We start from the raw sequence: 57,671 nt of genomic DNA on the forward strand, positions 1-57,671 counted from the left end.
ACGCGGGCCAGCAGTTCGCGGGCGTCGAAAGGTTTGGTCAGATAATCGTCGGCGCCGAGCTCAAGGCCCACAACCCGATCACTGAGCTCGCCCATGGCGGTGAGCATGATTACGGGTATGGCGTGGCGAATGCACAATTGCTGGCACAGGACCAGTCCGCTGTCGCCGGGCAACATCACGTCAAGAATGATCAGGTCCGGCGGCTGGCCCTCGATGGCCGCCCACAGCGACGCGCCGTCGGTGGCGACGGCGACACTGTAGCCGTGCTGCACGAAGAACTTTTTCAGCAGATCGAGAACTTCGAGGTCGTCATCAACAATTAAAAGGCTGTTCACCGAAGGTCACTTGAGGGCCGAATGGAAGCGTCATCTAAAACCATTAACGGCGTCGCGTCATATATTTCAACACTGCAATAAAGCGTCAGCGATGCAATAAACCGGATATCTTCGCGCAAGCCTTGGGGCCCAACATCCGCAACTTCCTCCCACCCGAGATTTGCGTCCATGCTGCCTTTCAAATGTGCTCCCTGGCTGGCCCGAAACACTTCGATTGTGATGATGGTTGCAGGACTGGCGGGTTGCAGCAGCCAGGCGCCGTCGGATACGCAGGTCAATTGCGCCGACATTGCCTATTCGGTGTACGACCCGGTGGAACCGCTCAATCGTGGGGTCTTCGCCTTTAACCGAGTCGTTGACGATTACGCCCTGGCACCGGTCGCCCGCGGCTATCGCTACTTGCCGAACTTTTTCCAGACGGGTGTGCATAACTTCGTCGAGAACTTCGGTGAGCCAAAGGTCTTCATCAACGACGTGCTGCAAGGCAACCCAATGCGTTCGGTCAACACGCTGGGACGCTTCGCGCTTAACACCACGGTCGGCGTGCTCGGCTTGATCGACGTCTCGAGCATTGCCGGCATACCGCGCCACGAGGCGGACTTTGGCCAGACGTTCGGCGTGTGGGGCATCGGTAACGGACCGATTCTCGAGTTGCCATTATTCGGCACCTCCAACAGCCGTGATGCGGCCGGACGGGTGCTGAGTTTTATGGTCGACCCGCTGGGCAGCAACAGCGACACCGTCGAGACGCTGTCCACGATCAACACCGTCGGCGGCATCATTGACGGTCGCGCAGAAGCCCTGCCGATGACCGACAGCCTGCAAAAACTGCCGGACTATTACAGCGCCTTGCGCAACGTGGTGGCCGAGCATCGCGCAGCTTTCGTTGCCAACGGCAAACAAGGCTCAGCGGATGACACCCAACCACAGTGCACAGGAGCACCGGCCGATGGGTTCTGAACAGCAAAGTCTGGTTCTGCAGCAAAGGGTCGCCTGGCAGGGCCCGGCTGACCTGCGTTGCCGGGAAATCACCCTGCGTCTATCGCCAGACTGTCGCCAATTGGTGCTCAGCCGCTACACCGAACATTACGGCCCGGCGCTGGTGCGCTGGATAGAGCGCAGTCACACGGTGATGGTGAGCGATGTGTTTCGCTGGCTTGTGGCGAATGGGGAGTTGGAGGTGGTCAGTGACGATCGACCCAACGTTGAATGATCCTGGGCAAGTTGCAATTCATTGACATCAGCTGAGTTATTATTGCGCGCTTCTCCGCAACCTGAACCCGGATGTCCATGTCTTCACCACTCCCCGACGCCTCGCAACCTCTTCCTCCCGTCCTGGTCGGGCCGCTGTTGCGGCGCCTTGAGCCTGCGCGGCTGGTGTTGTGGCTGGTAGGGTCGCGGGGGTTGTCGCTGACGTTACGTCTGCAAAACCGTGACGACATGCGCCTGGATGCCGGGCAGTGCACGGTCATTGCGGTGGGCGCGCATGCGTTTGTTCATTTGATCGATGTGCCGCTGGCGACCGCCCTGCCCTGCGATACGCTGATCGAGTACGACCTGCTGATTGATGACGGTGCGACGGGTATCGCCGAATGGGCGCCGCATCTGTTGTACGGCGAAGCGCGCTCGCCCAATCTGGTTATTCGCTCAAAAATCGACCAGCTGCTGCACGGTTCCTGCCGCAAACCGCACTTCCCTGCGCCTGATGGTTTGCTGTGTGTGGACCGTTTGCTGGCGGCAGAGCATGAAGCGAAAGATCGACCGGCGTTGTTGATGATGAGCGGCGATCAGGTGTACGCCGACGATGTTGCCGGCCCGACGTTGCGCGCGATCCATGCCCTGATCGAGCGGCTCGGCCTGTTCGAGGAGCACCTTGAAGGGGCCGTCGTGAGCGACAGCGCCAAACTTTACGAACATGCCGCCAGTTATTACCACCGTGCAGATTTGTTACCGGCGCTGCAAGGTAATGAGACGTTGCGTGAGCGATTTTTCGGCGGTGCCCGCAAGCCGATTTTCACCAGCAGCAGCGCCGACAATCACCTGGTGACGTTTGCCGAAGTCATGGCCATGTACTTTCTGGTGTGGTCGCCGACACCATGGACATTGATCGCTCCGAAGCCGCCAAAACTGATTCCCGAACGGCGCGAGCGTTATGCGCTGGAGCAGACCCGTATCGACGGCTTCAAGGCCGGGCTGCCGGGCGTGGCTCGGGCCTTTGCGCACATCCCGTGCCTGATGATTTTCGATGACCACGATATTACGGATGACTGGAATCTTTCCGCGCAATGGGAGGAAACGGCCTACGGCCACCCGTTCTCCAAACGCATCATCGGCAATGCGCTGATTGCTTATATGTTGTGTCAGGCCTGGGGCAACAATCCGGATGCGTTCGGCACGCTGCTGAAGAAGACCGCCGGACTGATTTCGACCGGGGATGATCGCTATCTTGATAGCCCGGTGCAGGACGAGCTGATCGATGATCTGCTGAAGTTTCAGCGCTGGCATTACGTGCTGCCGACCAGCCCGGCCATCGTCGTACTCGACACCCGCACCCGGCGCTGGCGCAGTGAAATGACGTTGAAGCAACCGTCGGGTTTGCTCGACTGGGAAGCGCTCAGCGAACTGCAGCAGGAGCTGCTCGATCACCCTTCTGCAATCATCGTTTCGCCCGCGCCGGTATTTGGCGTCAAGCTGATTGAAACGGTGCAACGAGTGTTCAGCTGGTTCGGTTTTCCATTGCTGGTGGACGCAGAAAACTGGATGGCCCATCGCGGCGCAGCGCAGGTGATCCTGAACATTTTCCGACACTCGCGAACGCCAGGGAATTACGTGGTGCTGTCCGGCGATGTGCATTATTCGTTCGTCTACGAGGTATTGATCCGCCATCGCACGGCCGGCCCGAGAATCTGGCAGGTCACCAGCAGCGGCATCAAAAACGAATTCCCGCCGAGCCTGCTCGAATGGTTCGACCGGCTCAACCGCTGGCTGTATTCGCCCCGCTCGCCGCTCAACTGGCTGACCAAACGCCGACGGATGCGCATCGTCCCGCACGTTCCCGAGCATGCTGAAGCGGGTGAACGGCTGTGGAATTCTGCAGGTGTCGGGCAGGTGTTCTTTAATGAAAAAGGCCAGCCGCGGGAGATTTATCAGCTGAACGCGGATGGCTCGCCGAAGACGCGGATGGTGGCGCCTGATGAGGATGTGTGACGAATGGGTCGCGATCAGATGAAGATACCCCTGGGTACATCAACCCTGTAGGAGCTGCCGAAGGCTGCGATCTTTGGATCTTTGATTTTCAGCGCGTTGACGTCGATCGCCAACCGTTACCTCTTGAGCAAAGCCCTGCCGCAGGAATGCGACCGTGCTCAGCGTATCCGCCAGCCGCTGGCGCTGATCGCCATGGACATCGACGACTTCAAAGCAATCAACGACTGCTCGCCAGAGCCGATCAGGCACTGTTTCGATCGAAAGTCGCGGGCAAGAATGTGATTTCGGCGTGAGGGTCATTGATTCGTGACAACGCCGCGAAGGTCCAATAGATTAGGCGCCCTGAAAAGGCCGAAGGCTTTATCGCCTCAACTCAAGTTAAAAGAAGTAGTGAAATTTCAATGTCCGATTCCAATACCGCCGAATCCATAGTTACCCTGTCGTCCAAAGCGGAATACGAAAACTCCATCAATCTTTCACAGCACGCGCCACAGGCCAAGACCATCAGCGAGATGGTCCTGGACGCGTTCCAGTCCACCCGTGAGAGCGAGCAGATCCGCGAACTGCGCGCCGCGATCCGTCAGGCGCATGACGGCTTCGACGACGATAAAGCCTACGAATTGATGGGCGAACTCAAGCAACTCAAAGACGCCGAAGCAGCGGACATTGCCGCGCTGGAAGACTTGAGCAGCAAGTTCCCGATCAGTCGCATTCTGTCCAGCTTCAAGGACGACCCGGCGTTTCAGGAAATCGTTTACGGGCTGGCGTTGAAGGTGCTGAACCAGACGCATCAGGCGATCAGCAACCCGACCAGCGGCAAGAGCAAAGCGGCTCGCGCGAAGAAAGACACCGAAGTGTTCACCATCAGCAAGGACGGCGAGAGCGTGACATTGCCGCTGCGCACGCCGCGCTCGCGCTTGAACGTGGACCGTAAAGCGCTGGAGTTCCTCGGTTTCACCTTCGTCGGCGAGGGGGAAGAGGCAGAGCTGGAAGGCGAAACCTTCCTCGACAATGCCGGGACCGAGCAAGCGATCAACCGCAAGAACATCATCACCGCGCTGCAGCAGCAGACCGCGTTCGACGGGTACAGCATCACCGCGCAATAACGCAGAAATACCCAAGCCCCACGTTGCTCTGCAGCGTGGGGCTTTTTATTGCGCGCTCCGACGTCTCTGACACCCGTCCCCCACCCTCTGGTGCACCTGCCAAAAGGTGGTTGCAAAGTGCCATATCCTTCAGCAGTCAATTCTGATCCTCGCCGCTACGCTGATCCGTACCGGCACCAGAATTACTTTCCCCAACCCTTGAGCACCACGGGTCCGCCTGCGGGGAGCGTCAACTCACTTTCCAGCCCAAGACTTCAGTGGTGCGATTGCTGAGGTCATCATGCACACAACCCCTCTATACCGTCAGTTAGCCAACCACTACCTCGACGCGATCCGCAGTGGCACCTTGAAAACCGGTGAACGGTTCCCGTCCATCAGGCTGATGATGGAAAAACACGCGGTCAGCCTGTCGACGGCGGTGCAGGTCTGCCGAGAGCTCGAGGACTGTGGCGTGCTGGAAGCCCGACCGCGGTCCGGCAACTACATTCGCCAACCCGACGTCCTGGCCACACCCAGGACCGCCCCGCCTCCCCCGCTGGACAGTGACATTTACGCGGGCATTCACCAGCAGGTGTCGCTGGTGCTCAAGGCGAGCCAGCGCGCGACGATCGAGGTCAACTTCGCCAGTGCCTGCTGCGCGCCGGAACTCTATCCGCTGAAAGCCCTGCAGGACCCTATGATCAAGGCGCTGCGCCGAGCCCCGCAATTGTTGGGCACAACGGGCACAACCGCTGGCCACATCGCGTTACGCACTGTGCTCGCACGACGGGCGTTGACCGCGAAAACCCACCTCAGCGCCGAGCAGATTGTGATCACCCACGGCGCGACGGAAGCGATAAACCTGGCGTTGCGCGCGGTTACCCGACCCGGCGACACCGTGGCGGTGGAATCGCCGACGTCCTACGGTTTATTGCAGATCATCGAAAGCCTGAACCTGCGGGTGCAGGAAGTGCCGGCGAGCGCCCATGCCGGAATCAATCTGTTCGCCCTCGAGCAACTTTTGAATGGCCCTGGACGGATCAAGGCGCTGATCGTCATGCCCAACTTGCAAAATCCGCTGGGCAGCATCATGCCCGACGCCCACAAGGCACGGCTGGTGCAACTGTGCGCGGAGCACAACACCGTGCTGATCGAGGATGACAGCTACGGCGAACTGGTGGATAACGACCAACCGTTGTCCACGCTCAAACACTGGGACCGCACCGACAACGTGATCTATTGCGCGTCCCTGAACAAGACCCTCGCGCCGGGTCTGCGGCTGGGCTGGATCAGCGCGGGCCGCTGGCATGCGCGGGTGGAGATGCTCAAGTACACGCAGTCACGCGGTTGCGACACGTTGGCGCAAGTGGCGGTGAGTGGGTTCATGCGTACGCCATCCTACGAACGTTACCTGCGGCGTTTGCGCAAGATTCTGACGCAGCAGCGCCAGCAGATGAGCGCAGCAATCCTGAAGTATTTTCCCGGAGGCACCCGCGTCACCCGCCCCCGTGGCGGCACGCTGCTGTGGGTGGAACTGCCTCGCGAGTACTCGTCGATGGTGTTGTTTCATGAAGGGTTGAAGGCCGGCATCCAGATTTCGCCTGGGGATATCTTTTCCAACGACACCCGCTTCAATCATTTCGTGCGCATCGGCTGCGGCGCGCCGTATTCACCGCAGATCGATGAAGCGCTGGCGACGTTGGGTCAACTGCTGAACAACCAGCGCTGATCACCACCAACCGGAGCAAGCTTGCTCGCGATGAACGATAGCGCGGTGATTCAGAAGGAACGCGTTATCGTTGTTCGCGAGCAAGCTTGCTCCTGCGGGCTTGGGTAATCTTCAGATTGGGTGCCGGTGCAAACAGATGATGTGCGGATCTTCATTCCAGTGGGGAAACAGCTCGGCAATCAACGGGTCGTGACCGGGGATCACATGATTTTCTCCATCGGCCAGACTGTCGATCAGGCTGAACGCTTCCAGCGTCTGCGCCATGTCATCGAGAATCGGAAACGGACTGCGCTGGCGGATGTTCGCCCACAAATGCGCCGCGTCCGAGGCCAATACGATCCAGCCCCGCTCGGTGTGCACGCGCACCACCTGGCTGCCGGGCGTATGTCCGCCGACACAGTGCAGCGAGACGCCCGCAAGCACCTCGACCGTGCCGTTGTGCAAACGCATCCGGCCATCGAACAACGGCGGCAACGCCGACATCACGTCCTCGACCTCGTAGGTTTTGTTTACCGTGCGATGAGCCATCTTCGGACCGGTGCAGAAACGCAGTTCCGCTTCCTGCAGATGCACCGTCGCTTTCGGAAACAAGCCCAGATTACCGGCGTGATCCCAATGCAGATGCGTCAGGATCAAATCATCAACCTGCGTCGGATCAATATCCAGCAAGCGTAGGGATTCTTCCGGCAGGCGATACATCTGACGGTCTCGCCGCTGCGCCGTCGCCGGCTGAAAACAGGTGTCGACGACGATGACGCGCTGTTCGTTGCGAATCACCCAGAAGTAATAATCCAGCGGCATCGAAGCGTCTGGATCGCCGCAACAGGCATCGTAGAGAAAGTTCTCCCGCGCGGTGCGCTGGGCATTGGCGCCGACACGGATGGCGAACACTTCGTACACAGGAATGGACATTTTCACCTCCCGGTTCACGCGGCTGCAGTGGCTTTGAGGGTCGGACGAAAATCGAAGTCGATCTGCTCAAGAATGCCCAGGTCCTCCGCCAGACGATGCAGGCCGCTGTAGTCACGCATGATCGTCGCGTTCTTGTTGCTCTCCCGTGTGTCGGCGATGATCTGCGCGGCGTCCTGGACGCCAACCTGCGTCAGAATGGCTTCCCACATCGAATAGTCCTGGGCGACAAATGCACTCAGCGCCACCGACAGGGTGCGTGCGAAAAAGCTGCGTTGCACGTCAGGCATGTTCGCGTACATGACCTTGGCCACCTCGGCGAGAATTTTGCTGTGGGCATATTCGTCGCGATTGTGCAGCTCGGCCACGCGACGGTTTTGCGGCTGGATGGTGTAGTCATCCGCGAGCAAATCCAGGTACGCGTTGACGCTGATTTCGGCCACCACCGCAAAAGTGATCGCCGCCAGATCACGCTGCCACTGCTCCGGCAGTTCTTTGCGCAAAGCGATCAGACGCAGGTAGGTCACCGACGGCGGCAGGTCCAGATCCTGATCAAGCGCCCGCTGCTCCCTGGTTCGCTCGATGGCGCGCAGGTGCATGAGCGTGTGATAGTGCTCATCAATCAGCGTCTGTTGCATCGCCTCGCGAAAATGCCAGTCGTCCTTGCCCAGGTACTGATTGGCGATGACGCTCAGGGCCGGGTTCACCACATGTTCCTCGGCGGTGACGGTGCGCAGGTTGTAGCCGATCCAGCCCCAGGTCAGCACGCTGCTTTTGAGCTCATCGCTCAGTGCCTGGAATGACGGATGGTGGAAAAACGGCACCATGCACTCCGGATAGTCCGCCAGCGCAGGATCGAATGCCTCGCTGACCGCGAGCTTGTCCGGCGAACACACGGTGGCCCTTTTGGTCCAGGCCTGATTGAGCCGCACGACCAGCTGATGATCGACGCTGGCAATTTCGATTGCTGTTTGCATGACACGTTACCTGTAGGACGCGTACCCGCGCGGGGTACGCCAATTGAAAAGTGCACGACGGATGCATCAGGCCAGCCAATAACGAGTCAGGTTCCGCGCCGGATCGCTGTAACGACTGCGGGCGTGGACCATGCGCCAGTTGTCCCAGATCAGCAGGCAGCCGTGAGGAATCAGTACCGGCGTGTTGTGCTGCACGAAATAGGCTTCGCCCAGCTTCGCGAATCGAGCCAGCGGCGATGAGCTGCCAGCGACCTTCGAGCGCTGCAGATCAGCCTTGGACGGATTCACATCGCCGTAGTGAAACTGGTTGTAACTAAAGCGGAAAATGTCGCCATCCTCGGTCGGCGTGAGGATGTACTCCTTGACCCGACGCTGCGCGGCCTCGCCAGGTTTGGCCGTGGCGACGAACTCCACGGGCGTGTCATCGAGCCACTCGCGCAACGCGGGCTCGGTGCGCTGCAGATATTGCAAAAACTCGTAGCCGTCGACCAGCCCTGTGTGCCCACCGCCGCAGGTTGCCTGTTGATGACAATGCAACGCCAGGTAGCGCGGCGGCGGCCCGTACACCGGCGCTTCGGTGTGCGGGCCGATGCCGTTCATGCTTTGCGAATACGGCAGTTCTTCGTAGCCCGGCTTGCGGGTAATGGCGAAGGCAATTTGCCCGTTGAATTGCGGAATGATCCGGCCAAACGCTTGTAGTGTGCCGACAACATCATCGGCAAACTCGTCCGGCGTCAGCACCGCCCAACCTTGTGCCGCCAGCTCTTCGTGGCGGTGGCCCAGTGCAACGTAAGGTTTGGATGCAACGATCCCTTGATCTGACATGGTGAAATTCCTGGCGGTTATCAGGCGTTGACGGTTGTGGTGTAAGCGGCAATGAAGTCGCGGCAGGCACTGCCCGGTCGATAGCGCTGCTGATCGATGCATTGCACGGGTGTGATTTCGGCCGCAGTGCCTGTGAGAAAACACTCGTCGAAGTCGCCCAGCTCGGCAGGAACAATCGTGCGTTCGACGACTTGATAATCCAGCGCCTCGGCCAGCTGGATCACGGTTTGCCGGGTAATGCCGTTGAGGAAGCAATCCGGCAGCGGCGTGTGCAACGTACGACCTTTGACGAAAAACACATTGGCGCTGGTGGCTTCGGCGACGTTGCCGCGCCAGTCGAGCATCAGCGCATCGTGAAAGCCGTTGTTCTCGGCATCGTGTTTGCTCAGTGTGGCGATCTGATAATGCCCGGACGCCTTGGCCTCGAACGGGCTGCTGCTCGGTGGCGGCCGGCGCCACTCGGCGGTTTTCAGGCGAATACCGGCCATGTGCCCGGCGGGGTCGAAATAGCTCGGCCACTGCCAGCAGGCGATTGCCACATGCACCCGGTTAAACCGTGCCGAAGTCGAGATCATTTCACTGCCGCGCCAAGCCACAGGCCGCAGGTAGCCGTCGACAACCTGATTGCGCCGCAGCAGTTCATGGCTCGCCTTTTCCAGCTCGGCGAGCTCGAACGGAATGGCGAAATCCATCAATTGCGCCGAGCGGTACAGACGCTCGCTGTGTTCGCGCAATTTGAAAATTTTGCCGTTATACACGCGCTCACCTTCATACACCGTGCTCGCGTAATGCAGGCCATGGCTCAGCACATGCAGGCGCGCCTGCGACCACTCAACGAACTCGCCATCAAGCCAGATAAAACCTTCTCGCTGATCAAACGGGATGCCATTCATTTCCCTGTCTCCTGATGAATCGTCCTACGCCGTTTCGAGCAGCACCGGTATCAATTCCGGTGTCGCCAACGAATCGGTCTGAAAGAAAAAGCTGCGCTCGCCGAACGCCGGGCGCAGCTCGTCAAACCACGTCGCTTGAGGGTCGTAACACGCGTAAAACGTGCGCAAGACCCAGAGCGGATTTCGCGCCTGCAGGAACTGCAACACGAAGACTTTTTCCCCAGCGACGGTATCGATGCCATTGATCAGAATCTTGCCGTAGAAGGTACTCATGGACGGCCCGCGCACCGTGCGTGCCAGCCCGGAGACGCTGCGGTAGGCCGACTGAAATATTTCAAAGGCACGGGCCAGCGGCAGCGCGAAGTAATGGCTGGGGCCGGTGTCGCGCTCCACGAACATGTAATAGGGCACGGCACCCAGGCGTACCCCTTCCGTCCACAAGGCCGCCCAATCGCCCGGGTTGTCGTTGATGTGACGAATCACCGGCGCCTGCATGCGCAGCGTGGCTCCCGTGGCTCGAATACGTTCGACGGCCTGGCGGGCGATGTCCTGGCGCAGCTCAACCGGGTGGTTGTAGTGGCCCATGATCGACAGGTGTTTGCCCGCCGCGACAATCCTTTCAAACAGCGCCAACAGCTCCGGCGCGTCCTTGTCGCTGACAAAGCGCTGCGGCCAGTACGCCACGGACTTGGTGCCGATGCGGATGCTGTTCAGATGCGGCAACAACAGCAGCGGCTCGAGGTAAGCGGCCAGCGAACGGGTATTCATGATCATCGGATCGCCACCGGTGATCAGCACGTCGGTGACTTCGGTGTGCACGCGCAAGTAGCTCACCAGCTCCTGGGATTCACGCGCATTGAACTTGAGTTCTTCCTCGCCGATGAACTGCGCCCAGCGAAAACAGAACGTGCAGTAGGCGTGACACGTCTGACCGGCACCCGGGAAAAACAGCACGGTCTCGCGGTACTTGTGCTGAATGCCCGACAGGAGTTTTCCTTCAAGCAGCGCGCCGTTGTGCGTCAGCTGCCCGGCCGGATGCGGGTTCATGCGCAGCCAGATGGCTTCAATTCGGCGCTTGATCGCCGCCGCATCGTCGGTCTCGATCAGTTGCTTGAGTGACGCATATTCGTCCGGCAGCAGCATGTCCTTGTGCGGAAAGGTCATGCGGAAAATCGGGTCGTCCGGGATATTGTTCCAGTCGATCAACGTGCTCAGGACATAGTCATTGGTGCGAAACGGCATGACCCTGGCAACGACGTTCATGGCTTCCTGCAACGCCGGCGTCAGCTTGTTCCAGTAAGGCGTCTCGCGAATGGTGCGTGAGTTATAGGGCTTGTATCTCTCGTGCTCCGACAGTCCCTGCATGGCGACGCTCCTGAATCTTTCTGACGGTGATTACTGAATGGAGGGCGCTGCGCGCTCGATGTCCATCCATGACCGAACGCTGTCGCGGTCCCACTGGCGGCGGACATAATCGGTAAGTCGTGCAGGCATAGGGTCGCCATTGGCGAGCAGTCGGTTGAGCATGATTGCCAGGTCGGTGTCGGCAATGCTCCAGGCACCGAACAGATGCCCGGCGCCCTCTTCCAGCAGCCGATCGGCGACGAAGAACAGTCTGCTCACGGCCGCCAAGGCGTCGTCTGACAGCGGGGTGTCTTTCTTGCCGAAGTAGATGAGGTCTGCCGGGCGCTCCTTGCGAATCACCAGCAGATCGCTGCGCAGCCAGGCCTGGAGTTGCCGGGCACGGGCACGTTGCTGGATGTCGAGCGGATAAAGTTTGTTGTGCCCCGGCGCCAGTTCTTCCAGGTATTCAGCGATGGCCGAGGATTCCGACAAGGCAAAACCCTGATGTACCAGCGTGGGAATTTTGCACGTCAGGGAAATATCGCGATAACTGGCCTGATAATTTTCGCGCGCCTTTAAATCGAGCGTAACCAGTTCAAACGAAAGTTGTTTTTCCTTCAACGCTACAAATGCCGACATGGCAAATGCACTGACATAATCGGCGCCAACATACAGTTCAAGCTTGATACTTTCCATAGAACGCTCCTTTGCTCTAACCTCTCAAGAGGTTGCTTGGGAACGATCGTATTGAGTTGGCTTTTCGCTGAATAGATACAGAAATTATTTGTTTCGACGGATACAGAACTTAAAATCAGCGAACATAAAAAAGGGCATTTGCAAAGCAAACACCCATTTATTCACCGAAGCGAAACATATTCCAAAGTTATCAAACCACCGCTTCGGCGGAGCCGCCGAGTTGCGCCATTTGCGGCATATTGCTCAGGTTCAGCATCGCCAGTGGCTGGCTGCTGCTGTTGATGAAACCGTGCCGTGTCCAGGCCGGCACCAGTAACACATCGCCAGTGCTGACGGTGACCGCTTGCGCATCGCCCAAGGTCAGCTCCCCGCTGCCAGACTGGATAATAAACAGATGCCACCAGGCATGCGCATGGCCATTGAGCGTCCCGCCGGGTTTCAGCCATTGCATGGACACCGCCATCCCTGGCAGCAAGTTGCAGCCATCGGTGCTGTTGTGATGAGCCAGCGCGACAATATCGACATTGCCGGCCTCGAGGCTTCGGCGCTGATCCGCAAGGTCGTCACACCGCCACACTCTTGCACTCAGTGGAGGCCGGTTCAAACTTTCGCGAAACGCCTGATACGGAAAATATCCACCTTTAATATCACTCATGCGCACACACCGGCTTGTAATCGAGCTGAACATTCGACACTGGGCCAACAGCTGACGCCTCTAAAACCGCCCCACTTACCTTCATATTGCCGAAGGGCGAAGCGCCACAATCATATCCACTTCGACCGCGGCATTTTTCGGTAACTGATAAACACCCACGGTGGTTCGGGTATGTTTGCCCACATCGCCAAGTACATGGCTGAACACATCCGAGGCGCCGTTGGCGACTTCGCTGAGGTCGACAAAATCTGCCGTGGATTTGACGTACACGGTGACGCGTAACAGCGACTTGATCTTGTCCAGCGAACCGATCGCATCGACGATCAATGCAAGCCCGCGCATGGCGCTGATACTGGCAGCCGTCTGCGCATCACTGAGGGTCAGTTCCATGCCCACTCGACCCGGGTACTGAATTTCCCCATTCATGCGCGGCACCATTCCGCTGATGTACAGCTCATCGTGATGCCTCACCAGCGGCGCGTAATGGCCGCCGGCGGTGTTCTCTCCGTAGATGTCGTAACGCAACTCTTTCGCCAGGGCGATGAAGCGCTCATCACAGGACATTTTCTGCACAAACATTCTTTGTACTCTCATGACGCATACTCCTGAAGACTTAGCCCGCTGCCCGTGCCGGTACGGCAAGGCAGTTGATTTCAATGCGCGATTCAACGGCTTCGGCCAGACGCAGCAGGTCGTCGCTGAGTTGTGCGTAGTGCTCGTTGAACAGAACGATGTGACCGATGAACGACATGTTGTCTTTCACCACAGCGCTGACCGAATCGCCGACGCGTCGGCTGTACACCGATTCCACCAGTTCGATACCCAGTTCCAGGGCGAGCAATTCGATGTCCGGCGCGGCGCGCAACAGACCGCCAGCAGGGGCTCGCAGCAAGCGGATGCCGCAATAGCCGCGAGCCACCGGCTGATGTGCCGCTGACTGGCCTTCCACGGCCCAGCGGACCCAGTGCTCCCAAGGATCGAAATCCACGAACGCCAGACGCGCAAGGTCCCAGATGTGCATGCCGCCGGGGCGCATGTTGGTTTCGACGGCCGAGGTCAGGCCGTCGCGGCGCAGGAACACTTCGTTGTGATAAGCGCCGTTGTCCAGCGAAACCAACGCCGACATGTGCTGCCCGGCCGCCGCGAGCCGGTCCTGTACTTCAGCCGTCAACGGTGCCGGTACGATCTGCTGGATTTCCGCGCGATAAGCGCCATGGGTGGTGGTTTTCTCGGTCACCCAGGTGCTGCCCGCGACGAAATCCCAGCTGTATTCGCAGGCGTGCTGGATCAGTTCCTCGATGACGATACCGCCGTCGCGATACGGTTTGAGTGCCAGCCAGGCTTCATCGCATTCGGACGGGTGATGGATGACGCGACAGCCTCTGCTCGCGCCTTCGCACGCCGGTTTGATGAAGGCTTTGCCGCCCAGCTCGACCACTCGCTGGCGCAGTTCGCCGAGGCTTTCGACGCGCGCGGAAAACACCGGGCGGTAATCTCGCGGTGCACTGGTGGAGCGGGCTTCGAGCTGGCGGAATATCTGTTTGTCCAGTCCCGCGCGGGCCTCGGCGGGCGTGATCCCCGGCAAGCCGAAATGAGTCGCCAGTGCCGCGCCGAGCAGCACGCCGCGGTCGGAAAACGGCAACACACCGATCAGCTTCCAGCGGTCGGCACTCAGGCAGCCCGCGACCCACTCAAGGGAGTCGACCACACTCTCGGGCGCCAGCGAGGCGCTGCAGACGTGGTCGGCGACTTGATCGTCGCCTTGCTGAATGCGATCGACCACCAGGATCAATCGAGCGTTGTACAGTGTCTTGCAGAGGTCGCGCAGCTTGCGGATATCGTCTACCCGATTGCCGTTATAACCGACCACTACTACGCATGACGTGGTGTTCATTGAAGCCTCCGGACTGTGGAGCAAAAACGCAAAGGCAATGACTCAGTCGTGCAGTGACGCGTTGGATTTACGGTTGAGCCAATACCAGGCGAGGATGCCGCCCGCACCGATGGCGGCCAGGATCAACGCGTTGTAAGGCGGTGGAACGACGCGCATGACCAGCACCGTCAGCCCGGCACCAACGCCCAGCGAGACTTCCTTGACGAACATGTTGTTCTGCTTGACCGAGAAGTAGTCGAGGTAGCTGAATGCGCATTCGGCAAGGGACAGCAATGCCACCCAGATCAGCGCGCCGATCAGTGTGTCGACGTAAAAAGCGGCCGGTGATGAGAGGACGAGGAAGCCGCCGATGATGATGCCGATCACCGCAACCACCTTGAAGCGACCGGTACGCTCGATCAGCTTCATGACCGGCATCTGCGCAAACACCACCACTGCACTGTTGAGGATCAGCATCAAACCGTACCAGGCGGGCAATTCGCCGGCTTTCAGCAGAATCGCCTGGGGCAGAATCGAGAACACGCCGAACAGCTTGATGCCCATGATCAGGCCAGCAATGACCCACGGCAGCTTGTTACGCCAGCCGCTGCCATCATGGCTCGAAGGACTGGCAACCAGGGGCTGCGTGGTGAACGTCGCGCCCATGGCGATTGGCAGGCAGAGCAGGACGAAACCTGCGGCACCGAGGAAAAACAGGGTGGGCGTCAGCAGCGGCGACAGCAGAATCAACCCGGCCACCAGACTGCCCATGTTCATGGCTACGCGGTTGTAGGCGGCGCCCTCCTTGGTCTGCGCCGCTTCACTCTTGATCAGGTAACCGGCGATGGCGATACCATAGGCAAACAACGCTGCGGCGAACATGACGATGCCCTGGTTGCTGGTGACCGCCAACAACACCAGCCCGAGCGCGGCGCACATCAGCGTGACGCTCAGGGAGCGACGGCCCAGCACCAGCAACGTCAGGGGCAGCAACAACAGCAAGGCGCGATAGCCGAGGGCGAGGATGCTGTTGGTGGCAGTGTCGAGCCAGACGTTAGCTTTGCCCAGCACTGCAAACAGCGACACAGCGGTAATCATCCGGATCGTGAACAAGCGAATGTTGATCACTGGTTTGGCAACCGCCAGTGTGGTTGGAGCGCTCATGCAATACCTCTGGAAAATCGATTGTTCAGGCGTCCAGCGCGAACAATCGGGAAAGTCTGTAAGGTGATGGTAGAGACGCAGGCTTGTTCTGATCAGAGCAAGTTTGGTGAGAATCGAACGAAGTTTACTGCCGGAGAGACCAGTAAAATGCAGGTGCAGCGCGCAGTGATCGCCGCGATCGAGTTCCAGCCCGGAGTGCCGCTGGTGCAGCAGATCGTCGACCAGTTATCGACGGCCATCAGTCAGGGCGGGCTGCCGCACGGCGCGAAGCTGCCGCCGATTCGCGAGCTCTCCGACCTGATGAATGTGGGCAAGTCGACGGTCGTGGATGCGCTGGACCGCTTGCGCGCCAAAGGGCTGGTGGTTTCACGCCAGGGCTCGGGGCATTACGTGCACCGCTCCACCACGCTTAAAACCGATGCCGGCCCGGACCTGCAACCTCAGGACACCCTCAGCGTGGTGCGCCGCGCGGTGCTGCAGGACACCGGCGCACTGCGCCCCGGAGCAGGTTTTCTACCCTCTTCGTGGCTGCCGGCAGATGAATTGCTGAAAGCCGTGCGCGGCACCTTGCGCGCGACTTCACTGCGTATGGGCGAATATGGCGTAGCCGCCGGTTACGTGCCGCTGCGCGAGGCATTGCAGGTCAAGCTGGCGGCCATCGGTATCGAAGCGCCGCTGGACCAGATCGTCACCACGGCCAACACCGTGCAAGCCATCGACATGCTCATGCGCCTGCTGGTCAAACCGGGCGACACGGTGCTGCTCGACGATCCGTGTTATTTCACCATGCACACCAATCTGGCCCTGCACGGCGCCAAGGTCATCACCATTAACCGTGGTGCGGAGGGTATGGACCTGGAGGCGTTCGAGCGATTGCTGATCGTGCATCGGCCCGTGCTCTACATGACCAACAACGTGCTGCATAACCCCACCGGGCACTCGTTCACCCCGGCCCAGGTTTATCGCTTGCTGGAGTTGAGCCACCGCTACGGATTTCACATCGTTGAAGATGATTTGTATTGCGACCTGCAACAACGCAGCACTCCTCGCCTGGCCGCAGGCGGGCTGGACAACGTCAGCTACGTTTCCGGCTTCTCCAAAACCCTGACCGCCAACAGCCGTGTCAGCTACGCCGTGTTGTCGCCGCAACTGGCCGCCCGCATGATCACCCTGAAAATGGCCTGCGGCGGCATGACGTCGGAGCTGGCGGAGCAGATCATCTGCACGATGCTCAGCGACGGCAGCTACGCCAAACACACCCGGCGCACCGTGGATCGACTCTACGAGTCGAGCAGCCGGGTCACCCGCTGGCTGATCGACGCCGGTTGCTCGCTGTCATCGCTGCCCCACGAAGGGTTGTTTTTGTGGACGCGATTGCCGGAAGGTTTTCATGCGGAAACCCTGGCCAGGAAAGGTCTGGACATCGACCTGGTGCTGGCGCCAGGGACCCTGCTGAGCAAAGCGCCGGACGCCAGTCAGTTCCTGCGTTTCAACGTCGCGCACAGCGACAACCTTCAGGTGCGAGATCGGTTCTTGCAGTTGCTCGAGACTTGATTCGATCCATTCAGCGCGAGTGGTCTTCCAGGTAGGCCGTCGGTGCTTGCCCGAGTATTCGACGAAACATGGTTGAAAAGGCCGCAGGACTTTCATAGCCGAAATCCAGGGCAATCCGTGTGATCGAGACCCCGGCCGACAGCTTGGCCAATGCCAGGACGACACATGCCCGCTGTCGCCACTGACCAAAGCTCATGCCTGTCTGCTCCCGGAACAGTCGACTGAAGGACCGTTCACTCATGTGTAAATCACGCGCCCACTCCTGCGGCGACTGATGAATGTCTGGCGCCTGAAGAAATGCCTGACAACGCAGCAATAATCGCGGATCAATCGGTAACGGGATATGCAAAGGTAGCTGTGTCGCCCGGGCCAGTTCGTGCAGCAACAGATTCATCAGCGCCCCATCACGCCCCTCCTCCTCATATTCCAGAGGCACATCCACGGACTCCATCAGTAACTGGCGCATCAGCGGCGAGACGCTGATGACCTGGCAGTCCATCTTGGATGAAGGCACGCTGGCAGGCTCGATATAAAGGCTGCGGGTACTCACCCCGAAGTACAACACTTCGTGAGCCACCTGCGGCGGTATCCAGACTGCGCGCTGCGGCGGAACAATCCAGTTGGCCCCCTTGGTGACGACCTTCATGACGCCCTTGGCGCCATAGAGCAGCTGTGCGCGCCGATGGGTATGGCTGGGATGCAAAAACCCATGGGGGTAGTCAGAGCCGATTGCAACGACTGCGCGGGGGGTGGCATCCAACTGATGGATCGGAATGTTTCGCATGGCTTGGCTTACTGGAAAGTGGCCGAAACTCAAACATATTTGGCTCGAATGCTCAAGCCGCCCTCAATCGACTGCTCTATCGTACGCCGCGATTGCTAATGGAATTGGGCGACATGATTTATTTACTGCTGGCTTTTTTTGGTTGTTTTGCAGGCGTCACCACCGTTCTATTCGGGTTCGGCGGCGGCTTTATTATCGTGCCGGTCCTCTATCGGGTGCTGTCAGCCACTCATGGTGCAGACGACGTCATAGCCCAGTCTGCCATGCACATTGCAGTGGCGACTTCTACCTGCGTCATGATCGTTAATGCGTCAATCAGTACTCGAAACCACGCACGAGCCGGCACGTTATTGAAACCTTATATTTGGCCGCTCGCCGGGTTCATAGGTCTTGGAGCAATTGCGGGCGCCGTGACGGCGGATCTTCTGGATGGCGAGTTTTTGCGTATCGCATTTGTTGTCTATTTAGTGATCACGATTATTGACTGTTTGTTTCGGCGCGGTTTCATAGAACAAAAAGCGAATACCAAACCCGAAAGTCTGGGCAGATTCGCGACAATATCCGGCGGCACCGGAATCGGCGCAGTGGCGACCGCGCTCGGCGTCGGCGGCAGCGTCATGACGGTCCCGTTACTTCGGCGATGTGGCTTGAGCATGACCCAGGCGACCTCCATGGCTAACCCGCTGAGTTTACCGGTGGCACTGGCAGGAACAGCAACCTACATACTGATGGCACACGTGACGGGTAATGACTTGGGCTTTGGATACCTGGGTTACGTCGACCTCCTGGCATTTTGTGTATTGACGCTGGGGGCGGTAATTGGCATCAGGCTTGCCAGCCCAATGATTGGCAAGATACCCGACAGAACACACGCGATTATCTATATAAGTCTATTGGTCATCGTTCTGCTGAGCATGCTATTCAAGTAACAAAACACAACTGCAAATAAAAAAACAGAGCATGCCTGCGGACAACCGTGCGTGACACAGAAACGAGAGCAACCTTCGGACACTCATCCAAGCAGTCCAGGCAACCTATTAAAAGGCACAGCGCATGAGTACTATCAGACTTGAGATTTCGCAACTTCTGGATGATCTGGGGCAGCTGAACATCGCCGAACTTCCTGTTGCCGAGCGCATCATCAAGTTGGTCAAATTAAATATACATTCTCTCCCAGTCATGTTCCCGAATATGACGGCCCATGAATACATGGCCGTCGTAGCAAAACTGGCTCAACTGGACGCCTCTTCAGCGCTAAGCCTGTCCATGCATCTGTATACGCTTTGGGGAATCACCGCGCGTCAGGGCGCGAAGTTCAGCCAGGTGCTGGACGACGTTTCAACTCATGGCCGTCTGATGGGGTCGCTCAATGAGCCCGGTCTGTATTTCCTGACGCCGGATCAGCTGAATATAGACACCTATCCCGTCAGAGCAAAAAAAGTCGCAGGTGGATACCGTGTTACTGGCGTGAAGAAATTCGTGTCCCTGGAGCCTTTCGTCTCTTATCTTCCCGTGTATTGCATGGTCGAAAACTACTCAGGCGATGACCTCGGCGTCATCGCGCTGATGCTGAATAAAAAGGAGCCGGGGGTTTCGGTCATTGAAGACTGGAACAGCGTTGCCATGCAGGACACCTACAGCAACAGCATTAAATTCGATGATGTCTTTTGCCCTGAAGAACTGGTAATCAGCGGCGAGGACACGCCCATTGCCAGCCTGTCGATGCAGGGTTATCTGTTCCGATTCAACGTATGTTGCGTATATCTCGGCATTTCCCGTCAGGTACTAGATCTAGCAGTTAATACAGTCAGTACCAAGCGTCCGCCTAATGGGGATCATGTTTTAGCCAAATACCCTGGTGTGCAATTCTCAATCGCTGAAATGCTGATTTCCCTGGAAATCATGGAATCGCAAATGCGCTCCTTTTGCATGGCACTGGATGATTTCATGGCCGCAGATGCGCATGTCGACCTGGCCGTTAACAGAATCAGCCTCATCGCCAAGGAAGTAATCGCACGAGAATCAAACTCGTTGGTTTCGAACGCCATGAAAATCACTGGCATCAATAGCTTGTCGAACGACAATCCGTTGTCCGCCATCTTCAACGACATCAAGGCTGCGCAGTTCCATCCACCCCAGCGTGATGTGACTTATGAAATTCTGGCGAAAGAGAAACTGGGCGTGATTTCCTACAAGCGGCGGTGGATGTAACGATGACTATGTTTTCAGATCAGATCCCGAATGCCACCTTCACTCAAATCAAATCAGCACTGCCTTCCGGGATCAAGAATGGTCGCCTGAGTGAATTGCTCGAGCGTATCCCCTACGTTAGCGAATCAGTCAAAAGCGTAAGATATCTCGAGTCCGAGCACTGTGCGTTGCTGGACATCGAGACTGCAGATCTTTCGGAACGCAAAAAAATCAGCGCCGATCTCGAAGAGCTTATTGAGGCTTTGCTGGTTTCGAAAATTTCGCCTCAAAAGATATTGAAAACACAACTGCGACCGAAGGCTGACGCCTGCGCAATACACCCTGAAAAATCTGCCAGCTATTACGATGCAAGTGATGTGCTGTTGATCGACGCTATAGACAGGTTGTTACTCGCGATCGCCGGTCGACACGGCGCCCATGTCCGGGAATACGCATCAATCTATACCGCTGAGATAATGGAGCGAAACGGTTACCACAAAAATTTCCCGCAAAACGTCTACGGTGTCACCCAGATCCCTCATAACTACGCGCTGATCAAAGACATCCGCGAATCTAAATCTTCGAGCATTGCACCTGATCTGTTTCAGAACCATGGGGCTTTTTTGCAACCTTGCGTTTGCTACCACTGCTACGCAGAAATTCAGCAAACGCGGCAGTCGCAAGCGGTGTTCACCATGAAGGGCCGATGCTTCCGGCATGAGATTCAATGGCGACTGGACAGGTTTCGCCGTAACGAATTCACCATGCGCGAAATTGTCTTCATGGGCAGTGCGGCATTTGTGGAAGAAAAACGACTGGAGATCATGGAGGAGATCTGGGGTCTCTTTTGCGAACTCGGCCTGTACGGACAGATCGTGACTGCACGCGATCCGTTTTTCCACTACGACGACATGAAAACCAAGGGCGCTATCCAATTGATGGCCGATGCCAAATATGAACTGGAATTTATTTCCGTTAATGGCGACTCCAGCTCTATAGCGTCGTTCAACAATTGCCAGGACACGCTGTGCGAGAAGTTTGAAATCACCAACGACGAAAATCACTGGCTGCATTCCGGTTGCGTTGCCTTTGGACTGGATCGATGGCGGGCTGCGCTATACGAGCAGTATGGTTCAGACGTTGATAACTGGCCCGACCAGCTCAAAGACTGTTAACTCAACCAGAGAAAGGGATTCGCAACATGAATTTGATTCAAGAAACCGTCCTGCGTGTCATCGGACAAATTACCGGTTCGCCACTCACTCTGGAGATGGATTCGTCCCTCTCTGACATGCGCGTTAATTCCGTAAAAATCATCCAGATTATTGCCATGCTTGAAAATGAACTTAACTTTGAACTCGATGAAGAAGACTTGCTCATGAGCAACTTTTCCACGCCCCGGCAAACCATCAAGTTACTTCGCGAAAAATATGGCTCAGTAGAACTGGCATGACTTGTCGAATCGCCTACATTTGCGGAAAACAGGGATTGTCGATAATCCCCGTCCTGCGCGATATCACAGGGCCAGAGAACCTGATGGTTTTTGCATCAGCATCGGCGTTCCCTGAATGGGCAGGTGAGCACGATGGCATCAAACCCGTCGAATCCGCTGACAGACTGAAAGTCGACATGAAAACTTTCAGGCCGGACATCATTTTTGTCATGACCTACCTTGCCCGGCTGGATGCATCACTGTCGGAATGCAGCAAGTACGGCATGGTCAATATCCACCCGTCATTGCTACCAAAATACCGTGGCGGCGCGCCGATATTTTATGCGTTAAAAAATGGCGAAGAACAGGTCGGGGTGACCTTTCACTTTATCACCGCGGAGTTTGACCAAGGCGACATCATCCACCAGACGACCATAAAGGTCACGCCGCAAGATTGTGCCAGCTCAGTCTGGTTGAAGGTATTAAAGAAGATTGTGGCGCAACTCCCAAGTGTCATCGAAAACCGCAGTGAGTGGGCCTCAAGGGCGAAAAAACAGGACGATGCTTTTGCCACATTTGTCGGATTTCCGTCTGCGCAAGAGCGAACGTTGAGTGATCTGAAAGGCGCTGAAGAGAACCTCGACATTATCAGAGCATGCGGACGGGTGACAGGTGCGCCGCTATTGATTAACGGACAAACCATCTTCGTAACAGATGCCAGCATGACGCATCTGAATGCCGACTGCGATGACACGGCTGCGGCCTTCATCAGCAGTGACAACAAGCTGATAGTCAGGGTGCGTGATGGCTGGATGCGAGTCGACGCGGCCAGGTACAACGACAAGGCCATATCCTCGTGGAGGATTATTATGGAAGTGAAAGACAATGGTGCTTAATCAGAAAAAATTAAATATTGAAGGGAAACCATTCTCTTACGATGAACAGTATGACAGGCGCTTCCTGGATTGCTGGCGAAGGCAGGCCGTTGTGTTTCTGAAACAAAATGGTGCCGACGTCGACCTGCTTTTTTATAACTCGCTGGTGTCAACCGATCAGATTTTTCGGGATCACATTCTGGAGCATAAGCCGAAGTGGGCCTTTCAGACGTCTGTGCTGGATAACCACGGACTCGCCTTGGCAGGTTGGCAACAAAGTCCCAAGACGTACGAAACGTTTGATCTGGCGCAGAAGGACATTCGGGAGCATCTGAGAAAGGTGCCCTTTGCAATTGTCTTGGGTAGTGTCTTCTATTTACCCCACTGCCCTGAATATCGAACCGGGCACCTCAACCACTCGATCGTGTTGACCGGACAGGATGGATCTTCCGCCTGGAGCATCATCGATGATGACGATGCCTCTGTCCTGAGAACCTATCGCTACGATCAAAGTTACATCGCCCGTTATTTCGATAACAACGGCACTCGCATGGTCCGGTATTTCCACCCCATCACGACACACGACGAGGAAAGTGGCCGAACTGCCGCGATTCGACGTTGCGTGGCTTACCTGTGCGCGCTCGAAGACAGCTACAAACTGCTGGCTGAAGTCGAATGGATTGCGAATAACCCGTACGAATCTGTCGCAATCCGGGCAAGGAAAATACACGAAGCCTTTTCTATCTATTCCGGCTCCAGAAGCCTGTTTTCATCCTTCGCTCAACGGGTCCTTGATGATCAGACTGCCGCCGGGCAGTTCAGCGAAATCGCCGATGAAGCAATGGTTATCAAATATGCGATGACCAAAGCTGAAATTACCAATCATATCAACGTCGCCTCCATAACCAAGAGATGCGAAAAACTCGTCACTCTTGAGCGCCGCGCACTTTCCTTATTAAGAAAAAATCTGGGATGCTCCTGAATGGCTTTAGGCATTGAATTGAAAACAGCCGAATCCAGTTATATCAGGCTGCTCGCCGAACCGATGTTCAGGCGATTTTTCCTGAGCCAGGTCATGGTCAGCATCGGCGATGGTTTCTTCGGAGTACTGGTCACCTTCCTGGCACTGACGATGGGTGCATCCGTCGGCACATTGGGCATTGTCGCTTTCTGCGTAACATTTCCACGAGGCATACTGGGCATTCTGGGCGGTGCAGTTGCGGACCAGTACGATCGTAAAAAACTGATGGTCTTCTGTGATTGGGTTCGTGGTTCAGGCGCGCTGGCTCTCGCGCTGCTTTTGCACATGGATGCGTTAAGTATTGTCTGGCTTACCTTCATTGGCGCAATGGTGACGAGCACTTACGCAGTATCCAAACCGGCAAGCAAAGCTTTCGTTCCGAGCCTTGTCGAGACAAAACAACTGACACTTGCCAATGGTCTCGTGCAGAGCGTGCTCTGGCCGTGCTTTTTTCTGGGTGCGGGTCTGGTGGGTGGATTGAGTGCACTGAATGTGACACCGGCCAACTCGCTGATTATTTGCGCCCTGCTTTTCTTCTGCTCGCAAACGCTGCTGACGGGCATGAAGGCGCAAACTCTACCTACCAGTGCTCGTAGCGCCTTTCAACTGCTGCAACAGCTACATACCGGCTGGATAACGCTGCTGTCACACCGGGCGCTGATGGTGCGAATTACCGGCTATTTTTTTTACACCGTCGCGTGGCGCGGCACCCTGCAAATAGCCCTCCCTTTGTACGCAGTCGGCACACTTGAGCAACCCGCTACGTTTTACAGCAGCCTGATGGTGGCCTGTGGAATAGGCGAACTTGTCAGTTCGCTGGTGATCGGCAAACTTCGCATCGCGAATAACTTGAAACTGGCATTCTGCGGAGAAATCATTCTCGCCCTTGCACTCCTGGTTCTCGTCGCGAGTGCTCTTACAGACGTGCCGGCCATCCCACTCGCGTTCATAGCCAGTGTGTTGATAGGGCTCTCGGCAACGGTCATCGACATACCGTTGATCACCGCCATCCAGAGGGAAATCGACGACGACAAATCCGCCAGGATATTCAGCTACTGGAGCGCGCTCGGTGCTTTGGGGGGCAGCGTTGGCATTCTCATCGTAAGCGGCCTCATTAGTCTTCTCGGACTTGAAACCTCTATGGCTGTCATGGCGGCATGGCTAGTCATCGCAGCGATAGTCGCCTACGGACTCGCATACCGGGGAGGCCCTCGATGAGTCTCGTCCCGCCTCCTCGCCAATGAACCCGTTAGTGGTCGCGGCCCGCGCGTCAAAGCAACCCGTAGCGTTCGATCTGCAATCACTCCTGTCGCACGAGGAATTACTTCGGGCCAGCGAAATTACCGACGTTGCAGGCAGAACGGATTTCATTCTGGGAAGAGCGCTTCTTCGCGGCGTGCTCTCCAGCATGCTTGATATGGAGCCGCACAGGGTGCCCATTCGTATCGAGAAAAACGGCAGACCCTGCCTGGAGAGCAACGAACTGGAATTCAGTCTGAGCCACGCCAGCGGGTATGTCTGCGTCGCAGTCTCAAGAAACGGCAGAGTGGGCGTCGATATCGAAGGTGTGGGCTCCCTGAAAAATAACGAGCTCCTGAACCAGTACCTTCGCAAAACATTCGGCAAGGATTCAAACCCATGCACAACTACGGATTACGACCTCGCCGGCAAGTGGTGTATGGCCGAAGCCTATGCCAAATGCTCGGGCAGAGACCTGCTAAGCGCCTTACGCTCAAAAGAGCTAAGGACCCTGATGAAGCAATCTCAGTGCTCCGATTGGTTCATCGGCCTGGACCACTCCCTGTGCCTTAGCTCCATTGCTGGCGGCCGGATACCTCTCGCACTCTGCGTCCAAACGCATCCGACACCGTTCAGCCTGATGGAAGTCGACCTGTCAGATGCCTCGTTTCTGACCACGTTGAGCAAAGCACGCCGTAAAAACACACCGCCCCGCCTGCTGTGAAATAACCAAAAAAAACCGCCCCTCTTTCGAAGGGCGGTTTTTTATTCAGCAACCAATCTCAAGGCGCGTATGTCAGCAACAACTCACTCGGCACTTTGAAATCCAGCGACATCATCACGCTCAACGCGGTAATGGTGAAGATCGAGAACACGAACAGCTTGCGTGCCCAGACCGTGTCATCCACTGCCTTGTAACCTGTCCAGGCCATGTACAACCAGTACATGCCCATGGCGGCAGCGACGGCCAGGTAGCTCATGCCGGCGTAGCCGCTGAAGGTCAGCATCAAGGTCGCCAGGAGGAACGCCAGGATGTAGAGCAGGATGTGCTTCTTGGCCACTTTGATGCCGCGCTTCACGGGCAGCACCGGAATCGATGCGGCCAGGTAATCGTTGAAGCGGAAGATCGCAATGGCGTAGGAATGCGGCATCTGCCACAGGCTGAACATCACCAGCAGCGTCAGTGCGGCCATGTCGAAGGTGTTGCTGACCGCGACGTAGCCGATTACGGGAGGCATTGCGCCCGACAGACTGCCTACCAGCGTGCCGTGCACCGACTTGCGCTTGAGGTACAGGCTGTAGAAGCCGACGTAGATGACGAAACCGATCACCGCGAACAAAGCCGCCAACGGGTTGGCGACTTTGTACAGCAGCACCACACCGGCAACGCCAAGGACGGTCGCATAGATCAAGGCCAGTTTCAGGGAGATGAGGCCCTGGACCAGCACGCGATTCTTGGTGCGCTCCATCTTCACGTCGATGTCACGGTCGATGCAGTTATTGAAGACACAACCGGAAGCGACGACCAGGGATGTGCCGATCATGGCGGCCAGGAAAATGGCCAGATCGACATGCCCTTTGGAGGCCAGGAAGAATCCGCCTGCCACTGAAAGCACGTTACCGAAAATGATCCCCGGTTTGGTGATTTGGATAAAGTGCTTAAAGGACATGCGGAGTTTCCTCAGTGCGCCATCATGTTGGTGTGGATGCTGAACATGATCCACAGCGACAGGCCAACCAGCAGGACAATCACGATCGCCGCGAACACAAACGCAATCACGTTGTTACGCTGAGCGGCCGAGCGGTCCAGGTGGAGGAAGTACACCAGGTGCACCAGCACCTGGACGACTGCGAAGATCAGTACGATCCACAGGGTCATGGCTTTCGGCAAGGTCGGGTACATCACCAGGCCGAACGGAATGACGGTCAGGATCACTGACAGAATGAAACCGATAGCGTAGGACTTGACGCTGCCGTGGCCGGCGTCGTGGCTATCGTGGGAATGAGCGTTAGCCATTTACATAGTCCCCATCAGATAAACAACGGTGAATACGCAGATCCACACCACGTCCAGGAAGTGCCAGAACAGGCTCAGGCAGCTCAGACGCGTCTTGTTGGTCGCCGTCAGGCCGTTCTTCTGCACCTGGTACATCATGATCGCCATCCAGATCAGACCGCTGGTCACGTGCAGACCGTGGGTGCCGACCAGGGTGAAGAACCCGGACAGGAAGCCGCTGCGGCTAGGGCCGTAGCCTTCGGAAATCAACAGGTGGAACTCGTTGATTTCCATGGCGATGAAGCCGGCGCCGAGCAGGAAGGTCATGCCCAGCCAGCCCAGTACCTGGCTCTTCTTGCCCTTGAACAACGCCAGCATGGCGAAGCCGTAGGTGATCGAACTGAACAACAGCAGAGCGGTTTCGCCCAGCACGTACGGCAGCTCGAAGATGTCGGCGCCCGACGGGCCACCGGCTACGTTGTTAACCAGTACCGCGTACACCGCGAAGATCGACGCAAACAAAATGCAGTCAGTCATCAGGTAGAGCCAGAAACCGAAGACGGTCATCTCGCCCGAGTCGTGGTGATGGTCATCATGCCCATGTCCATCGACATGGGTGTGTCCAGCATTGGTCACTAAGTTCGACATGGTTTAAGCCTGTTCCAACGAGGTTTCAACACGGGTGGCGTTGGCGGGGATTTTCCCGGCCGCGACCAGACGTTTGTGCTGCTCGGCTTCGATGCGCTCGATGACATCCACCGGCACCATGTAGCCCTGATCGTCACGGGCGGCATGGATAGTGAAATACACCACGGTGCCAACCAGACTTGCGATCGCCAGCCACCAGATGTGCCAGATCATTGCGAAACCGAACACCGTCAGCAGAGCACCCATGACCACACCGGTCGCGGTGTTGTTTGGCATGTGGATCGGCTCGTACTTGGCCGGAGCCTGGTACGCCGTGCCGTTTTCCTTGGCTTCGGTGAACGGATCGATGGTTTCTGCTTTTGGCAGCACAGCGAAGTTGTAGAACGGTGGTGGCGACGAGGTCGACCATTCCAGGGTATGGGCATTCCACGGGTCACCGTGTTCGCACATGTTTTCCGGCTTGTTGCGGTCACGCACACTGACGTACAGCTGGATCAACTGGCAGGCGATGCCGACAGCGATCATCACCGCACCGAACATGGCGACGTACAGGTACGGCACCCACTCGGGGTTGGTGGTGGCGTTCAAACGACGGGTCATGCCCATGAAGCCCAGTACATAGAGCGGCATGAAGGCGACGAAGAAGCCGGTGATCCAGAACCAGAACGCTGCCTTGCCCCAACCTTCGTGCAGCTTGAAGCCGAACGCTTTCGGGAAGTAGAAGGCGAAACCTGCGATGTAACCGAATACCGCGCCGCCGATGATCACGTTGTGGAAGTGAGCGATCACGAACAGGCTGTTGTGCAGCACAAAGTCAGCACCCGGGATGGCCAGCAGTACGCCGGTCATGCCGCCAATGGCGAAGGTGACCATGAAGCCCAGGGTCCACATCACCTGACTGGTGAAGCGCAGACGGCCCTGATAAATGGTGAACAGCCAGTTGAATAGCTTCACCCCCGTCGGGATCGAAATCAGCATCGTCGCCAGACCGAAGAAGGCGTTGACGCTCGCACCCGAACCCATGGTGAAGAAGTGGTGCAGCCAGACCATGAAGCCAAGGATCGAGATAGCACCCGATGCGTAGACCATCGAGTGGTGACCGAACAGACGCTTGCCGGTGAAGGTCGAGATGACTTCGGAGAAGATACCGAACGCCGGCAGAATCAGGATGTACACCTCGGGGTGACCCCAGGCCCAGAACAGGTTGACGTACATCATCGGATTGCCACCAAGTTCATTGGTGAAAATGTGGAAATCCATGTAACGGTCAAGCGTCAGCAAAGCCAGAGTAGCGGTCAGGATCGGGAACGAAGCCACGATCAGGACGTTGGCCCAGGTGCAGGTCCAGGTGAAGATCGGCATGTCCATCAGCTTCATGCCCGGGGTACGCATTTTCAGCACAGTGGCCAGGAAGTTGACCCCCGTCAGCGTCGTACCTAATCCGGATAGCTGTAGCGCCCAGATGTAGTAATCCATCCCCACGCCCGGACTGTATTGCAGGCCCGACAGCGGCGGATAGGCAACCCAACCGGTCTTGGCGAATTCGCCGACGCCCAGCGACAGGTTGATCAGCACCACGCCCGACACCAGCAGCCAGAAGCTCAGGGAGTTCAGGAACGGATAGGCCACGTCACGCGCGCCGATCTGCAGCGGCACTGCAAGGTTCATCAGGCCGGTGAAGAATGGCATCGCCATGAAGATGATCATGATCACACCGTGAGCGGTGAAGATCTGGTCATAGTGTTCAGGTGGCAGGTAGCCAGGCGAACCCTCGGTGGCCATGGCCAGCTGGGTCCGCATCATGATGGCGTCGGCAAAACCGCGCAGCAGCATGACCATGGCGACGATGATGTACATCACGCCGATTTTCTTGTGGTCGACCGAGGTCAGCCACTCGGTCCACAAGTAGGTCCACTTCTTGAAGTAGGTGATTGCAGCGAACAGCGCCACGCCACCGAGCGCGATCATGGCGATGGTAATCATCACGATCGGTTCGTGGAACGGGACCGCTTCCCAACTTAATTTACCAAACATCGTTTACTCCTCTGCCCCGGCAGCTGAATGCGAACTCATGTCCATGCCTTCCATGTTGTGCGCCACTTCCTTCTCTTTCTTCTCGTGGTGCATCGGCTTGCCCGGCTTCATGCCTTCGTACTTGTCGACGATGATCTGAAACAGGCCCGGCGTGACCGAGGAGTAGAGCTCGACTGGGTTGTTCTGGCTTGGCTTGGTAAGGGCTTCGTATTCAGCTTTTTCCAGCTGTTTAGGTGCCTTTTTGACTTCGCTTACCCAGGCGTCGAAATTTTCCTGAGAAGTGGAGATCGCTTTGAATTTCATGCCGGTGAAACCTGCGCCGCTGTAGTTGGCAGAGATGCCTTCCATTTCAGCGTCACGGTTGGCAATCAGATGCAACTTGGTCTGCATGCCGGCCATTGCGTAGATCTGGCCGCCCAGGCCCGGGATGAAGAACGAGTTCATCACCGAATCGGAGGTCACTTTGAAGTTGACCGGGGTGTTCGTCGGGAACACGATCTTGTTGACCGTGGCGATGCCCTGTTCCGGATAGATGAACACCCATTTCCAGTCCAGCGAGACCACTTCGATGGTGATCGGCTTGACGTCGGATTCCAGCGGACGATACGGGTCAAGTTCGTGGGTCGACACGTAGGTGACGTAACCCAGCGCAATGATGATCAGCACTGGAACAGCCCAGACCGCAATTTCGATCTTGGTGGAGTGCGACCACTTCGGCGTGTATACGGCGTCAGTGTTGGTCGCGCGGTATTTCCAGGCGAACAGGAAGGTCATGACGATGACCGGGACCACAACCAACAGCATCAGCAACGTTGCGGTGATGATCAGGTTTCGCTGCTCCAGGCCTACCTGGCCCGTAGGATTGAGCAAGGTCATATTGCAGCCTCCCAGCAAGAGCATGCTGAGTAGCGGCAATAAGCCTAGTAGTCTGGGGTACCTGTTTTTACTCATCTCACGACCTCTAAAGCAGCTTGCGCAATGCAGTTGGGTTTTGATCGCCAACACTTCACCCTGCCAAGGGTTGGCATTTCTCTTGATTGAATAAGGGCTGCCCGTCGCGCGTCAGACGCTGTTCGACAAATCCTGGGTCAGCGGTGAGTTCTTATTCGAATTCGTGGTCAAAGGCCTGGTTACAGACCAATTCCATTTGGTGCGGATAAAGGAAAGGCACCGACACTGGGAGTCGCACGAAGCACACGTGCTTCTCGACGCCCTGTTAATTGCTCAAAGATGAGCAGTGCCGGGAATTCTGTGCGGGCGATTGTAGATAGGTAGCGATGCAGAAACCATGTCTCATCCCGAAATAATTTGTCTCCATTCCAGCAACAATGATTAGCGTTTTTTGCAAAAACGCGACCTGTTACAGATATCGATTCTCAATAAAAACGCCTCACTCGGTGGGTGTATCGCCCACAATTCAGACAGCTTCCAAGGCTCTGCAGCATCCTTTGACACCGCCGCAGCCCCCATCTCACAAGGGCTCTGGCAATTTGCCAAAGGCTGTTAAAAGTGCCTGCTCAGGATTGTTACGTTTGTAATCGCATGCCCCGCAAACGGTCGGATTCTATTGCTGCGCTTTAAGGAATTCGAACGTTCGTCGCCCCTGCCAAGCGCGTCTCTGTGACAACATGTCGCACATGTGCCGCACCCTCGATTGCCATACATCACGAACTTTTTACCTGAGCTCTGAAACGCACAACGCCCCGGTGCTCTCAACGAAGACCGGGGCGTTTCGGGTACTGATGCGCTGATTTTTGGCGACTGACCTCAGCGCTCTGCTTTGCGGTTGCGCGAGGTGAGCAACGGGACCAGCACGACAACCAGCACGAAGGCTACAAGCGCCCACTGGGCCAGCGACAGACCGAGGAGCGGCGGGTATGGCGTGGAGCAGAAACCATCTACCTGGAAACCGAGCGGGAAGACTTTCGCCAACGGCAAGCCGTCGACAATGGGTTGCAACACATCGACGCCGCAGCTAACCGCTGGGTAGAACTGCGTGTAGACGTGATGACCAGCGACCGCAGCGCCGGCAATTGCGCAAATCACCACCAGGGTTTCCAGCACGGTAATGCTGCGGCGGGTGCGCATCGCCGCGCCAACGAAGGCGAAGATCGCGATCAGCAACAGCGCGTAGCGTTGCAGAATGCACAGCGGGCAAGGCGCCTCACCCAACACTACTTGCATGTACAGCGCGCCGCCGATCAGCGCCAGGCAGATGATGCCCAACAGCACCAGGTAACGCCGTTCACGGCCCAACCGCATCGTATCTTCGCTCATTGCGTTTCCCTTCTGAATTTCGAATGCCCGCAAGTCTACACGCTGGCCCGATGGTTTGAGAGCCTGGCGCCTGCCAATGCGGTTTCGGGAAATTAACGCCAGAGCGGTTAAGAAGGGATTAAATTGGGCTATTTCCAGAGATTTGCATGATCACATGATCGAATCGCCAGCAGGCTGGCTCCCACAAATGAACGCAGTCCAAGGCGAGAGCAAGCTTGCTCGCGATGAGGCCGGCACAGCCAGCATCAATGCTGCCTGACCCGCCGCCTGGCGGAGCCAGCCTGCTGATGCATTGCTGAGTGGAGACTCACACTCTGGAATGCACTTACCTGTGGGAGCCAGCCTGCTGGCGATGCGGCTGCTCAGTCGCCGTAGATATCCGACTTGAAGTATTTCTCGGAAATCTTCTGATATTCACCACTGGCACGAATACCGTCGATAGCCATGTTCAGCTTGCTGACCAGCTCGGCATTGCCTTTGCGCACAGCAATACCGGCGCCCTCGCCCACATATTTCGGGTCTCTGAGCTCCGGCCCGACGAAGGCATAGCCTTTGCCACGTGGCATGGACAGAAAGTCATTCAACGGAATGGTGTCGGCAAAAATTGCATCGAGGCGCCCGGATGCCAGATCCATGTAGATTTCTTCGTTATTGCTGTAACGCTTGACGGTCACGCCTTTGGGTTCGAACACCTCAGTGGCGAAGCGGTCAGTGGTGGTGGCACGCTGCACGCCGACGCTCTTGCCCTTGAGGCTGGCGTACTGATCATCAACGGTCGCGCCCTCCTTCATGACCAGACGCGACGAAGTGAAGTAGTACTTGTGCGAGAAATCGACCGATTTCTTGCGGTCTTCGTTGATGGTCATGGATGACAGCGCCATGTCGATCTTCTTCACTTTCAGCGAAGGAATCAGGCCGTCGAACTCACCTTCGACCCACACACACTGCACCTTCATTTGCGCGCACAGCGCATTGCCGATTTCATAGTCGAAGCCGACGATTTCGCCCTTGTCGGTTTTTGACGCGAATGGCGGGTAAGCGGCTTCGATACCGATGCGCAGTGGTTTTTCGGCAGCGAACAGGCTGGAGCACGCCAGCAGGCTGAGGGCCAGACCGGTGAAGAGGGGGAGTTTCTTCATATTCGTTCTCTCGCGGGTTGTTGTTGGTTTGGCAAGATGGAAGAAGAGCTGAAGTGGGGGGGCTTGTACATTTAAATCCATTCTGGACTTTTATGTATAAGGCGTCAATTTCAGCGAGGAATATGTGCCGACCGATGGTCAGGTGGTGAACCATTAAGGTGTGGGCTAAAGCTAATGGCCCCTTCGCGAGCAGGCTCGCTCCTACAAGGGATCCAAGTCGTACGCAGATGTTGACTTCATGGAGATCAACTATGGGAGCGAGCCTGCTCGCGATGGGGTCAGACCTGTCGACAACAAAGCAGCAGGTTGATTACTGCTTCCAGCGATCCGCCGCCGCATGATCACTGTCGCGACCTTCCACCCAACGCGGCCCGTCGCTGGTGTTTTCCTTCTTCCAGAACGGCGCGCGGGTTTTCAGGTAGTCCATGACAAATGCGCAGGCGTCGAACGCGGCCTGGCGGTGGGCACTGGCAGCGCCGACGAAGACGATAGGCTCACCTGGCTCAAGCGCGCCGATGCGATGCAGCACTTCAAGTTTGAGCAGCGGCCAGCGCTGTTCGGCCTCGGCTGTAATTTTGCCCAAGGCCTTTTCAGTCATGCCCGGGTAATGCTCAAGAAACATCCCGGCGACATCGAGGCCGTCATTGAAGTCGCGCACATAGCCGACAAAACTCACCACCGCGCCGACGCCGACATTGGCAGCGTGCATGGCGTTGAGTTCAGCACCGGGATCGAACGCCGTGGATTGCACCCGAATGGCCATAACTCAGCCCCCGGTCACGGTCGGGAAAAACGCCACTTCATCACCTTCGCTTACCGGCTCGTCCAGTTGGCAGAGGTCTTCGTTGCGCGCGCACATCAGGTTCTGCTCAGTGAGCACCACCGCGCCGTCACGCCTGGCAAGCAGCTCACGCACATCCTCGAGCGTGGCGAAATCTCCCGAGACCTCCATCGAGTCAACGCCCATCGCCTCACGATATCGGGCAAAAAACTTCACGGTAATGTTCATGGTTGATCCGCCTGAAAATGCCCGCTCTTGCCGCCGAGTTTTTCCAGCAGGCGTACGCTTTCAATGGTCATGCCACGGTCGACCGCTTTGCACATGTCATAAATCGTCAGAGCGGCAACGCTGGCGGCGGTCAGGGCTTCCATCTCGACGCCGGTCTGCCCGGACAACTTGCAACGCGCGACAATGCGCACGGTGTCGTCACCTTCGGCGCTCAGTTCGACTTTCACGCCCGTCAGCATCAACGGATGGCACAGCGGAATCAGGTCACTGGTTTTCTTCGCCGCCTGAATGCCGGCAATCCGCGCGACGGCGAACACATCGCCCTTAGGGTGACCGCCGCTGACGATCATCTGCAGGGTTTCGGGCAACATGCGCACCAGCGCCTGGGCGGTCGCCTCACGGAAGGTCACGGCTTTTTCAGTGACGTCGACCATGTTGGCGCGACCTTGGGAATCGAGATGAGTCAGCACAGGGTTACTCCTGATCAGGAGTGACGATTGTAAACCTGCGAGTCAATTTTTCACACGCTTGATTATCCGAGCGCAGCAGATCCCCTGTGGGAGCCAGCCTGGTGGCGATTGCAGAGTATCAGTCGCCATAAATAGTGGCTGACGCTACGCTTCGCCAGCAGGCTGGCTCCCACAGCAGATTTGTGTTGAACACAAAAAAACCGGGCGACCTGTGAAGGCCGCGCGGTTTTTCGCTGAAGCGATTACAAATGCGATTCGGCGTACTCAGCCAGAATCGAGCGAGGCACCCCTTGCAGGGTGATGTGCACACCGTTGGGAAAATCCTTGAAGCGTTCGGTCAGGTAGGTCAGCCCGGAGCTGGTCGCGGACAGGTAAGGGGTGTCGATCTGTGCCAGGTTGCCCAGGCACACCACTTTAGAACCGGCACCGGCCCGAGTGATGATGGTTTTCATCTGGTGGGGCGTGAGGTTCTGACATTCGTCGATCAGGATCAGGCTCTGCTGGAAGCTGCGACCGCGAATGTAATTGAGCGATTTGAACTGCAAGGGCACTTTGCTGAGGATGTAATCGACGCTGCCATGGGTGTTTTCGTCGTCCATGTGCAAGGCTTCGAGGTTGTCGGTGATGGCGCCCAGCCAAGGCTCCATTTTTTCCGCTTCGGTACCGGGCAGGAAGCCGATTTCCTGATCCAGGCCCTGCACACTGCGGGTGGCGATAATGCGGCGATAACGCTTGCTGACCATGGTCTGCTCGATTGCAGCGGCCAGGGCCAGAATGGTTTTCCCGGAACCGGCCGCACCGGTCAGGTTGACCAGGTGAATGTCCGGGTCCAGCAGCGCATACAACGCCAGGCTTTGATAGATGTCGCGCGGTTTCAAGCCCCAGGCTTCCTGGTGCAACAGGGGTTCCTGATGAAGGTCGAGTATCAGCAACCGGTCTTCTTCGATTTCCTTGATCCAGCCGACAAAGCCCTGTTCGTCGATGATGAACTCGTTGATGTGCACTGCCGGCAGGTTGTCGGTCAATTGCACCTGATGCCAGGTGCGGCCATGATCCTGACGGGTTTCGACATTTTTCACGCGGTCCCAGAAGGAACCGTCCATGTTGTGGTAACCGTTGGGCAGCAGCGACACGTCGTCGACCAACTGGTCGGTGCTGTAATCCTCGGCCGCGATTCCGCAGGCGCGGGCCTTGAGGCGCATGTTGATGTCTTTGGTGACCAGCACCACGGGCAGTTTGGGCTCGCGGGCATGCAGGTCGATCAACTGGTTGATGATGATGTTGTCGTTCAGGTGTTCGGGCAGGATAATAGTGGGCTCGACCCGTTTGCTCATCAGAATTGACAGCAAACCCTTCGGCGCCCCTTTGCCACGCCTGATCGGCACACCAAGCTCGACGTCTTCAGGGCTGGCATCGCCCAGGGTTTTGTCGATCAGGCGAATCGCCTGACGACATTCCGCAGCCACGCTGTGATGCCCGCTTTTGAGCTTGTCCAGCTCTTCCAGCACGGTCATCGGGATGGCGACGTGGTGTTCTTCGAAGTTAAGAAGGGCGTTTGGATCGTGAATCAATACGTTGGTATCGAGTACATAAAGGATTGGCTGGTTGGAGGAAGAACTACGTCCGTGATCATCCATACTCGGTCACCTTTGTGGGAGCCATTAGACGCAATACCTGAGCGGTGCTGCGCCTCGAAGTGACTACCGAATTCACCTGCAAGGGATCAAGTGAACTGCACACACAAACTGGGTCTTGGGAGACGCCACCTGTGTTGCAGGTTTCGGCGGTCTACCTTCGTAATACTCCAAAACGTGTGACAGGAAAAAGCACTTTGACGCTTTTTTGAAGTTTATTTTTCAGAGTGACCAATAACACTTGGCGCTGGGCCACTACCCCGCTAAAGTCAAAAGTCCGCCAGCATCAAATTCTGCTCGAAAACTGCTTTTGCCCAGTGTTCACGGGTTTTTTCAGACTCAACGAAACGCCTCCTGACAATCCTCCCAGCCGATTCCGCTGTGCGCCGTTCGGGTCATCAGCCAGGGCAATGCTGTCTTCACGCCGTCCTGCTTCACATTGAAATTGATCACCCCGTGACGCCACAGCAGCATCAGGGTCAGGACGCGTTGCGCGCTCTGCTCGGCCTTGAGTTTGCCGGCGCCGTCCTGAGCATCAATGTCCCACAATGCAACCTGCAAACCCTGCGCGTTGAAGAAGCCTTCAGCGTCCGCGCGACGTTGACCATCGGGAGGACGGAACAGCGGCACGAAGTTCTCCGGCAATTTGCTTTTGACCAGCTCGACACTGCGCCGCACCGAATCCTGCCAATCCTGCCAGTGGCTGTGGGAGCGAAACTCCCAGCCCTGAACGCCGATGCATTGGGTTGAATACAGTGCTTGCAGACTGGCCAGTGAATCCTGGGTCAGACGCGCCTGAATGTCTTTGCCGAGGACGAAGAAGGTGCCATTCATGTTGGTCTTGCGCAGGTAATCCGCGACCCACGCGGTATGGTCCGGGGCGGCATTGGCGGCGCTGTCGAAGGTCAGCAGAAACAAGCGGTCATGCATCGTCTCGCCATTGCGCTCGTATTCGCCAAAACGATCGACTTCGCTGCTGGTCTGCGGGAACAGCGCGGCTTTGCGTAGCTGTTCGTCCAGGTACTGGACGTGGAACACGCGACCAGGCTCGGCCCACTTGATGTAGTAGCTGTCATCACTGATGTGAAACTTGGCGGCTTGCTGACGCAGGGTGTCCAGGTCCTCGACCAGAAAACAGAACGAGGCATCCTGATCGCAGCTCTGTTGGGCGAAGTTGTAATTGTTCAACAGACGCTGCCACATGCGCTGACGCAGGCGGTTGATCGAATCGACGTTGACCGTTCGCAGGTTCAGGCGCTGGGCCAGGCTGGCTTCATCCAGTGATTCGGTGGCCAATAGAATGCGCGCGAACATGAGGATCTCCGCCCGCGACGCCACGTCGAAGAGCGTCGGGCTGCTCAGTTGTTCCGGCCAGGTGCTGCGATCAAGCGTCGCCGCCGTGCCCGGTGCCGCCAGGGCAGCGACGCTCAGGAGCCACGCCGAGATGAAAAGAACGATACGCAATGGGATGTCTCCATAACAAAACCCGCGCGGCACTATAGCTGATCGCGTTCGGTGGTGAGGGAGCGTTGTGTGGTCAGGGAGCGTTGTGTGGTCAGGGGGCTTGCTGTGGTCAGGGGGCTTGCTGTGGTCAGGGTGCCTTCTGTGATATGAGGGCTTTATGTGGTCTGTGTGCTTTCCGTGATAAGAGCCTTTCTGTGGTCAGGGAGCTTTCTGTGATAAGAGCCTTTCAGTGGTCAGGGGGCTTTCTGTGATGAGAGCCTTTCTGTGGTGAGGGGGCTTTCTGTGATGAGAGCCTTTCTGTGGTCAGGGAGCTTTCTGTGGCGAGGGGGCTTGCCCCCGTTGGGTTGCGAAGCAGCCCCAAGCTTTGCGACCGCTTCGCGCTCGAACGGGGGCAAGCCCCCTCACCACAACGAGCACCACAGCAAGCCCCCTCACCACAACGAGCACCACAGCAAGCCCCCTCACCACAACGAGCCCCACCACCAAAGCAAGCCCCCTCACCACAGCAAGCCCCCCTCGCCACAGGGATCTGCTTTTTACCGAGCCACCGATCACCTATGGCCTTGATAGCTGGAGTCAACACGGACAACCCCCTAGAATCGCACCCACGATTAAAGGAGACGACTTCATGCTGATGGTGATTTCCCCCGCCAAGACCCTCGATTACGAAACACCGCCGGCGACCCAGCGTTTCACTCAGCCGCAATACCTCGACCATTCCCAAGAGCTGATTCAGCAATTGCGCGAGTTGAGCCCGGCGCAGATCAGCGAGCTGATGCACGTCTCCGACAAGATCGGCGGCCTCAACGCCGCACGTTTCGGTAGCTGGACTCCCGCCTTCACCCCGGAAAATGCCAAGCAGGCGTTGCTCGCCTTTAAAGGCGATGTCTACACCGGACTGAATGCGCAGACCTTTAGCGAAGCCGACTTCGATTACGCCCAGCAACACTTGCGCATGCTCTCCGGCCTGTATGGCCTGTTGCGCCCGCTCGACCTGATGCAACCCTATCGGCTGGAAATGGGCACCAAACTGTCCAACGCCCGCGGCAAGGATCTGTATGCCTTCTGGGGCACGCAAATCAGCGAATGGCTGAACGAAGCGCTGGCCGAGCAAGGTGATGACGTGTTGCTCAACCTGGCGTCCAATGAGTATTTCTCGGCCGTTAAACGCAGCGCCTTGAAGGCACGCATTATCAACACCGAGTTCAAAGACCTGAAAAACGGCCAGTACAAGATCATCAGCTTCTATGCGAAAAAGGCACGCGGCCTGATGAGCCGTTTTGTCATCGAACAACGCATTAAAGATCCTGCCGCCCTCAAGCAGTTTGACGCTCAGGGTTATCGATACAGCAGCGAACTGTCTAAACCGGACACTCTGGTGTTTTTGCGCGATCACGCACCGGAATAATGCACCTGGTTGGCGCGCGACCTTTATAGCTGTCGCGCGCCGCGTTTGATCGTCGAACAATTCCCCGCATGATAAGACGTGATGTTGACGTCAGAAAACCATCGATCATTTTTCTAACTTTAGTTTCACTCGACGCTGATCATTTTTTTCAGTAGTGGCACTGAAAATATTTCTCAGTAGTGGCACAAAAATATCTCACCCGTTTATCACCCCGTGTATCAAGGGTGAAACAGGCGGTGCCATCAAAATGAGAGCAGTGCCATCTTTTTCAATATTTCAAGAAATTTCAGAAATCGCGATGGGCGGCCAGGAACTTCATTCAAATGCGTTGCTCATACCACCGGTGACGATTATCTCTGAACATGTACGAGATAACTTACGCAGACAAGAGATGGATGTAGCAAAGTTGTCACACTAACTTGAGCTAACTAATCGCTTATTTGGGCAACACCGAAAGGACAGGGGCCGACGCATCATCACGCACCCCTACACGGCCACGGCTGCGCCCTCTATAAACGTGCTCGCCTGAGCACATAACCGCTTGATTTACAGGCTTTCAGCCTGGAGTCGAGCGCGCAAGACGATTGCACATTAGTTCTCTGAAAAAGAGGCTCGGCTGCAAAACAGGGCAAGTCATAACAATAAGGCCTGGTTGCGCACACCTTGAGTGCACTTATTTAGACACTCGGAATTTAGTATGCCTGCATTTGGCATAGTGGCGCCTGCTCGCCCCACTTACGAATGCACTAATGACCGCTGAACACCCCAACTCGGGCCATCCAATGGCTTGTAGAACAGTTTCGATTAACGAGAGGTAAATGCGATGCGCATCAGCATATTTGGTTTGGGTTACGTTGGCGCAGTGTGTGCCGGTTGCCTGTCTGCACGTGGCCATGACGTCGTTGGCGTCGATGTCGCTAAAGACAAGATCGATATGATCAACTCTGGCAAATCTCCCATTGTTGAACCGGGCCTGGGTGAACTTCTGGCCAAGGGTATCGAGACCGGCAAACTGCGCGGTACGACCAACTTCGCCGAAGCGATTCGCGACACCGACGTGTCGATGATCTGCGTGGGTACGCCGAGCAAAAAGAACGGCGATCTGGAACTGAACTACATCGAGGCCGTGTGCCGCGAGATCGGTTTTGTACTGCGTGACAAGACCACCCGCCACACCATCGTGGTTCGCAGCACCGTATTGCCGGGCACCGTCGCCAACGTTGTCATCCCGATTCTGGAAGACTGCTCGGGCAAGAAAGCCGGCGTTGATTTCGGCGTAGCCGTCAACCCTGAATTCCTGCGTGAAAGCACCGCGATTGCTGACTACGATCATCCGCCGATGACCGTGATCGGCGAGTTCGACACTGCATCCGGTGACGTTCTGCAAGCGCTGTACGAAGAGCTCGACGCACCAGTCATCCGCAAGGACATCGCTGTTGCCGAAATGATCAAGTACACCTGCAACGTATGGCACGCCACCAAGGTGACCTTCGCCAACGAAATCGGCAACATCGCCAAAGCTTGCGGCGTCGATGGTCGCGAAGTGATGGAAGTGGTTTGCCAGGACAAGCAACTGAACCTGTCGCAATACTACATGCGCCCTGGTTTCGCCTTCGGCGGTTCCTGCCTGCCGAAAGACGTCCGTGCGTTGACCTACCGCGCCGGCGCGCTGGACGTGGAATCGCCGCTGCTGAACTCGCTGATGCGCAGCAACGAATCCCAGGTGCAGAACGCGTTCGACATCGTTTCCAGCCACGACAAGCGCAAAGTTGCCCTGCTGGGTCTGAGCTTCAAGGCCGGCACCGATGACCTGCGTGAAAGCCCGCTGGTTGATCTGGCAGAAATGCTGATCGGCAAAGGCTACGACCTGAGCATCTACGACGCCAACGTTGAATACGCCCGCGTTCACGGTGCGAACAAGGATTACATCGAGTCGAAGATCCCTCACGTCTCGTCCTTGCTCAACTCCGATTTCGACGCCGTGATCAACAACTCCGACGTGATCATCCTCGGCAACCGTGACGAGAAATTCCGCGCCCTGGCGCAGCAAGCTCCGCACGGCAAGCAAGTGATCGACCTGGTCGGCTTCATGGCCAAAGCCACCGACACCACGACGCGCACCGAAGGGATTTGCTGGTAAGGCAGCCGCAAGCTTCAAGCTCCAAGCCACAAGTTCAAAAGCGCCTCGCCTCAGGCTTGTCGCTTGGAGCTTGGGGCTTGCAACTGACTTTAGGATGTTAATTATGCACAGGCTAAAGCACGGCCTACTTCAGGCCGCCGGTTGGCTGTTTTACCTGATTTTGTTAATGGGCCTCGCCATGGCGTTGCCGACGTCCACGTTCGACTCCGAGTCGAAGGACTTTATTTTTCTGATCGGTATCGTCGGTATCTGGCGCTACTCGATGGGTGCCACGCACTTTTTGCGCGGCATGCTGTTTCTGTATGTGGTCTACCCGCACCTGCGGCGCAAAGTGCGCAAGCTGGGTAAAGCGGCAGACCCGTCGCACGTGTTCCTGATGGTCACCAGTTTCCGCATCGACGCCCTGACCACCGCACAGGTGTACAGCTCGGTGATTCGTGAAGCGATCGACTGCGGCCTGCCGACCACGGTGGTGTGCTCGATCGTGGAAATGTCCGATGAGCTTTTGGTGAAAAGCCTGTGGTCGCGGATGAATCCACCAGAGCGCGTCAAACTCGACTTCGTGCGCATTCCCGGTACCGGCAAACGTGATGGCCTTGCCTACGGCTTCCGCGCAATCTCGCGGCACATGCCGGACGACCGCGCCGTCGTGGCAGTGGTCGACGGCGACACCGTGCTCGCTGAAGGCGTCGTGCTCAAGACCGTGCCGTGGTTCCAGATGTTCGGCAACGTCGGCGGCCTGACCACCAACGAGTTCTGTGAAGTGCGCGGCGGCTACATCATGAGCGAGTGGCACAAACTGCGCTTCGCCCAGCGCCACATCAACATGTGCTCGATGGCCTTGTCCAAACGCGTCCTGACCATGACCGGCCGCATGTCGGTATTCCGCGCCACCGTGGTGACCAACCCGGACTTCATCGCCGACGTTGAAAGCGACTCGCTGCAACACTGGCGACTGGGCCGCTTCAAATTTCTGACCGGTGACGACAAGTCGAGCTGGTTCAGCCTGATGCGCCTGGGCTACGACACGTTTTACGTGCCCGACGCGGCGATCCACACCGTGGAACACCCGCCGGAAAAAAGCTTCATCAAGGCCAGCCGCAAACTGATGTTCCGCTGGTACGGCAACAACCTGCGCCAGAACGCACGTGCGTTGGGTCTGGGCGTTAAACGCCTGGGCATGTTCACCTCGGTAGTGCTGTTCGATCAGCGCGTTTCGATGTGGACCTCGCTGCTGGGCCTGACCGTGGCCATCATCGCCACCTTCAAGTACGGCACCGCGTTCATCCTCGTGTACCTGCTGTGGATCGGCATCACCCGTTTGATCCTGACCCTGTTGCTGGCGTGCTCCGGGCACACGATCGGCCCGGCCTACCCGGTCATTCTCTATTACAACCAGATCGTCGGCGCGTTGGTGAAGATCTACGTGTTCTTCCGCCTCGACCAACAATCCTGGACTCGCCAGCCCACAACCCTGACCCGTGATCTCGCCAGCTTTCAACGTTGGTTCAACACCTGGTCGTCTCGGACCATGACCTTCTCCGCCGGCAGCATTTTTGTTGCCGTGTTGCTGATGATGGTCTGACCGCCCCCTTATTGAATTAACAAGGAAATTGCCCCTATGAATACCGCCGTCAACGCCAACGTAGTGCACGAATCAGAAGCCCAGCGCCAACACGCCCGCGTGAAAATCCCGGCCAAACTGCGTTTCTTCGGTCCAGACAGGACGCCGCTTGAAGCCAAGGTGCTCGACCTTTCCGCCGGTGGCCTGGCGTTCAACGCGGGGCAGCTGCCGCTGAAAGTGGGCGATGTGCACAAGGCGCGTCTGCAATTTGTGATCGATAACCTGGGCCTGGCCATGGACGTCGAATTGCAGGTTCGCTCCATTGACCGCCCGACCGGTCGCGTCGGTTGCCAGTTCCAGAACCTGGAGCCGCAGGACATTTCGACCCTGCGTCACCTGATCACTTCGCACCTGGCCGGCGACGTCGTCAGCGTCGGTGAAGTGCTGGCGACCCTGCAGCGCGACAACTTCACCAAGGCCCGCAAGATCAAGGATGGCGGCCACGGCATGAGCGCATTCGGTCGACTGCGTGCAGTGACGTTCAGCCTGGCGATTTTCCTGGTCGGTCTGGCGGCGTTCGGTTTCATTTTCAAATCTGTGTATGGCATGTACTTCGTCAGTCACGCCCAGGCCGGTCTGGTCAGCGTGCCGGGCATGAACATCACCATGCCGCGCGACGGCACTGTGCAAAGCCTGGTGCAGGCCGATGGCCTCGCCGCCAAGGGCGCGCCGCTGGCAACCTTCAGCACCAGCATGCTCGACGTACTCAAAGGTCATCTGGCAGAAGATCAGCTGCAACCGGCCAAGGTTGAAGAGCTGTTCGGCAAGCAAATGACCGGCACCCTGACCTCGCCGTGCGATTGCACCGTGGCTCAGCAAATGGTCGCCGACGGTCAGTACGCCAGCAAGGGTGACGTGATCTTCCAACTGGTGCCGCGCAACAGCGAAGCCAATGTAGAAGCACGCTTCTCCTATCGCCAGTTCGCCGACGTCCGTCCGGGCACTCAGGTCAGCTTCCAGATCGCCGGCGAAGACAACATTCGCACCGGCAAGATCGTCAGCAGCACCAGCCTGAAAAGCGCCGACCTGTCCTCCGATATCCGTGTCCTCATCCAGCCGGACGAGCCACTGGACAGCAAGTTCGCCGGTCGCCCGGTTGAAGTGAACAGCGATCGTGGCCCGAACCTGAACTGGCTGATCGACAAAGCCATGGCTTCCGGTCTTTAAGTCGAGGACATGCCCGTGACGATTCCACTTATCCTCAGAACACCGCAATCCCTGTGGGAGCGAGCCTGCTCGCGAATGGGTCCACGCGGTCTGTCTGATGCACCGAGCCGCTGCCTTCGCGAGCAGGCTCGCTCCCACAAAGGCGCGTTGTGTGCGGTTGCTCTGGCTGTCAGCCTGGCCGGTTGCGCCGGTCTGCCCGACCAGCGCCTGGCCAACGAAGCCCTCAAGCGCGGCGACACCGCGCTGGCGGCACAGAATTACCAGCAGTTGGCCGACCTCGGTTACAGCGAGGCCCAGGTGGGCCTGGCCGATATCCAGGTCGACAGCCGTGACCCGGCGCAAATGAAGCAGGCCGAGGCGACTTATCGCGCAGCGGCCAGCGTTTCGCCGCGGGCTCAGGCGCGTCTGGGTCGTCTGCTGGTGGCCAAGCCCGGCTCCACCGAAGCCGAACAGCACGAAGCCGAAGGCCTGTTGAAGAAAGCCTCGGCCGCCGGCGAAGGCAACACGCTGATCCCGTTGGCGATGCTGTACCTGCAATACCCGCACAGTTTCCCCAACGTCAACGCACAACAGCAGATCAGCCAATGGCGCGCCGAAGGCAAGCCGGAAGCGGGCCTGGCCCAAGTGCTGCTCTATCGTACCCAAGGCACGTACGACCAGCACCTGGACGAAGTGGAAACCATCTGCAAGGCCGCGTTGAACAGCACCGATATCTGCTACGTCGAACTGGCCACGGTTTACCAGAAACAGGACAAACCGGAGCTGCAAGCCGAGCTGATCAAACAGATGCAGGCTGGCCACAGCCGCGGCACGGTCTCGGCACAACGGGTCGATAGCGTCGCCCGCGTGCTCGGCGATGCAACCCTGGGCAAGACCGACGAAAAAACCGCGCAGTCGCTGCTCGAAGAAATCGCCCCGGGCTACCCCGCTTCGTGGGTCAGCCTCGCGCAATTGCTGTACGACTTCCCGGAACTCGGTGACGTCGACACCATGATGAAGTACCTCGACAACGGCCGTGCCGCGGATCAGTCGCGCGCCGAACTGTTGCTGGGCAAGCTCTACTACGAAGGCAAAATGGTCCCGGCTGACGCCAAGCAAGCCGAAGCTCATTTCCAGAAAGCCGTTGGCCGTGAAGTCGCCGCCGATTACTACCTCGGCCAGATCTACCGCCGTGGTTACCTCGGCCAGGTCTATTCGCAGAAGGCGCTGGATCACTTGCTGACCGCTGCGCGCAACGGCCAGAACAGTGCCGACTTCGCCATCGCCCAGCTGTTTTCCCAAGGTAAAGGCACCAAGCCTGACCCGTTGAATGCTTACGTCTTCAGCCAATTGGCCAAGGCACAAAACACCCCGCAAGCCACTGAACTGGCGCAAACACTCGAAGCGCAACTGCCGCCCGCCCAGCTCGCCGAGGCCCAACGCCTGTTGAAACAAGAACAGGCCGTTCGCGGAGCCTCGAGCCAGAACACGCTGGAGCTGCATGCCCTGCAAGAAGAAGACGGCGAGGAATCCCTATGAATATGAATGCCCCCGTAGCAGCTGCCGAAGGCTGCGTCCGACCGCGAAGCGGTCGTCCATCAATCTCACGACTGCTTCGCAGCCGGACGCAGGCTTCGCCAGCTGCTACAAAGTTGTTCACATTGTCGAAGCTGGGGATGGCGCTGGGTTTCGTGCTGGTCTGGTCTTCGCCTACGTTTGCGGCACTGACCGAAACCAAGAACTACGGCCTTGACGTGAAAATCACCGGCCAGTCCGAAGACGATCGTGACCTGGGTACGGCCAGCGGCGGCGACGTCAGCGGTATCGGCCTGGACCTGCGTCCTTGGATCTACGGCGAAAGCGGCGCGTGGAGCGCTTACGCGATGGGTCAGGCAGTGACCTCGACCGACATCATCGAGACCGACACCCTGCAGCAGTCCGACGACGACGGCACACAGGCCACCGACAACGGTGATCGCAAGACCAAGAAAAACTATCTCGCAATGCGCGAATTCTGGGTCGGTTACAGCGGCCTCACGCCTTACCCGGGCGAGCAGCTCAAGCTCGGTCGTCAACGCTTGCGCAACGACGACGGCCAATGGCGCGACGCCAACATCGAAGCCCTGAACTGGACCTTCGACACCACCCTGTTGCGCGCTAACGTCGGCGTTGCCGAACGCTTCAGCGAATACCGTACCGACCTGAAAGAGCTCGCTCCGAAGGACAAGGACCGGATGCACGCCTACGCCGATGCGGCGTACCAGTGGACACCGGGCAACTGGGTCGGTATTCGCGGTCATCACACCCACGACGACGGCAAACTTGATTACCCGGAGCCGGGCGTCGCGGGCGATTCGCTGGACAAGAAACAGAACGGCGACATCAGCTGGCTCGGCCTGACTGCAGATAGCGATGCCTATAACTATCGCAACACCAACACCCTCAATTACTGGGGCAGCATCACCGGCATGAGCGGCGATACCGACACGGTCAACGCACTCAATGCCGATGGCTCGCGTCCGAGCGAAGCCAAGCGCGGTGAAGACCTCAACGGCTGGGCCACCGATGTCGGCGTGCGGCTGCGCCTCGATCCGCAATGGCAAGTCGGTGCAGCCTATGCCCGCGCCAGCGCCGATTACGAACAGAACGGCCTGGAAAGCAACCGCTCGAACTACACCGGTACCCGCTCGCGCGTGCACCGTTTCGGCGAAGCCTTCCGCGGCGAAATGAACAATATGCAGACGGCTACGCTGTTCGGTTCGTGGATGCTCAATGACGAATACGACGCCAGCCTGATCTACCACAAATTCTGGCGCGTCGACGGCAACAAGCCGGTCGGCAGCAACGGTATCAATGCCGTGCAGAACGACACCGACGATGTCACCGGCGCGATCCTTTCCAGTACTTCCCTGCCGCTGCAGGATGGCAACAAGGATCTGGGGCAGGAAATGGACCTGGTCGTCACCAAGTACTTCAAGCAAGGCCTGCTGCCCGCCGCATTGAGCCAGTCGATCGATGAGCCTTCGGCCCTCGTGCGCTTCCGTGGCGGCGTGTTCAAACCGGGCGATGCCTACGGTAAAGAAGTCGATTCGTACATGCACCGCGCGTTTGTCGACGTGATCTGGCGCTTCTGATGCGAACTGCGAAGGGAGTGCCCGACATGAAAAATTCGAAGCGAGGTTCGCTCACCTTGCTGGCCGGCGCGATGCTGCTGGCAAGCTCGGCCGCCTTCGCCAATGTGGAACCGGCCAAGCCTGTAACCATGGGCAAGGAACTGCAAGAGGCCAAGACCTACACCGTCACCAGCGCGCCGACTGCGCCGCTGGAGATGGCCAAGCCGACGCTGCCGGATACCTCCGGATACACCGCAGAAGCCGTCGCGGCAAAAATCGTCCGCACCAAAGCCGGCAAAGTCAGCGTGCGACGGATGATGCAGGAAAACGCCCTGAAGGATTTCATCGGCGGCGATAACAAGATGGCCGAATGGGTGGTGCGTCAGCACGGTATCCCGCAGGCGATCTTCATCGACGACGGTTACATGAACCTCAAGGACCTGGCGAAGAAGCTGCCCAAACAGTACTTCAGCGAAACTTCGCCAGGCGTTTACCTGGCCAGGTTGCCGATCGTGGTCGGCAACAAAGGCATCCTGGAAATCGACAGGCAGACGCAGGAATTGCGCCTGTCCGAGGAAGCCGGTTCGTTCCTGGTCAACGACGGTCAGCTGTTTGTGCGCGATACCAAAATCACCGGCTGGCGCGAGAAGGACAATGGCCCGGCGACCTTCCGGTCGGCGAAGGAATTCCGCCCGTTCCTGCTGTCCTGGGGCGGCACCCAGACGTACATCGCCAATAGCAAAATGGCTAACTTCGGCTACGCCAACAGCAAGTCGTACGGCGTCAGTATTTCCCAGTACACCCCCAACATGGCCAAAGTACTCAAGCGTCCAGAGCCGAGCGGCTGGATCATCGGCTCCGAGTTCTCGGACATGTATTACGGCTTTTATTGCTATGAAACCCGTGACTTCGTGGTCAAGGGTAATACCTACAAAGACAACATCATTTACGGCATCGATCCGCATGACCGTTCGCACGGTCTGATCATCGCCGACAACACCGTGCACGGTACCAAGAAGAAGCACGGGATCATTATTTCCCGTGAGGTCAACGACAGCTTCATCTTCAACAACCGCAGCTACGACAACAAGTTGTCGGGCCTGGTGATTGACCGTAACAGCGTCAACAACCTGATCGCCTATAACGAGATCTACCAGAACCACACCGACGGCATCACCCTCTACGAGAGTGCCGACAACCTGCTGTACGGCAACAAGGTGATCAGCAACCGTCGCCACGGCATCCGCATTCGTAACAGCGTCAACGTCCGCCTCTACGAAAACCTCGCCATGACCAACGGTTTGACTGGCGTATACGGTCACATCAAAGACCTCACCGACACCGATCGTGACATCAAGCTCGACCCGTTCGATGCCCAGGTCTCGTTGATCATCGTCGGCGGTGAACTGGCCGGTAACGGCAGTGGCCCGCTGTCGATCGACTCGCCGCTGAGCGTTGAGTTGTACCGCGTGTCCATGCTCGCCCCGACCAAATCCAGCGGCATCAGCTTCAACGGAATTCTTGGCGAACGCCAGAACGAGATTCTCGACCTGCTGGTGCGCCAGCAGAAAGCCGTGCTGATCGACCCTGTCGAACGCCAGACCGACCTGCAGGACTGAGGATATTTTTATGCACCCACATTTAATCAAATTACTCAGCCTGTCGGCGTTGACCGCGGGCATTCTCGCGGCCAGCACTGGCGTGCGCGCTGATGAAGTTCAGGCGCCCAAGTTCACCGCCGAGCCCTGCTGCAACCTGTGCCCTGCCGCCCATGATGCGAAGAATTACACCACGCGCTATCAGCAGAACTTCACCACGCTGGTGCAGGCTCAGGGCGACTGGCTGTTCCGTACCCAGGAAGACTTGCGCACCGAATTCGACACCACGCCGGCTGGCTACAAACGCATGAAACAGCTGCACGACGCGTTCAAGAGCAAGGGCGTCGAACTGGTAGTGGTTTACCAGCCGACCCGTGGTCTGGTGAACCGCAACAAGCTCAATCCGCAAGACAAGGCCAGCTTCGATTTCGACAAGGCACTGAAAAACTACAAAACCATGCTGGGACGTTTCGCGCAGATGGGTTATGTGGTGCCGGACCTGTCGCCGCTGACCAACGAATCGCTGCCCGATACCCTGCCCGCCCACGACTTCTACTTCCGCGGCGACCAGCACTGGACGCCGTATGGTGCGCAGCGCACGGCAAAAATCGTGGCGGAAAAGGTCAAGCAGATTCCGGCTTTCGCCGACATTCCCAAGCGTGAATTCGAGACCCACAAGTCGGGTCGCATGGGCAAGACCGGAACATTGCACAACATGGCCGGTCAACTCTGTGGCACCAGCTACGCGGTCCAGTACATGGACCAGTTCACCACTGAGCCCAAGGGCGAAGCGGGCGATGGCGATCTGTTCAGTGATTCCGGCAATCCGGAAATTACCCTGGTCGGCACCAGCCATAGTGGCAAAAACTACAATTTCGCCGGTTTCCTCCAGGAGGCCATCGGCGCCGACATCCTCAACGTGGCGTTCCCCGGCGGTGGCCTGGAAGGTTCGATGCTGCAGTACCTGGGCAGCGAAGAGTTCCAGACCAAACCACCGAAGATTCTCATCTGGGAATTCTCGCCGCTCTATCGCCTCGACCAGGAAACCATCTACCGCCAGATGATGGCCCTGCTGGACAACGGTTGTGAAGGCAAGGACGTGCAGCTGTCCAGCAACACCACGTTGAAGCCGGGCAAAAACGAATTGATGGTCAACAGCAAGAACCTGAACCTGCAGAACAGCAGCCATCAGGTTGACATCCGCTTCGCCGATCCATCGGTGAAAACCCTGCAAGCCACCCTCTGGTATATGAACGGTCGCCACGAGGACATCAAAATCGAGAAACCGGAAACCTCCGACACTGACGGACGTTTCGCCTTCGAGTTGCGCACGGACGAAGACTGGGCCTCGCAGAATCTGCTGGCCGTCGAAGTTCAAGGCCCTGAAGCAGGTGCCGCGCCACAGAAAGTCGAAGCGAAAATCTGCAAACGCAACGTATTCCCGAGCGCCGAGCAGCGTACCGCTTCGGTCGGGCAATGAGGTCTGCTATGCGAAATCCGAAACTGAAAAATCTGTTGGCACCCACCCTGTTGAGCCTGGCGATGTTCGCCGGCGCGACTCAGGCAGCCGCGCCATTGCGCCCGCCACAGGGCTACTTCGCGCCGATTGAAAAAGTCAAAACCGGCGAATTCAAGGACGGCTGTGACGCGACGCCGACGCCGTATACCGGTTCGCTGGAATTCCGCAGTAAATACGAAGGCTCCGACAAGGCCCGTTCTACCCTGAACAAGCAATCGGAAAAAGCCTTCCGCGAAAGCACCGCCGACATCACCAAGATCGAGCGCGGCACCAGCAAGCGCGTGATGCAATTCATGCGCGACGGTCGCCCCGAACAACTCGAGTGCACGCTGAACTGGCTGACCGCCTGGGCGAAGGCCGATGCGCTGATGTCCAAGGAGTTCAACCACACCGGCAAGTCCATGCGCAAATGGGCGCTGGGCAGCATGGCGTCTGCGTACATCCGCCTGAAGTTTTCCGACTCGCATCCGTTGGCGAACCGTCAGCAGGAATCGCAGCTGATCGAGGCGTGGTTCAGCAAGATGGCCGATCAGGTGGTCAGCGACTGGGACAACCTGCCGCTGGAAAAAACCAACAACCATTCGTACTGGGCCGCCTGGTCGGTGATGGCGACTTCAGTCGCGACCAACCGCCGCGACCTGTTCGACTGGGCCGTCAAGGAATACAAGGTTGGCGTCAATCAGGTCGATGCCGAAGGTTACCTGCCGAATGAATTGAAACGTCAGCAGCGCGCGCTCGCTTATCACAACTACGCCCTGCCGCCGCTGGCGATGATCGCCAGTTTCGCTCAGGTCAACGGTGTCGATCTGCGTCAGGAGAACAATGGCGCACTGAAACGTCTGGGTGAGCGCGTGCTCTCCGGCGTTGAAGACCCGGATGATTTCGAGAAGAAGAACGGCAAGGAACAGGACATGACCGACCTCAAGGTCGATTCGAAATTCGCCTGGCTCGAACCGTTCTGCACGCTCTACACCTGCTCGCCGGACGTGCTTGAGAAGAAGCACGAAATGCAGCCATTCAAAACCTTCCGCCTGGGGGGTGACCTGACCAAGGTCTATGACCCGGCCAGCGAAAAGGCCAAAGGCTCTTAGGAAAAACACACCCCCTGTAGGAGCTGCCGAAGGCTGCGATCTTTTGATCTTGCTTTTGAAGATCAGGATCAAAAGATCGCAGCCTTCGGCAGCTCCTACAGGGGGCGGTGTCGAGTTTTAAAGATTTGAGTTAACCCCCGGTTTTCCGATGGGGGGTTTGGGGGGGCTGCGGCCCTTGACTGTTGGTTAAAACTGGAGAGATCGGGATGGTATTTTCATCCAACGTGTTCCTGTTTCTGTTCTTGCCGATCTTTCTCGGCATGTACTATTTGAGCGGAATACGCTATCGCAATCTGCTGTTGCTGCTGGCCAGCTACGTGTTCTATGCCTGGTGGCGGGTGGACTTTCTGGCGTTGTTCGCAGCCGTTACGTTGTGGAACTACTGGATCGGCCTGAAGGTAGGCGCCGCCGGCGTACGGACCAAACCGGCGCAGCGCTGGCTGCTGCTCGGCGTGGCCGTCGACCTGTGCATCCTGGGCTACTTCAAGTACGCCAACTTCGGTGTCGACAGCATCAACGCGATGATGACCTCGGTCGGCCTGTCGCCGTTCATCCTGACCCACGTGCTGTTGCCGATCGGCATCTCGTTCTACATCTTCGAGTCCATCAGCTACATCATCGACGTCTACCGCGGTGATACGCCGGCAACGCGCAACCTGATCGACTTCGCCGCCTTTGTCGCGATCTTCCCGCACCTGATTGCCGGTCCGGTCCTGCGTTTCCGCGACCTTGCCGACCAGTTCAACAACCGCACTCACACCCTCGACAAATTTTCCGAGGGCTGCACGCGATTCATGCAGGGTTTCATCAAGAAGGTTTTCATTGCTGACACCCTCGCGGTAGTGGCCGACCATTGCTTCGCCCTGGAAAACCCGACCACGGGCGATGCCTGGCTCGGCGCCCTGGCTTACACCGCGCAACTGTATTTCGACTTCTCCGGCTACAGCGACATGGCCATCGGCCTGGGCTTGATGATGGGTTTCCGCTTCATGGAAAACTTCAAGCAGCCGTACATCAGCCAGTCGATCACCGAGTTCTGGCGTCGCTGGCACATCAGCCTGTCCACTTGGCTGCGTGACTACCTGTACATCACGCTGGGCGGTAACCGTAAAGGCACGTTGACCACGTATCGCAACCTGTTTCTGACCATGCTGCTGGGTGGTCTGTGGCACGGCGCGAACATCACTTATGTGATCTGGGGCGCGTGGCACGGCATGTGGCTGGCGATCGAAAAAGCCATCGGCCTGAACACCTCGCCGCGCAGCATCAACCCGGTGCGCTGGGCTTTCACATTCCTGCTGGTGGTAATGGGCTGGGTGATCTTCCGCGCAGAAAACCTGCACGTCGCCGGTCGCATGTACGGCGCAATGTTCAGCTTCGGCGAATGGTCGCTGTCGGAACTCACCCAGGCCAATCTCACCGGTCTGCAAGTGGCGACGATGTTCGTGGCGTACGCCACCCTGGCGTTCTTCGGCATTCGTGATTTCTACAGCAACCTGCCGCCAGAGAAGACCAAGCCTGCCGTCAACGTCGAAACCGACGGTCCGGCCGCAGCGACACCTGGAATGATCAAAGCAGTACCGGGCGACAACCCGGCAAGCATCCACGAGCCGGGCTACACCGTCGGCGTTGAAGCCACCGTGCAACCGGCCTACTGGACTGCAGACTGGTCGCGCTATGTGATGCGCACATTGGTACTGGTGCTGTTCATCGCCTCGATTTTCAAACTGTCGGCGCAAAGCTTCTCGCCGTTCCTTTACTTCCAGTTCTGAGGGATCTGACCATGACCCGCTCATTACGCATCTTCTACATCGCCCTGTTCATGGTGACGTTAATCGTCCTCGGCCTGTGGTCGACGCGCAGCTTCTTCGGCTTCAGCACCAACGCCGACGCGACCGTGCTCAACGGCCGTTGGGCCAAAACCGTGGAAACGCATTACGACGACGAATTCCCGATCAAGCGTCTGGGCACCAATCTCTGGGCCGCGCTGGATTTCAAACTGTTCAACGAAGGTCGTCCGGGTGTCGTGCTCGGCCGTGACCAGTGGTTGTACAGCGACGAGGAATTCAACCCGATCGTCAACGAAGAGCTGAACCTGCAAGGCAACTACGCACTGGTCGAAGGCGTACGCCAGACCCTCAAAGAGAAAGGCGTGAAACTGGTGATGGCGATCGTGCCGGCCAAGACTCGCCTGTATCCGGAACATCTGGGCGACGAGAAGCCTTCGAGCATTCACGCCAACCTGTATGAAGACTTCCACGCTCGTGTGGCGGCCGACAAGATCATCGCCCCTGACCTGCTGGTGCCGCTGCAAAAAGGCAAGCTGGACGGTCAGCAAGTGTTCCTGCGCACCGACACGCACTGGACCCCGGAAGGCGCGCAGATTGCCGCACAGACTCTGGCCAAAACCATTGCCGAGAAAACCCCGCTGAGCGGCGAGCCGCAACGCTTCGTCACTGCGCCGGCCGAGACGGTTACGCACAAGGGCGATCTGCGTTTGTTCCTGCCACTCGATCCGCTGTTTGAAAACATGATGCCGGCGACCGAGCCGTTGCAGAAGCGCAATACCGTGGCGGCCGATGATCAAGCGGCTGGCGACGATGCCTTGTTCGCCAACACCGAAGTACCTGTGGCCCTGATCGGCACCAGCTACAGCGCAAACCCTAACTGGAACTTCGTCGGTGCTCTGAAAGAAGCGCTGCACAGCGACGTGGTCAATTACGCCGAAGACGGCCATGGCCCGATTCTGCCGATGCTCAGCTATCTGCAAAGCGATGCTTTCAAGAACAGCCCGCCACAGGTGCTGATCTGGGAGTTTCCTGAACGTTATCTGCCTGTGAACAACGAAATCGGCGACGCCGACCCGCAGTGGGTCGCAGAGCTCAAAGAAGCTGGTGCTCGCCAACAAAACGTAGCCGCAAACACTAAATCCGAGACGCCCGACCGGGCGCAAAACTGAAAGAGAGAGGTACTTCCATGACTTTCACTACTACTCCTCGCCGTCTCGCCGCTCGCTCCTTAAAAGCAGTCGCACTCGTTGCAGGCATGAGCGTGCTGTCGATGTCCGCCTTCGCTGGCGACGCTGCGCTTTACGGCCCGACCGCACCCAAAGGTTCCAGCTTTGTACGTATCTACAACGCCGCCAATGCTGAAGTCAGCGCTACTGTCGGATCCACCAACCTGGCCGACGTCGCGCCGCTGTCCAGCACTGACTTCAGCTTCATGCCGGGCGGCGACTACAGCGCCAAAGTTGGCAGCCAGACCCTGCCGGTGAAACTGGCTGGTGACCACTATTACACCTTGGTCAACAACGCCAGCGGCGCCCCGCAGCTGATCGAAGAACCGCCGTTCAAGAACAAGCAGAAATCCCTGGTTCGCGTGCAGAACCTCAGCGACAAGGCCCTGACCCTGAAGACCGCCGACGGCAAGACTGAAGTGGTCAAGACCGTTGCCGCCAAAGGCCGTGGCGAGCGTGAGATCAACCCGGTGAAAGTCAGCCTGGCGCTGTACGATGGCGAGAAGAAAGTCAGCGACCTCAAGCCTGTTGCCCTGGAGCGTGGTGAAGCTGCCGTGCTGTACGTCACCGGCACCGGCACCAGCCTGTCGCCAGTGTGGGTAAAACGCCCGGTTTCGACGCGCTAATCAATTTGTCAGGTCGATGCCCCTGTAGCCGCTGGCGAAGCCTGCGTCGGCCGGTCCGCGCTCGAACGCAGCCTCGCAGGCTCGGCAGCTGCTACAGATCGGTGCATCGACCTGAATACGAAACAACAAGAAGAGTGAAACGACAAAACGCAGTAGCTCTAACCAATCGATTTTATGGAGTAAACATTATGATTCCGGTGATCTTGTCAGGTGGTAGCGGCTCACGTCTTTGGCCGCTTTCGCGCAAACAATTCCCTAAACAGTTTCTGGCCCTGACCGGCGAACACACGCTGTTCCAGCAAACCCTGGAACGCCTGGTGTTCGAAGGCATGGACACGCCGATCGTGGTCTGCAACAAAGACCACCGCTTCATCGTCAACGAGCAGTTGAGCACCCGTAAGCTGGAAACCCAGCGCATCCTGATGGAACCGTTCGGTCGTAACACCGCGCCGGCCGTAGCCCTCACTGCAATGATGCTGGTCAACGAAGGTCGCGACGAGCTGATGCTGGTGCTGCCGGCCGACCATGTCCTGGAAGACCAGAAAGCCCTGCAACGCGCGTTGGCCCTGGCCACCGTTGCTGCGGAAAACGGCGAAATGGTGCTGTTCGGTGTCCCCGCTACCAAACCGGAGACCGGCTACGGCTACATCAAGTCGACCAACGATTCGCTGCTGCCGGAAGGCGTCAGCCGCGTGTCGCACTTCGTTGAAAAACCGGACGTGAAACGCGCCACCGAGTATGTCCAGTCGGGCGGTTACTTCTGGAACAGCGGCATGTTCCTGTTCCGCGCCAGCCGCTTCCTCGAAGAGCTGAAAAAACACGATCCAGACATCTACGACACCTGCCTGCTGACCCTTGAGCGCAGCGAACAGGACGCCGACACCATCACCATCGACGAAGCTACTTTCGCCTGCTGCCCGGACAACTCCATCGACTACTCCGTGATGGAAAAAACCCAACGCGCCTGCGTCGTACCACTGACCGCCGGCTGGAGCGATGTCGGCTGCTGGTCGTCGCTGTGGGAGGTCAATGAGAAAGACGCCAACGGCAACGTCACCAAGGGCGACGTGGTCATTCAGGACAGCAAGAACTGCATGATCCACGGCAACGGCAAACTGGTGTCGGTGATCGGTCTGGAAAACATTGTTGTCGTCGAAACCAAGGACGCCATGATGATCGCGCACAAGGACAAGGTCCAAGGCGTGAAGCAGATGGTCAACACCCTCAACGACCTGGGCCGCAGCGAAACCCAGAACCACTGCGAAGTGTATCGCCCATGGGGGTCCTACGATTCGGTAGACATGGGCGGGCGCTTCCAGGTCAAGCACATCTCGGTCAAGCCGGGAGCGTGCCTGTCCCTGCAAATGCACCACCACCGCGCCGAACACTGGATCGTGGTCAGCGGCACGGCTGAAGTGACCTGCGACGACAACGTGTTCCTGCTGTGTGAAAACCAGTCGACCTACATTCCGATCGCATCGGTTCATCGTCTGCGCAACCCGGGCAAGATTCCTTTGGAAATCATCGAAGTCCAGTCGGGCAGCTACTTGGGCGAAGACGACATCGAGCGTTTTGAAGATATCTACGGCCGGTCCACGCCGATCGAACGTGGCGTGTCGGTGAAAACCATCGCGCAGTAAGCGCTCGGCAAAAAACAAGCCCCTGCTCAACCCCCTGCGATCCCTATCCGCAGTGGGTAGGGCGGGGGCTTTTTTGTTTGAACACAAGCACAGGTTGCAGCTAGCGGGGGGCTGGCTATCAAATACCGCAATTGCTCCAGCTCAGGAGCCTGGCCAACTCAGGCGCGACAACATCTCTGTTCGGCACCGGCAATTCCCGAGCCGGTTTCAACATGCATCAACGAGTGGCTCAACGATGGTTGCGGCTGACCCGGGTCGGGTTTGGCAATACATTGACTGATCATTCGGCCGCACGCTTCAGGTAGGATGGCCTTCTTCCTTCTTCGAGGTTCGCTTTATGTTCATCGGCGTCCTGCTGGTCCTGACCTGGTTGGTGTTGCTGCTGCGGTACCCGGCCAAGGCCTTGCCCGTTTCAGTGGCGGCCGCGATGGGCTTGGGCCTGGTAGCAACGTGGGTGATCTGGGCGGACAGCCGCGAGGTCAGGCAACTGGCGCGACTGGAGTTACGCATCGCTTACGCGCCCGCAGAGTGCCCGGCAGACCGCCCGCTGCAATTGACCATGAACAACGGCAACGATGTGCCACTGACCGAACTGCGCTGGCGCATCGCCGCTTATGCACCGGGCGATACGGTCAACCTGGCCGACAATCAGTACGCCACGCCCCGTTATCGCGGCCCCGGTGAATTGCAGCCTGGGGCGAACTGGCAAGACTGTTTGCCGATGCCACCGCTGCGACCCGGTTATCGTCCGCAAACCCTGGAGTTTCGCGCCGAGCGATTGCAGGGCAGTTTCTCCGACTGATCCCCTTCCCTTTTTTTTGCACAAGGACCGCGCCATGCCCGTCGCGCTGATTACCGGATGTTCCAGCGGCATTGGCCGCGCACTGGCCGATGCTTTCAAAGCGGCCGGTTACCAGGTCTGGGCCAGCGCCCGCAAGGCTGAAGACCTGAGCGCTCTCACGGCCGCCGGTTTCACCGCCGTGCAACTGAACGTCAACGACGGTGAAGCTCTTGCAGCGCTGGCCGAGCAAATCGGGCAACAGCATGACGGCCTCGATGTACTCATCAACAACGCCGGTTATGGCGCGATGGGGCCGCTGCTCGACGGTGGTGTGCCCGCCATGCAGCGCCAGTTTGAGACTAACGTGTTCGCGATCGTTGGCGTAACACGTGCGCTGTTCCCGCTGCTGCGCAAAACCAAAGGCATCGTGGTGAATATCGGCAGCGTGTCCGGGGTTTTGGTTACCCCTTTTGCTGGCGCCTACTGCGCGTCCAAAGCAGCGGTGCACGCC

The 57,671-nt window shown here is 57.7% G+C and carries 53 protein-coding genes and 1 pseudogene (1 of these 54 running past the window's edge); 30 read left to right on the forward strand and 24 right to left on the reverse strand.

The window, feature by feature from the left end; all coding sequences use genetic code 11:
* Nucleotides 1-335, reverse strand: a 335-nt coding sequence (locus F8N12_RS10690) for a response regulator transcription factor (protein ID WP_150580400.1), incomplete at its 3' end; no start/stop codon positions are given.
* Nucleotides 336-503: 168 nt separating this feature from the next.
* On the opposite strand from F8N12_RS10690, the gene F8N12_RS10695 reads away from it, so the two are divergent.
* The 6 genes and pseudogenes from F8N12_RS10695 (at nucleotide 504) to F8N12_RS10720 (ending at nucleotide 6,356) form a co-directional block, all read left to right on the forward strand.
* The gene (locus F8N12_RS10695; RefSeq protein ID WP_150580401.1) at nucleotides 504-1,295 is read left to right on the forward strand and encodes a VacJ family lipoprotein; all 792 of its coding nucleotides are present in this window, start codon (nucleotides 504-506) and stop codon (nucleotides 1,293-1,295) included.
* On the forward strand, nucleotides 1,285-1,548 hold the full coding sequence (locus F8N12_RS10700) for a hypothetical protein (protein WP_150580402.1): 264 nt from the start codon (nucleotides 1,285-1,287) through the stop codon (nucleotides 1,546-1,548). The genes F8N12_RS10695 and F8N12_RS10700 overlap by 11 nt, the downstream gene beginning before the upstream one ends.
* Before the next feature lie 71 nt (nucleotides 1,549-1,619).
* Nucleotides 1,620-3,542 carry an alkaline phosphatase D family protein gene (locus F8N12_RS10705; protein WP_150580403.1) on the forward strand — a complete coding sequence of 641 codons (1,923 nt, stop codon included), beginning with the start codon at nucleotides 1,620-1,622 and terminating at the stop codon, nucleotides 3,540-3,542.
* Between the two features lie 96 nt (nucleotides 3,543-3,638).
* Nucleotides 3,639-3,767 (forward strand): annotated as a pseudogene (locus F8N12_RS10710) (diguanylate cyclase domain-containing protein); the annotation flags it as partial.
* Nucleotides 3,768-3,943: 176 nt separating this feature from the next.
* The gene (locus F8N12_RS10715) at nucleotides 3,944-4,648 is read left to right on the forward strand and encodes a hypothetical protein (protein WP_150580404.1); all 705 of its coding nucleotides are present in this window, start codon (nucleotides 3,944-3,946) and stop codon (nucleotides 4,646-4,648) included.
* A gap of 280 nt (nucleotides 4,649-4,928) precedes the next feature.
* Nucleotides 4,929-6,356, forward strand: coding sequence for a PLP-dependent aminotransferase family protein (locus F8N12_RS10720; protein WP_150580405.1), 1,428 nt, complete (start codon nucleotides 4,929-4,931; stop codon nucleotides 6,354-6,356).
* Nucleotides 6,357-6,467: 111 nt separating this feature from the next.
* On the opposite strand, the gene F8N12_RS10725 is transcribed toward F8N12_RS10720, so the two are convergent.
* The 10 genes from F8N12_RS10725 to F8N12_RS10770 form a co-directional block, all read right to left on the reverse strand.
* Nucleotides 6,468-7,268 carry an N-acyl homoserine lactonase family protein gene (locus tag F8N12_RS10725; protein ID WP_150580406.1) on the reverse strand — a complete coding sequence of 267 codons (801 nt, stop codon included), beginning with the start codon at nucleotides 7,266-7,268 and terminating at the stop codon, nucleotides 6,468-6,470.
* Nucleotides 7,269-7,282: 14 nt separating this feature from the next.
* On the reverse strand, nucleotides 7,283-8,242 hold the full coding sequence (locus F8N12_RS10730; RefSeq protein ID WP_150580407.1) for a diiron oxygenase: 960 nt from the start codon (nucleotides 8,240-8,242) through the stop codon (nucleotides 7,283-7,285).
* A 66-nt stretch (nucleotides 8,243-8,308) separates the two neighbouring features.
* Nucleotides 8,309-9,067 (reverse strand): TauD/TfdA family dioxygenase, encoded by a 759-nt coding sequence (locus F8N12_RS10735; protein ID WP_150580408.1) that lies wholly within the window; start codon nucleotides 9,065-9,067, stop codon nucleotides 8,309-8,311.
* Nucleotides 9,068-9,087: 20 nt separating this feature from the next.
* Nucleotides 9,088-9,960 carry a branched-chain amino acid aminotransferase gene (locus F8N12_RS10740; RefSeq protein WP_150580409.1) on the reverse strand — a complete coding sequence of 291 codons (873 nt, stop codon included), beginning with the start codon at nucleotides 9,958-9,960 and terminating at the stop codon, nucleotides 9,088-9,090.
* Nucleotides 9,961-9,984: 24 nt separating this feature from the next.
* Nucleotides 9,985-11,325 carry a KamA family radical SAM protein gene (locus F8N12_RS10745; protein WP_150580410.1) on the reverse strand — a complete coding sequence of 447 codons (1,341 nt, stop codon included), beginning with the start codon at nucleotides 11,323-11,325 and terminating at the stop codon, nucleotides 9,985-9,987.
* A 30-nt stretch (nucleotides 11,326-11,355) separates the two neighbouring features.
* Nucleotides 11,356-12,000, reverse strand: a complete 645-nt coding sequence (yfcF, locus tag F8N12_RS10750; protein WP_150580411.1) for a glutathione transferase — start codon at nucleotides 11,998-12,000, stop codon at nucleotides 11,356-11,358.
* A 190-nt stretch (nucleotides 12,001-12,190) separates the two neighbouring features.
* Nucleotides 12,191-12,655 carry a cupin domain-containing protein gene (locus F8N12_RS10755; RefSeq protein ID WP_150580412.1) on the reverse strand — a complete coding sequence of 155 codons (465 nt, stop codon included), beginning with the start codon at nucleotides 12,653-12,655 and terminating at the stop codon, nucleotides 12,191-12,193.
* Between the two features lie 81 nt (nucleotides 12,656-12,736).
* Nucleotides 12,737-13,234, reverse strand: a complete 498-nt coding sequence (locus F8N12_RS10760) for a RidA family protein (RefSeq protein ID WP_150580499.1) — start codon at nucleotides 13,232-13,234, stop codon at nucleotides 12,737-12,739.
* Nucleotides 13,235-13,268: 34 nt separating this feature from the next.
* On the reverse strand, nucleotides 13,269-14,549 hold the full coding sequence (locus tag F8N12_RS10765; RefSeq protein ID WP_150580413.1) for an ATP-grasp domain-containing protein: 1,281 nt from the start codon (nucleotides 14,547-14,549) through the stop codon (nucleotides 13,269-13,271).
* A gap of 42 nt (nucleotides 14,550-14,591) precedes the next feature.
* The gene (locus tag F8N12_RS10770; protein ID WP_150580414.1) at nucleotides 14,592-15,692 is read right to left on the reverse strand and encodes a hypothetical protein; all 1,101 of its coding nucleotides are present in this window, start codon (nucleotides 15,690-15,692) and stop codon (nucleotides 14,592-14,594) included.
* A 147-nt stretch (nucleotides 15,693-15,839) separates the two neighbouring features.
* Between F8N12_RS10770 and F8N12_RS10775 the strand changes: the two genes are divergently transcribed.
* The gene (locus tag F8N12_RS10775) at nucleotides 15,840-17,246 is read left to right on the forward strand and encodes a PLP-dependent aminotransferase family protein (protein WP_150580415.1); all 1,407 of its coding nucleotides are present in this window, start codon (nucleotides 15,840-15,842) and stop codon (nucleotides 17,244-17,246) included.
* A 10-nt stretch (nucleotides 17,247-17,256) separates the two neighbouring features.
* Here the strand turns inward: F8N12_RS10775 and F8N12_RS10780 are convergent, their stop codons facing one another.
* Entirely contained in the window at nucleotides 17,257-18,030 is a 774-nt protein-coding gene (locus tag F8N12_RS10780) for an AraC family transcriptional regulator (RefSeq protein ID WP_150580416.1), read from the reverse strand.
* Between the two features lie 113 nt (nucleotides 18,031-18,143).
* On the opposite strand from F8N12_RS10780, the gene F8N12_RS10785 reads away from it, so the two are divergent.
* The 8 genes from F8N12_RS10785 to F8N12_RS10820 all read left to right on the forward strand — a co-directional run bounded on the left by F8N12_RS10785 (nucleotide 18,144) and on the right by F8N12_RS10820 (nucleotide 25,511).
* A complete protein-coding gene (locus tag F8N12_RS10785) occupies nucleotides 18,144-18,959 on the forward strand; it encodes a sulfite exporter TauE/SafE family protein (protein WP_150580417.1) in 816 nt (271 codons plus the stop codon).
* 124 nt (nucleotides 18,960-19,083) lie between these two features.
* A complete protein-coding gene (locus F8N12_RS10790; RefSeq protein WP_150580418.1) occupies nucleotides 19,084-20,241 on the forward strand; it encodes an acyl-CoA dehydrogenase family protein in 1,158 nt (385 codons plus the stop codon).
* Between the two features lie 2 nt (nucleotides 20,242-20,243).
* Nucleotides 20,244-21,395, forward strand: a complete 1,152-nt coding sequence (locus F8N12_RS10795) for an aminoacyl--tRNA ligase-related protein (protein ID WP_150580419.1) — start codon at nucleotides 20,244-20,246, stop codon at nucleotides 21,393-21,395.
* Between the two features lie 26 nt (nucleotides 21,396-21,421).
* The gene (locus F8N12_RS10800; protein WP_150580420.1) at nucleotides 21,422-21,673 is read left to right on the forward strand and encodes an acyl carrier protein; all 252 of its coding nucleotides are present in this window, start codon (nucleotides 21,422-21,424) and stop codon (nucleotides 21,671-21,673) included.
* Nucleotides 21,670-22,548, forward strand: coding sequence for a methionyl-tRNA formyltransferase (locus F8N12_RS10805; RefSeq protein WP_150580421.1), 879 nt, complete (start codon nucleotides 21,670-21,672; stop codon nucleotides 22,546-22,548). The genes F8N12_RS10800 and F8N12_RS10805 overlap by 4 nt, the downstream gene beginning before the upstream one ends.
* The gene (locus tag F8N12_RS10810; protein WP_150580422.1) at nucleotides 22,538-23,509 is read left to right on the forward strand and encodes a hypothetical protein; all 972 of its coding nucleotides are present in this window, start codon (nucleotides 22,538-22,540) and stop codon (nucleotides 23,507-23,509) included. The genes F8N12_RS10805 and F8N12_RS10810 overlap by 11 nt, the downstream gene beginning before the upstream one ends.
* On the forward strand, nucleotides 23,510-24,766 hold the full coding sequence (locus F8N12_RS10815) for an MFS transporter (protein WP_150580423.1): 1,257 nt from the start codon (nucleotides 23,510-23,512) through the stop codon (nucleotides 24,764-24,766). It abuts the gene before it with no gap.
* A 34-nt stretch (nucleotides 24,767-24,800) separates the two neighbouring features.
* Nucleotides 24,801-25,511 (forward strand): 4'-phosphopantetheinyl transferase family protein, encoded by a 711-nt coding sequence (locus tag F8N12_RS10820; protein ID WP_150580424.1) that lies wholly within the window; start codon nucleotides 24,801-24,803, stop codon nucleotides 25,509-25,511.
* 58 nt (nucleotides 25,512-25,569) lie between these two features.
* Here F8N12_RS10820 and cyoE read toward each other — a convergent pair whose 3' ends face one another.
* The 12 genes from cyoE to F8N12_RS10885 all read right to left on the reverse strand — a co-directional run bounded on the left by cyoE (nucleotide 25,570) and on the right by F8N12_RS10885 (nucleotide 37,458).
* Entirely contained in the window at nucleotides 25,570-26,457 is an 888-nt protein-coding gene (gene cyoE / locus F8N12_RS10825) for a heme o synthase (RefSeq protein WP_150580425.1), read from the reverse strand.
* Between the two features lie 11 nt (nucleotides 26,458-26,468).
* Entirely contained in the window at nucleotides 26,469-26,804 is a 336-nt protein-coding gene (gene cyoD / locus F8N12_RS10830) for a cytochrome o ubiquinol oxidase subunit IV (protein ID WP_028623533.1), read from the reverse strand.
* The gene (locus tag F8N12_RS10835) at nucleotides 26,805-27,431 is read right to left on the reverse strand and encodes a cytochrome o ubiquinol oxidase subunit III (protein WP_150580426.1); all 627 of its coding nucleotides are present in this window, start codon (nucleotides 27,429-27,431) and stop codon (nucleotides 26,805-26,807) included.
* Nucleotides 27,432-27,434: 3 nt separating this feature from the next.
* Nucleotides 27,435-29,465 (reverse strand): cytochrome o ubiquinol oxidase subunit I, encoded by a 2,031-nt coding sequence (gene cyoB / locus F8N12_RS10840; RefSeq protein ID WP_150580427.1) that lies wholly within the window; start codon nucleotides 29,463-29,465, stop codon nucleotides 27,435-27,437.
* 3 nt (nucleotides 29,466-29,468) lie between these two features.
* The gene (cyoA, locus tag F8N12_RS10845) at nucleotides 29,469-30,416 is read right to left on the reverse strand and encodes a ubiquinol oxidase subunit II (protein WP_150580428.1); all 948 of its coding nucleotides are present in this window, start codon (nucleotides 30,414-30,416) and stop codon (nucleotides 29,469-29,471) included.
* A gap of 816 nt (nucleotides 30,417-31,232) precedes the next feature.
* Nucleotides 31,233-31,742, reverse strand: a complete 510-nt coding sequence (locus F8N12_RS10855) for a disulfide bond formation protein B (protein ID WP_150580429.1) — start codon at nucleotides 31,740-31,742, stop codon at nucleotides 31,233-31,235.
* Between the two features lie 362 nt (nucleotides 31,743-32,104).
* Nucleotides 32,105-32,881, reverse strand: a complete 777-nt coding sequence (locus F8N12_RS10860) for an ABC transporter substrate-binding protein (RefSeq protein WP_150580430.1) — start codon at nucleotides 32,879-32,881, stop codon at nucleotides 32,105-32,107.
* Between the two features lie 310 nt (nucleotides 32,882-33,191).
* Nucleotides 33,192-33,644 carry a molybdopterin synthase catalytic subunit MoaE gene (gene moaE / locus F8N12_RS10865; RefSeq protein ID WP_150580431.1) on the reverse strand — a complete coding sequence of 151 codons (453 nt, stop codon included), beginning with the start codon at nucleotides 33,642-33,644 and terminating at the stop codon, nucleotides 33,192-33,194.
* A gap of 3 nt (nucleotides 33,645-33,647) precedes the next feature.
* The gene (gene moaD / locus F8N12_RS10870; RefSeq protein WP_150580432.1) at nucleotides 33,648-33,890 is read right to left on the reverse strand and encodes a molybdopterin converting factor subunit 1; all 243 of its coding nucleotides are present in this window, start codon (nucleotides 33,888-33,890) and stop codon (nucleotides 33,648-33,650) included.
* A complete protein-coding gene (gene moaC, locus F8N12_RS10875; protein WP_059406245.1) occupies nucleotides 33,887-34,360 on the reverse strand; it encodes a cyclic pyranopterin monophosphate synthase MoaC in 474 nt (157 codons plus the stop codon). Before moaC ends, moaD begins: the two co-directional genes overlap by 4 nt.
* Before the next feature lie 242 nt (nucleotides 34,361-34,602).
* Entirely contained in the window at nucleotides 34,603-35,997 is a 1,395-nt protein-coding gene (locus tag F8N12_RS10880; RefSeq protein WP_150580433.1) for a PhoH family protein, read from the reverse strand.
* A gap of 336 nt (nucleotides 35,998-36,333) precedes the next feature.
* Nucleotides 36,334-37,458, reverse strand: a complete 1,125-nt coding sequence (locus F8N12_RS10885; protein ID WP_150580434.1) for a polysaccharide deacetylase family protein — start codon at nucleotides 37,456-37,458, stop codon at nucleotides 36,334-36,336.
* Nucleotides 37,459-38,086: 628 nt separating this feature from the next.
* Between F8N12_RS10885 and yaaA the strand changes: the two genes are divergently transcribed.
* The 15 genes from yaaA to F8N12_RS10965 all read left to right on the forward strand — a co-directional run.
* On the forward strand, nucleotides 38,087-38,866 hold the full coding sequence (gene yaaA, locus F8N12_RS10895) for a peroxide stress protein YaaA (RefSeq protein WP_150580436.1): 780 nt from the start codon (nucleotides 38,087-38,089) through the stop codon (nucleotides 38,864-38,866).
* Nucleotides 38,867-39,689: 823 nt separating this feature from the next.
* Nucleotides 39,690-41,006, forward strand: a complete 1,317-nt coding sequence (locus tag F8N12_RS10900; protein WP_150580437.1) for a nucleotide sugar dehydrogenase — start codon at nucleotides 39,690-39,692, stop codon at nucleotides 41,004-41,006.
* 103 nt (nucleotides 41,007-41,109) lie between these two features.
* Nucleotides 41,110-42,591, forward strand: coding sequence for a mannuronan synthase (gene alg8 / locus F8N12_RS10905; RefSeq protein ID WP_412072141.1), 1,482 nt, complete (start codon nucleotides 41,110-41,112; stop codon nucleotides 42,589-42,591).
* Nucleotides 42,592-42,627: 36 nt separating this feature from the next.
* A complete protein-coding gene (locus tag F8N12_RS10910; protein WP_150580439.1) occupies nucleotides 42,628-43,797 on the forward strand; it encodes an alginate biosynthesis protein Alg44 in 1,170 nt (389 codons plus the stop codon).
* Between the two features lie 15 nt (nucleotides 43,798-43,812).
* Nucleotides 43,813-45,315 carry an alginate biosynthesis TPR repeat lipoprotein AlgK gene (algK, locus tag F8N12_RS10915; RefSeq protein WP_150580440.1) on the forward strand — a complete coding sequence of 501 codons (1,503 nt, stop codon included), beginning with the start codon at nucleotides 43,813-43,815 and terminating at the stop codon, nucleotides 45,313-45,315.
* 137 nt (nucleotides 45,316-45,452) lie between these two features.
* A complete protein-coding gene (locus tag F8N12_RS10920) occupies nucleotides 45,453-46,910 on the forward strand; it encodes an alginate export family protein (protein ID WP_150580500.1) in 1,458 nt (485 codons plus the stop codon).
* Between the two features lie 26 nt (nucleotides 46,911-46,936).
* Nucleotides 46,937-48,508 carry a mannuronan 5-epimerase AlgG gene (gene algG / locus F8N12_RS10925; RefSeq protein ID WP_150580441.1) on the forward strand — a complete coding sequence of 524 codons (1,572 nt, stop codon included), beginning with the start codon at nucleotides 46,937-46,939 and terminating at the stop codon, nucleotides 48,506-48,508.
* A 10-nt stretch (nucleotides 48,509-48,518) separates the two neighbouring features.
* Entirely contained in the window at nucleotides 48,519-49,967 is a 1,449-nt protein-coding gene (locus F8N12_RS10930; protein ID WP_150580442.1) for an alginate O-acetyltransferase, read from the forward strand.
* 8 nt (nucleotides 49,968-49,975) lie between these two features.
* Complete coding sequence (locus F8N12_RS10935) at nucleotides 49,976-51,097, forward strand: mannuronate-specific alginate lyase (protein WP_150580443.1); 1,122 nt, start codon at nucleotides 49,976-49,978, stop codon at nucleotides 51,095-51,097.
* A gap of 206 nt (nucleotides 51,098-51,303) precedes the next feature.
* Nucleotides 51,304-52,869, forward strand: coding sequence for an MBOAT family O-acyltransferase (locus F8N12_RS10940; protein ID WP_150580444.1), 1,566 nt, complete (start codon nucleotides 51,304-51,306; stop codon nucleotides 52,867-52,869).
* Nucleotides 52,870-52,880: 11 nt separating this feature from the next.
* Nucleotides 52,881-54,056: an alginate O-acetyltransferase gene (locus F8N12_RS10945; protein ID WP_150580445.1), complete on the forward strand. Its 1,176-nt coding sequence runs from the start codon at nucleotides 52,881-52,883 to the stop codon at nucleotides 54,054-54,056.
* A gap of 17 nt (nucleotides 54,057-54,073) precedes the next feature.
* On the forward strand, nucleotides 54,074-54,739 hold the full coding sequence (locus F8N12_RS10950; RefSeq protein ID WP_150580446.1) for an alginate O-acetyltransferase AlgF: 666 nt from the start codon (nucleotides 54,074-54,076) through the stop codon (nucleotides 54,737-54,739).
* 188 nt (nucleotides 54,740-54,927) lie between these two features.
* On the forward strand, nucleotides 54,928-56,379 hold the full coding sequence (locus F8N12_RS10955; protein ID WP_150580447.1) for a mannose-1-phosphate guanylyltransferase/mannose-6-phosphate isomerase: 1,452 nt from the start codon (nucleotides 54,928-54,930) through the stop codon (nucleotides 56,377-56,379).
* Nucleotides 56,380-56,716: 337 nt separating this feature from the next.
* A complete protein-coding gene (locus F8N12_RS10960) occupies nucleotides 56,717-57,181 on the forward strand; it encodes a multidrug transporter (RefSeq protein ID WP_150580448.1) in 465 nt (154 codons plus the stop codon).
* A 34-nt stretch (nucleotides 57,182-57,215) separates the two neighbouring features.
* Nucleotides 57,216-57,671, forward strand: partial view of an SDR family oxidoreductase gene (locus F8N12_RS10965; protein ID WP_150580449.1) — the 5' portion only. The gene runs 369 nt beyond the window's last position; 456 of the gene's 825 nt are visible here — the first part of the coding sequence; its start codon is at nucleotides 57,216-57,218; the stop codon falls past the right edge of the window.

This window comes from Pseudomonas fluorescens, from assembly GCF_902497625.1.
Classification (GTDB): Bacteria; Pseudomonadota; Gammaproteobacteria; order Pseudomonadales; family Pseudomonadaceae; genus Aquipseudomonas; species Aquipseudomonas fluorescens_BQ.

Coding starts and splice junctions, on each gene's coding strand:
- F8N12_RS10765 (WP_150580413.1), bottom strand. CDS start 14,549: ATGAACACCACGTCATGCGTAGTAGTGGTCGGTTATAACGGCAATCGG.
- F8N12_RS10795 (WP_150580419.1), top strand. CDS start 20,244: ATGACTATGTTTTCAGATCAGATCCCGAATGCCACCTTCACTCAAATC.
- cyoE (WP_150580425.1), bottom strand. CDS start 26,457: ATGTCCTTTAAGCACTTTATCCAAATCACCAAACCGGGGATCATTTTC.
- F8N12_RS10790 (WP_150580418.1), top strand. CDS start 19,084: ATGAGTACTATCAGACTTGAGATTTCGCAACTTCTGGATGATCTGGGG.
- F8N12_RS10715 (WP_150580404.1), top strand. CDS start 3,944: ATGTCCGATTCCAATACCGCCGAATCCATAGTTACCCTGTCGTCCAAA.
- F8N12_RS10860 (WP_150580430.1), bottom strand. CDS start 32,881: ATGAAGAAACTCCCCCTCTTCACCGGTCTGGCCCTCAGCCTGCTGGCG.
- F8N12_RS10835 (WP_150580426.1), bottom strand. CDS start 27,431: ATGTCGAACTTAGTGACCAATGCTGGACACACCCATGTCGATGGACAT.
- F8N12_RS10955 (WP_150580447.1), top strand. CDS start 54,928: ATGATTCCGGTGATCTTGTCAGGTGGTAGCGGCTCACGTCTTTGGCCG.
- F8N12_RS10775 (WP_150580415.1), top strand. CDS start 15,840: ATGCAGGTGCAGCGCGCAGTGATCGCCGCGATCGAGTTCCAGCCCGGA.
- F8N12_RS10780 (WP_150580416.1), bottom strand. CDS start 18,030: ATGCGAAACATTCCGATCCATCAGTTGGATGCCACCCCCCGCGCAGTC.
- F8N12_RS10945 (WP_150580445.1), top strand. CDS start 52,881: ATGACCCGCTCATTACGCATCTTCTACATCGCCCTGTTCATGGTGACG.
- algG (WP_150580441.1), top strand. CDS start 46,937: ATGAAAAATTCGAAGCGAGGTTCGCTCACCTTGCTGGCCGGCGCGATG.
- F8N12_RS10855 (WP_150580429.1), bottom strand. CDS start 31,742: ATGAGCGAAGATACGATGCGGTTGGGCCGTGAACGGCGTTACCTGGTG.
- yaaA (WP_150580436.1), top strand. CDS start 38,087: ATGCTGATGGTGATTTCCCCCGCCAAGACCCTCGATTACGAAACACCG.
- F8N12_RS10720 (WP_150580405.1), top strand. CDS start 4,929: ATGCACACAACCCCTCTATACCGTCAGTTAGCCAACCACTACCTCGAC.
- F8N12_RS10770 (WP_150580414.1), bottom strand. CDS start 15,692: ATGAGCGCTCCAACCACACTGGCGGTTGCCAAACCAGTGATCAACATT.
- F8N12_RS10730 (WP_150580407.1), bottom strand. CDS start 8,242: ATGCAAACAGCAATCGAAATTGCCAGCGTCGATCATCAGCTGGTCGTG.
- F8N12_RS10785 (WP_150580417.1), top strand. CDS start 18,144: ATGATTTATTTACTGCTGGCTTTTTTTGGTTGTTTTGCAGGCGTCACC.
- F8N12_RS10900 (WP_150580437.1), top strand. CDS start 39,690: ATGCGCATCAGCATATTTGGTTTGGGTTACGTTGGCGCAGTGTGTGCC.
- F8N12_RS10930 (WP_150580442.1), top strand. CDS start 48,519: ATGCACCCACATTTAATCAAATTACTCAGCCTGTCGGCGTTGACCGCG.
- F8N12_RS10745 (WP_150580410.1), bottom strand. CDS start 11,325: ATGCAGGGACTGTCGGAGCACGAGAGATACAAGCCCTATAACTCACGC.
- F8N12_RS10760 (WP_150580499.1), bottom strand. CDS start 13,234: ATGTTTGTGCAGAAAATGTCCTGTGATGAGCGCTTCATCGCCCTGGCG.
- F8N12_RS10940 (WP_150580444.1), top strand. CDS start 51,304: ATGGTATTTTCATCCAACGTGTTCCTGTTTCTGTTCTTGCCGATCTTT.
- F8N12_RS10950 (WP_150580446.1), top strand. CDS start 54,074: ATGACTTTCACTACTACTCCTCGCCGTCTCGCCGCTCGCTCCTTAAAA.
- yfcF (WP_150580411.1), bottom strand. CDS start 12,000: ATGGAAAGTATCAAGCTTGAACTGTATGTTGGCGCCGATTATGTCAGT.
- F8N12_RS10740 (WP_150580409.1), bottom strand. CDS start 9,960: ATGAATGGCATCCCGTTTGATCAGCGAGAAGGTTTTATCTGGCTTGAT.
- F8N12_RS10910 (WP_150580439.1), top strand. CDS start 42,628: ATGAATACCGCCGTCAACGCCAACGTAGTGCACGAATCAGAAGCCCAG.
- F8N12_RS10800 (WP_150580420.1), top strand. CDS start 21,422: ATGAATTTGATTCAAGAAACCGTCCTGCGTGTCATCGGACAAATTACC.
- cyoD (WP_028623533.1), bottom strand. CDS start 26,804: ATGGCTAACGCTCATTCCCACGATAGCCACGACGCCGGCCACGGCAGC.
- F8N12_RS10725 (WP_150580406.1), bottom strand. CDS start 7,268: ATGTCCATTCCTGTGTACGAAGTGTTCGCCATCCGTGTCGGCGCCAAT.
- F8N12_RS10935 (WP_150580443.1), top strand. CDS start 49,976: ATGCGAAATCCGAAACTGAAAAATCTGTTGGCACCCACCCTGTTGAGC.
- F8N12_RS10755 (WP_150580412.1), bottom strand. CDS start 12,655: ATGAGTGATATTAAAGGTGGATATTTTCCGTATCAGGCGTTTCGCGAA.
- cyoA (WP_150580428.1), bottom strand. CDS start 30,416: ATGAGTAAAAACAGGTACCCCAGACTACTAGGCTTATTGCCGCTACTC.
- F8N12_RS10695 (WP_150580401.1), top strand. CDS start 504: ATGCTGCCTTTCAAATGTGCTCCCTGGCTGGCCCGAAACACTTCGATT.
- F8N12_RS10920 (WP_150580500.1), top strand. CDS start 45,453: ATGGCGCTGGGTTTCGTGCTGGTCTGGTCTTCGCCTACGTTTGCGGCA.
- F8N12_RS10880 (WP_150580433.1), bottom strand. CDS start 35,997: ATGGATGATCACGGACGTAGTTCTTCCTCCAACCAGCCAATCCTTTAT.
- F8N12_RS10705 (WP_150580403.1), top strand. CDS start 1,620: ATGTCCATGTCTTCACCACTCCCCGACGCCTCGCAACCTCTTCCTCCC.
- moaE (WP_150580431.1), bottom strand. CDS start 33,644: ATGGCCATTCGGGTGCAATCCACGGCGTTCGATCCCGGTGCTGAACTC.
- moaD (WP_150580432.1), bottom strand. CDS start 33,890: ATGAACATTACCGTGAAGTTTTTTGCCCGATATCGTGAGGCGATGGGC.
- cyoB (WP_150580427.1), bottom strand. CDS start 29,465: ATGTTTGGTAAATTAAGTTGGGAAGCGGTCCCGTTCCACGAACCGATC.
- F8N12_RS10810 (WP_150580422.1), top strand. CDS start 22,538: ATGGTGCTTAATCAGAAAAAATTAAATATTGAAGGGAAACCATTCTCT.
- F8N12_RS10960 (WP_150580448.1), top strand. CDS start 56,717: ATGTTCATCGGCGTCCTGCTGGTCCTGACCTGGTTGGTGTTGCTGCTG.
- F8N12_RS10700 (WP_150580402.1), top strand. CDS start 1,285: ATGGGTTCTGAACAGCAAAGTCTGGTTCTGCAGCAAAGGGTCGCCTGG.
- F8N12_RS10735 (WP_150580408.1), bottom strand. CDS start 9,067: ATGTCAGATCAAGGGATCGTTGCATCCAAACCTTACGTTGCACTGGGC.
- F8N12_RS10815 (WP_150580423.1), top strand. CDS start 23,510: ATGGCTTTAGGCATTGAATTGAAAACAGCCGAATCCAGTTATATCAGG.
- F8N12_RS10805 (WP_150580421.1), top strand. CDS start 21,670: ATGACTTGTCGAATCGCCTACATTTGCGGAAAACAGGGATTGTCGATA.
- alg8 (WP_412072141.1), top strand. CDS start 41,110: ATGCACAGGCTAAAGCACGGCCTACTTCAGGCCGCCGGTTGGCTGTTT.